62 protein-coding genes, 1 tRNA gene and 5 pseudogenes (1 of these 68 only partly in view) are annotated in these 53,211 nt (G+C 70.1%); 27 read left to right on the top strand and 41 right to left on the bottom strand.

Translation table 11 applies throughout. The features are described from left to right. A protein-coding gene (gene cobN / locus ABZ939_RS04730) for a cobaltochelatase subunit CobN (RefSeq protein WP_361849317.1) crosses the window boundary here: on the top strand, nt 1-2,187 show its 3' portion. The gene continues 1,422 nt to the left of window position 1, outside the view; 2,187 of the gene's 3,609 nt are visible here — the last part of the coding sequence; its start codon lies off the left edge, out of view; the stop codon is at nt 2,185-2,187. A gap of 111 nt (nt 2,188-2,298) precedes the next feature. Here cobN and abc-f read toward each other — a convergent pair whose 3' ends face one another. Both abc-f and ABZ939_RS04720 read right to left on the bottom strand, forming a co-directional pair. Continuing rightward, nucleotides 2,299-3,888, bottom strand: a complete 1,590-nt coding sequence (gene abc-f / locus ABZ939_RS04725; protein ID WP_361849314.1) for a ribosomal protection-like ABC-F family protein — start codon at nt 3,886-3,888, stop codon at nt 2,299-2,301. 320 nt (nt 3,889-4,208) lie between these two features. Further along, entirely contained in the window at nt 4,209-5,162 is a 954-nt protein-coding gene (locus ABZ939_RS04720) for a nucleoside hydrolase (RefSeq protein ID WP_361849311.1), read from the bottom strand. A 218-nt stretch (nt 5,163-5,380) separates the two neighbouring features. Between ABZ939_RS04720 and ABZ939_RS04715 the strand changes: the two genes are divergently transcribed. Further along, complete coding sequence (locus tag ABZ939_RS04715) at nt 5,381-6,322, top strand: hypothetical protein (protein ID WP_361849308.1); 942 nt, start codon at nt 5,381-5,383, stop codon at nt 6,320-6,322. Nucleotides 6,323-6,324: 2 nt separating this feature from the next. Next, on the top strand, nt 6,325-6,684 hold the full coding sequence (locus ABZ939_RS04710) for a GntR family transcriptional regulator (protein ID WP_361849305.1): 360 nt from the start codon (nt 6,325-6,327) through the stop codon (nt 6,682-6,684). A gap of 264 nt (nt 6,685-6,948) precedes the next feature. On the opposite strand, the gene ABZ939_RS04705 is transcribed toward ABZ939_RS04710, so the two are convergent. Then, nucleotides 6,949-7,914, bottom strand: a complete 966-nt coding sequence (locus tag ABZ939_RS04705) for a D-2-hydroxyacid dehydrogenase family protein (RefSeq protein WP_361849302.1) — start codon at nt 7,912-7,914, stop codon at nt 6,949-6,951. 6 nt (nt 7,915-7,920) lie between these two features. Between ABZ939_RS04705 and ABZ939_RS04700 the strand changes: the two genes are divergently transcribed. Genes ABZ939_RS04700 through ABZ939_RS04690 form a run of 3 tightly spaced genes read left to right on the top strand, consistent with a single transcriptional unit; the run spans nt 7,921 to nt 9,591 of the window. Next, nucleotides 7,921-8,052: a hypothetical protein gene (locus ABZ939_RS04700; RefSeq protein ID WP_361849299.1), complete on the top strand. Its 132-nt coding sequence runs from the start codon at nt 7,921-7,923 to the stop codon at nt 8,050-8,052. 31 nt (nt 8,053-8,083) lie between these two features. Continuing rightward, a complete protein-coding gene (locus ABZ939_RS04695) occupies nt 8,084-8,308 on the top strand; it encodes a hypothetical protein (protein ID WP_361849297.1) in 225 nt (74 codons plus the stop codon). Further along, entirely contained in the window at nt 8,305-9,591 is a 1,287-nt protein-coding gene (locus tag ABZ939_RS04690) for a hypothetical protein (RefSeq protein WP_361849295.1), read from the top strand. Before ABZ939_RS04695 ends, ABZ939_RS04690 begins: the two co-directional genes overlap by 4 nt. Nucleotides 9,592-9,594: 3 nt before the next feature. Here ABZ939_RS04690 and ABZ939_RS04685 read toward each other — a convergent pair whose 3' ends face one another. After that, the gene (locus ABZ939_RS04685) at nt 9,595-10,335 is read right to left on the bottom strand and encodes a PP2C family serine/threonine-protein phosphatase (protein WP_361849956.1); all 741 of its coding nucleotides are present in this window, start codon (nt 10,333-10,335) and stop codon (nt 9,595-9,597) included. A gap of 144 nt (nt 10,336-10,479) precedes the next feature. Between ABZ939_RS04685 and ABZ939_RS04680 the strand changes: the two genes are divergently transcribed. From ABZ939_RS04680 to ABZ939_RS04665, 4 genes are all read left to right on the top strand, one after another. Then, on the top strand, nt 10,480-10,779 hold the full coding sequence (locus ABZ939_RS04680; RefSeq protein ID WP_361849292.1) for a hypothetical protein: 300 nt from the start codon (nt 10,480-10,482) through the stop codon (nt 10,777-10,779). A 34-nt stretch (nt 10,780-10,813) separates the two neighbouring features. Beyond that, nucleotides 10,814-11,389: a helix-turn-helix domain-containing protein gene (locus tag ABZ939_RS04675; RefSeq protein WP_361849289.1), complete on the top strand. Its 576-nt coding sequence runs from the start codon at nt 10,814-10,816 to the stop codon at nt 11,387-11,389. Nucleotides 11,390-11,526: 137 nt separating this feature from the next. After that, the gene (locus ABZ939_RS04670; protein ID WP_361849287.1) at nt 11,527-12,045 is read left to right on the top strand and encodes a GNAT family N-acetyltransferase; all 519 of its coding nucleotides are present in this window, start codon (nt 11,527-11,529) and stop codon (nt 12,043-12,045) included. 85 nt (nt 12,046-12,130) lie between these two features. After that, entirely contained in the window at nt 12,131-13,093 is a 963-nt protein-coding gene (locus ABZ939_RS04665) for a YafY family protein (RefSeq protein ID WP_361849284.1), read from the top strand. A gap of 3 nt (nt 13,094-13,096) precedes the next feature. Here ABZ939_RS04665 and ABZ939_RS04660 read toward each other — a convergent pair whose 3' ends face one another. Then, nucleotides 13,097-13,759 (bottom strand): histone deacetylase, encoded by a 663-nt coding sequence (locus tag ABZ939_RS04660; protein ID WP_361849281.1) that lies wholly within the window; start codon nt 13,757-13,759, stop codon nt 13,097-13,099. Between the two features lie 154 nt (nt 13,760-13,913). On the opposite strand from ABZ939_RS04660, the gene ABZ939_RS04655 reads away from it, so the two are divergent. The 4 genes from ABZ939_RS04655 (at nt 13,914) to ABZ939_RS04640 (ending at nt 15,818) form a co-directional block, all read left to right on the top strand. After that, a complete protein-coding gene (locus ABZ939_RS04655; protein WP_361849278.1) occupies nt 13,914-14,324 on the top strand; it encodes a VOC family protein in 411 nt (136 codons plus the stop codon). An 18-nt stretch (nt 14,325-14,342) separates the two neighbouring features. Next, entirely contained in the window at nt 14,343-14,753 is a 411-nt protein-coding gene (locus tag ABZ939_RS04650; RefSeq protein ID WP_361849275.1) for an AraC family transcriptional regulator, read from the top strand. Nucleotides 14,754-14,784: 31 nt separating this feature from the next. Continuing rightward, nucleotides 14,785-15,237: a pyridoxamine 5'-phosphate oxidase family protein gene (locus tag ABZ939_RS04645; protein ID WP_361849272.1), complete on the top strand. Its 453-nt coding sequence runs from the start codon at nt 14,785-14,787 to the stop codon at nt 15,235-15,237. A 125-nt stretch (nt 15,238-15,362) separates the two neighbouring features. Further along, the gene (locus ABZ939_RS04640) at nt 15,363-15,818 is read left to right on the top strand and encodes a DUF1801 domain-containing protein (protein ID WP_361849269.1); all 456 of its coding nucleotides are present in this window, start codon (nt 15,363-15,365) and stop codon (nt 15,816-15,818) included. Here ABZ939_RS04640 and ABZ939_RS04635 read toward each other — a convergent pair. From ABZ939_RS04635 to ABZ939_RS04625, 3 genes are all read right to left on the bottom strand, one after another. Then, a complete protein-coding gene (locus ABZ939_RS04635) occupies nt 15,799-16,170 on the bottom strand; it encodes a DUF952 domain-containing protein (protein ID WP_361849266.1) in 372 nt (123 codons plus the stop codon). The two genes, ABZ939_RS04640 and ABZ939_RS04635, sit on opposite strands and share 20 nt — an antisense overlap. A 55-nt stretch (nt 16,171-16,225) precedes the next feature. Beyond that, nucleotides 16,226-16,630, bottom strand: a complete 405-nt coding sequence (locus ABZ939_RS04630; RefSeq protein WP_361849264.1) for a hypothetical protein — start codon at nt 16,628-16,630, stop codon at nt 16,226-16,228. 140 nt (nt 16,631-16,770) lie between these two features. Then, nucleotides 16,771-17,505, bottom strand: coding sequence for a hypothetical protein (locus tag ABZ939_RS04625; RefSeq protein ID WP_361849261.1), 735 nt, complete (start codon nt 17,503-17,505; stop codon nt 16,771-16,773). 122 nt (nt 17,506-17,627) lie between these two features. Here ABZ939_RS04625 and ABZ939_RS04620 point away from each other — a divergent pair, with 122 nt between their 5' ends. Next, nucleotides 17,628-18,458 carry a hypothetical protein gene (locus tag ABZ939_RS04620; RefSeq protein WP_361849259.1) on the top strand — a complete coding sequence of 277 codons (831 nt, stop codon included), beginning with the start codon at nt 17,628-17,630 and terminating at the stop codon, nt 18,456-18,458. 179 nt (nt 18,459-18,637) lie between these two features. Here the strand turns inward: ABZ939_RS04620 and ABZ939_RS04615 are convergent, their stop codons facing one another. The 4 genes from ABZ939_RS04615 to ABZ939_RS04600 form a co-directional block, all read right to left on the bottom strand. After that, nucleotides 18,638-18,907 (bottom strand): hypothetical protein, encoded by a 270-nt coding sequence (locus tag ABZ939_RS04615; RefSeq protein WP_361849256.1) that lies wholly within the window; start codon nt 18,905-18,907, stop codon nt 18,638-18,640. 41 nt (nt 18,908-18,948) lie between these two features. Then, nucleotides 18,949-19,215 (bottom strand): hypothetical protein, encoded by a 267-nt coding sequence (locus ABZ939_RS04610; RefSeq protein WP_361849253.1) that lies wholly within the window; start codon nt 19,213-19,215, stop codon nt 18,949-18,951. Nucleotides 19,216-19,334: 119 nt separating this feature from the next. Further along, nucleotides 19,335-19,544: a hypothetical protein gene (locus ABZ939_RS04605; RefSeq protein WP_361849250.1), complete on the bottom strand. Its 210-nt coding sequence runs from the start codon at nt 19,542-19,544 to the stop codon at nt 19,335-19,337. Between the two features lie 4 nt (nt 19,545-19,548). Then, nucleotides 19,549-20,118 (bottom strand): DUF5994 family protein, encoded by a 570-nt coding sequence (locus ABZ939_RS04600; protein ID WP_361849247.1) that lies wholly within the window; start codon nt 20,116-20,118, stop codon nt 19,549-19,551. 478 nt (nt 20,119-20,596) lie between these two features. Between ABZ939_RS04600 and ABZ939_RS04595 the strand changes: the two genes are divergently transcribed. Beyond that, nucleotides 20,597-21,091, top strand: a complete 495-nt coding sequence (locus ABZ939_RS04595; RefSeq protein ID WP_361849244.1) for a DUF5994 family protein — start codon at nt 20,597-20,599, stop codon at nt 21,089-21,091. Between the two features lie 92 nt (nt 21,092-21,183). On the opposite strand, the gene ABZ939_RS04590 is transcribed toward ABZ939_RS04595, so the two are convergent. Together ABZ939_RS04590 and ABZ939_RS04585 are read right to left on the bottom strand one after the other, a co-directional pair. Beyond that, complete coding sequence (locus ABZ939_RS04590) at nt 21,184-22,383, bottom strand: PP2C family protein-serine/threonine phosphatase (protein ID WP_361849241.1); 1,200 nt, start codon at nt 22,381-22,383, stop codon at nt 21,184-21,186. Between the two features lie 168 nt (nt 22,384-22,551). After that, nucleotides 22,552-22,890, bottom strand: coding sequence for a MerR family transcriptional regulator (locus ABZ939_RS04585; protein ID WP_361849238.1), 339 nt, complete (start codon nt 22,888-22,890; stop codon nt 22,552-22,554). A gap of 661 nt (nt 22,891-23,551) precedes the next feature. Between ABZ939_RS04585 and ABZ939_RS04580 the strand changes: the two genes are divergently transcribed. Continuing rightward, on the top strand, nt 23,552-23,911 hold the full coding sequence (locus ABZ939_RS04580; RefSeq protein ID WP_361849235.1) for a hypothetical protein: 360 nt from the start codon (nt 23,552-23,554) through the stop codon (nt 23,909-23,911). An 88-nt stretch (nt 23,912-23,999) separates the two neighbouring features. Here the strand turns inward: ABZ939_RS04580 and ABZ939_RS04575 are convergent, their stop codons facing one another. The 6 genes and pseudogenes from ABZ939_RS04575 to ABZ939_RS04550 form a co-directional block, all read right to left on the bottom strand. Continuing rightward, a complete protein-coding gene (locus ABZ939_RS04575; protein ID WP_361849232.1) occupies nt 24,000-24,308 on the bottom strand; it encodes an SCO5918 family protein in 309 nt (102 codons plus the stop codon). Between the two features lie 6 nt (nt 24,309-24,314). Next, nucleotides 24,315-24,751, bottom strand: a pseudogene (locus tag ABZ939_RS04570) (hypothetical protein). Nucleotides 24,752-24,801: 50 nt separating this feature from the next. Next, nucleotides 24,802-26,274, bottom strand: a complete 1,473-nt coding sequence (locus ABZ939_RS04565) for a DEAD/DEAH box helicase (protein WP_361849229.1) — start codon at nt 26,272-26,274, stop codon at nt 24,802-24,804. A gap of 332 nt (nt 26,275-26,606) precedes the next feature. Next, the gene (locus ABZ939_RS04560) at nt 26,607-26,810 is read right to left on the bottom strand and encodes a cold-shock protein (protein WP_010985582.1); all 204 of its coding nucleotides are present in this window, start codon (nt 26,808-26,810) and stop codon (nt 26,607-26,609) included. Nucleotides 26,811-27,521: 711 nt separating this feature from the next. Beyond that, nucleotides 27,522-27,605 (bottom strand): annotated as a pseudogene (locus tag ABZ939_RS04555) (dipeptidase); the annotation flags it as partial. Nucleotides 27,606-27,616: 11 nt separating this feature from the next. Next, nucleotides 27,617-28,165: a GNAT family N-acetyltransferase gene (locus ABZ939_RS04550; RefSeq protein WP_361849225.1), complete on the bottom strand. Its 549-nt coding sequence runs from the start codon at nt 28,163-28,165 to the stop codon at nt 27,617-27,619. A gap of 177 nt (nt 28,166-28,342) precedes the next feature. Between ABZ939_RS04550 and ABZ939_RS04545 the strand changes: the two genes are divergently transcribed. Together ABZ939_RS04545 and ABZ939_RS04540 are read left to right on the top strand one after the other, a co-directional pair. Beyond that, a complete protein-coding gene (locus tag ABZ939_RS04545; RefSeq protein WP_361849222.1) occupies nt 28,343-29,095 on the top strand; it encodes a maleylpyruvate isomerase N-terminal domain-containing protein in 753 nt (250 codons plus the stop codon). A 431-nt stretch (nt 29,096-29,526) separates the two neighbouring features. After that, on the top strand, nt 29,527-30,189 hold the full coding sequence (locus ABZ939_RS04540) for a GNAT family N-acetyltransferase (RefSeq protein WP_361849219.1): 663 nt from the start codon (nt 29,527-29,529) through the stop codon (nt 30,187-30,189). Between the two features lie 301 nt (nt 30,190-30,490). Here the strand turns inward: ABZ939_RS04540 and ABZ939_RS04535 are convergent, their stop codons facing one another. Next, nucleotides 30,491-31,153, bottom strand: a complete 663-nt coding sequence (locus ABZ939_RS04535; RefSeq protein WP_361849216.1) for a helix-turn-helix transcriptional regulator — start codon at nt 31,151-31,153, stop codon at nt 30,491-30,493. 57 nt (nt 31,154-31,210) lie between these two features. Between ABZ939_RS04535 and ABZ939_RS04530 the strand changes: the two genes are divergently transcribed. Next, nucleotides 31,211-32,083, top strand: a complete 873-nt coding sequence (locus tag ABZ939_RS04530; protein ID WP_361849213.1) for an aldo/keto reductase — start codon at nt 31,211-31,213, stop codon at nt 32,081-32,083. A 163-nt stretch (nt 32,084-32,246) separates the two neighbouring features. Here the strand turns inward: ABZ939_RS04530 and ABZ939_RS04525 are convergent, their stop codons facing one another. The 4 genes and pseudogenes from ABZ939_RS04525 to ABZ939_RS04510 all read right to left on the bottom strand — a co-directional run. After that, nucleotides 32,247-33,047 (bottom strand): alpha/beta hydrolase, encoded by an 801-nt coding sequence (locus ABZ939_RS04525; protein WP_361849210.1) that lies wholly within the window; start codon nt 33,045-33,047, stop codon nt 32,247-32,249. Nucleotides 33,048-33,137: 90 nt separating this feature from the next. Continuing rightward, nucleotides 33,138-33,467 (bottom strand): sigma factor-like helix-turn-helix DNA-binding protein, encoded by a 330-nt coding sequence (locus ABZ939_RS04520; RefSeq protein WP_361849207.1) that lies wholly within the window; start codon nt 33,465-33,467, stop codon nt 33,138-33,140. A 291-nt stretch (nt 33,468-33,758) separates the two neighbouring features. Further along, nucleotides 33,759-33,929: a DUF4287 domain-containing protein gene (locus ABZ939_RS04515; RefSeq protein ID WP_361849954.1), complete on the bottom strand. Its 171-nt coding sequence runs from the start codon at nt 33,927-33,929 to the stop codon at nt 33,759-33,761. A gap of 38 nt (nt 33,930-33,967) precedes the next feature. Next, nucleotides 33,968-34,063: pseudogene (locus tag ABZ939_RS04510) on the bottom strand (IS5/IS1182 family transposase); the annotation flags it as partial. Between ABZ939_RS04510 and ABZ939_RS04505 the strand changes: the two are divergent. Both ABZ939_RS04505 and ABZ939_RS04500 read left to right on the top strand, forming a co-directional pair. Next, nucleotides 34,040-34,192 (top strand): hypothetical protein, encoded by a 153-nt coding sequence (locus ABZ939_RS04505; RefSeq protein WP_361850005.1) that lies wholly within the window; start codon nt 34,040-34,042, stop codon nt 34,190-34,192. The pseudogene ABZ939_RS04510 and the gene ABZ939_RS04505 overlap by 24 nt on opposite strands. A gap of 219 nt (nt 34,193-34,411) precedes the next feature. After that, entirely contained in the window at nt 34,412-34,771 is a 360-nt protein-coding gene (locus ABZ939_RS04500; protein WP_361849204.1) for a hypothetical protein, read from the top strand. 673 nt (nt 34,772-35,444) lie between these two features. Here ABZ939_RS04500 and ABZ939_RS04495 read toward each other — a convergent pair. Further along, nucleotides 35,445-36,290 carry a DUF1206 domain-containing protein gene (locus ABZ939_RS04495; RefSeq protein ID WP_361849201.1) on the bottom strand — a complete coding sequence of 282 codons (846 nt, stop codon included), beginning with the start codon at nt 36,288-36,290 and terminating at the stop codon, nt 35,445-35,447. 788 nt (nt 36,291-37,078) lie between these two features. Here ABZ939_RS04495 and ABZ939_RS04490 point away from each other — a divergent pair. Then, a pseudogene (locus ABZ939_RS04490) lies at nt 37,079-37,540 on the top strand (hemolysin III family protein); the annotation flags it as partial. Between the two features lie 62 nt (nt 37,541-37,602). On the opposite strand, the gene ABZ939_RS04485 reads toward ABZ939_RS04490, so the two are convergent. The 5 genes and pseudogenes from ABZ939_RS04485 to ABZ939_RS04465 all read right to left on the bottom strand — a co-directional run bounded on the left by ABZ939_RS04485 (nt 37,603) and on the right by ABZ939_RS04465 (nt 41,128). Then, a complete protein-coding gene (locus tag ABZ939_RS04485; protein ID WP_055603386.1) occupies nt 37,603-37,806 on the bottom strand; it encodes a cold-shock protein in 204 nt (67 codons plus the stop codon). 230 nt (nt 37,807-38,036) lie between these two features. Then, nucleotides 38,037-38,375: a MerR family transcriptional regulator gene (locus ABZ939_RS04480; protein ID WP_361849198.1), complete on the bottom strand. Its 339-nt coding sequence runs from the start codon at nt 38,373-38,375 to the stop codon at nt 38,037-38,039. A gap of 957 nt (nt 38,376-39,332) precedes the next feature. Then, a pseudogene (locus tag ABZ939_RS04475) lies at nt 39,333-39,691 on the bottom strand (helix-turn-helix domain-containing protein). A 148-nt stretch (nt 39,692-39,839) separates the two neighbouring features. Continuing rightward, nucleotides 39,840-40,268 carry a nucleoside deaminase gene (locus ABZ939_RS04470; protein ID WP_361849195.1) on the bottom strand — a complete coding sequence of 143 codons (429 nt, stop codon included), beginning with the start codon at nt 40,266-40,268 and terminating at the stop codon, nt 39,840-39,842. Beyond that, nucleotides 40,265-41,128, bottom strand: coding sequence for an LLM class flavin-dependent oxidoreductase (locus tag ABZ939_RS04465; protein ID WP_361849192.1), 864 nt, complete (start codon nt 41,126-41,128; stop codon nt 40,265-40,267). The genes ABZ939_RS04470 and ABZ939_RS04465 overlap by 4 nt, the downstream gene beginning before the upstream one ends. A 94-nt stretch (nt 41,129-41,222) precedes the next feature. Here ABZ939_RS04465 and ABZ939_RS04460 point away from each other — a divergent pair, with 94 nt between their 5' ends. Then, on the top strand, nt 41,223-41,693 hold the full coding sequence (locus ABZ939_RS04460) for an Lrp/AsnC family transcriptional regulator (protein ID WP_361849189.1): 471 nt from the start codon (nt 41,223-41,225) through the stop codon (nt 41,691-41,693). Between the two features lie 253 nt (nt 41,694-41,946). On the opposite strand, the gene ABZ939_RS04455 is transcribed toward ABZ939_RS04460, so the two are convergent. After that, nucleotides 41,947-42,017, bottom strand: a tRNA-Gly gene (locus ABZ939_RS04455). 393 nt (nt 42,018-42,410) lie between these two features. Here ABZ939_RS04455 and dcd point away from each other — a divergent pair. Then, a complete protein-coding gene (gene dcd / locus ABZ939_RS04450) occupies nt 42,411-42,986 on the top strand; it encodes a dCTP deaminase (protein ID WP_137988410.1) in 576 nt (191 codons plus the stop codon). A 13-nt stretch (nt 42,987-42,999) separates the two neighbouring features. Continuing rightward, nucleotides 43,000-43,497 (top strand): phosphoribosyltransferase, encoded by a 498-nt coding sequence (locus tag ABZ939_RS04445; RefSeq protein WP_137988411.1) that lies wholly within the window; start codon nt 43,000-43,002, stop codon nt 43,495-43,497. Nucleotides 43,498-43,649: 152 nt separating this feature from the next. Here ABZ939_RS04445 and ABZ939_RS04440 read toward each other — a convergent pair whose 3' ends face one another. The 9 genes from ABZ939_RS04440 to ABZ939_RS04400 form a co-directional block, all read right to left on the bottom strand. After that, the gene (locus ABZ939_RS04440; RefSeq protein WP_361849185.1) at nt 43,650-44,291 is read right to left on the bottom strand and encodes a contact-dependent growth inhibition system immunity protein; all 642 of its coding nucleotides are present in this window, start codon (nt 44,289-44,291) and stop codon (nt 43,650-43,652) included. Nucleotides 44,292-44,303: 12 nt separating this feature from the next. Then, nucleotides 44,304-44,609: an RNase A-like domain-containing protein gene (locus ABZ939_RS04435; RefSeq protein WP_361849182.1), complete on the bottom strand. Its 306-nt coding sequence runs from the start codon at nt 44,607-44,609 to the stop codon at nt 44,304-44,306. A 10-nt stretch (nt 44,610-44,619) separates the two neighbouring features. After that, nucleotides 44,620-45,288, bottom strand: a complete 669-nt coding sequence (locus ABZ939_RS04430) for a hypothetical protein (RefSeq protein WP_361849179.1) — start codon at nt 45,286-45,288, stop codon at nt 44,620-44,622. Between the two features lie 10 nt (nt 45,289-45,298). After that, nucleotides 45,299-47,008 carry an RNase A-like domain-containing protein gene (locus tag ABZ939_RS04425; RefSeq protein WP_361849176.1) on the bottom strand — a complete coding sequence of 570 codons (1,710 nt, stop codon included), beginning with the start codon at nt 47,006-47,008 and terminating at the stop codon, nt 45,299-45,301. Next, a complete protein-coding gene (locus ABZ939_RS04420; protein ID WP_361849173.1) occupies nt 47,008-47,307 on the bottom strand; it encodes a WXG100 family type VII secretion target in 300 nt (99 codons plus the stop codon). Before ABZ939_RS04420 ends, ABZ939_RS04425 begins: the two co-directional genes overlap by 1 nt. A gap of 25 nt (nt 47,308-47,332) precedes the next feature. Continuing rightward, the gene (locus ABZ939_RS04415) at nt 47,333-47,719 is read right to left on the bottom strand and encodes a WXG100 family type VII secretion target (protein ID WP_361849170.1); all 387 of its coding nucleotides are present in this window, start codon (nt 47,717-47,719) and stop codon (nt 47,333-47,335) included. 187 nt (nt 47,720-47,906) lie between these two features. Next, nucleotides 47,907-48,755 carry a Yip1 family protein gene (locus ABZ939_RS04410; protein WP_361849167.1) on the bottom strand — a complete coding sequence of 283 codons (849 nt, stop codon included), beginning with the start codon at nt 48,753-48,755 and terminating at the stop codon, nt 47,907-47,909. 216 nt (nt 48,756-48,971) lie between these two features. Next, the gene (locus ABZ939_RS04405; protein ID WP_361849164.1) at nt 48,972-51,221 is read right to left on the bottom strand and encodes a (Fe-S)-binding protein; all 2,250 of its coding nucleotides are present in this window, start codon (nt 51,219-51,221) and stop codon (nt 48,972-48,974) included. Nucleotides 51,222-51,364: 143 nt separating this feature from the next. Further along, on the bottom strand, nt 51,365-51,871 hold the full coding sequence (locus ABZ939_RS04400) for a sugar transferase (RefSeq protein WP_361849161.1): 507 nt from the start codon (nt 51,869-51,871) through the stop codon (nt 51,365-51,367). Nucleotides 51,872-52,119: 248 nt separating this feature from the next. Between ABZ939_RS04400 and ABZ939_RS04395 the strand changes: the two genes are divergently transcribed. Next, nucleotides 52,120-53,211: Hsp70 family protein (locus ABZ939_RS04395; protein WP_361849158.1), on the top strand; the 1,092-nt coding region annotated here is incomplete at its 3' end.

The following is a 53,211-nucleotide window of genomic DNA, read 5'->3' as shown; positions in this document are numbered from 1 at the left end:
CCGCCGCGCGGCTTCGGCGAGAACCCGATCGCGATCTACCACGACCCGGATCTCCCGCCGTCCCACCACTACCTGGCCGCCTACCGCTGGATCGCCGCGCGCGCCGAGGACGGCGGCTTCGGGGCGGACGCGATGGTCCACCTCGGCAAGCACGGCAACCTGGAGTGGCTGCCCGGCAAGAACGCGGGCCTGTCGGCCGCCTGCGGCCCGGACGCGGCGCTCGGCGACATCCCCCTGGTCTACCCGTTCCTCGTCAACGACCCGGGCGAGGGCACGCAGGCCAAGCGGCGCGTGCACGCGACGCTCGTCGACCACCTGGTGCCGCCGATGGCGCGCGCCGACTCGTACGGCGACATCGCGCGTCTGGAGCAGCTGCTCGACGAGTACGCGCAGATCTCCTCCATGGACCCGTCCAAGCTGCCCGCGATCCGCGCGCAGATCTGGACGCTGATCCAGGCCGCGAAGCTCGACCACGACCTGGGGCTCGAGGACCGCCCGGAGGACGACGGCTTCGACGACTTCCTGCTGCACGTCGACGGCTGGCTGTGTGAGGTCAAGGACGCGCAGATCAGGGACGGTCTGCATGTGCTCGGCGGGGCGCCGGTGGGCGAGGCGCGGGTCAACCTCGTGCTCTCGATCCTGCGCGCCCGGCAGATCTGGGGCGGCACGCAGGCGCTGCCGGGTCTGCGCGAGGCCCTCGGCCTGGACGAGTCGGCCGCGACCCGGACCACCGCCGACGAGGCGGAGGCGACGGCGCGCGCGCTGGTCGAGGCGATGGAGGCCGCGGACTGGTCCGTGGACGCCATCCCGACGGTCGCCGAAGCCCACGGTCCCGACGTCGCCGCCGTCCTGCGGTTCGCCTGCGAGCAGGTCGTCCCGCGGCTTGCCGCCACGACCGACGAACTCGCGCACGCCGTCCACGCGTTGGACGGCGGCTTCGTGCCGGCGGGCCCGTCCGGTTCGCCGCTGCGCGGACTGGTGAACGTGCTGCCGACCGGCCGCAACTTCTACTCCGTCGACCCCAAGGCCGTTCCCTCCCGCCTCGCGTGGGAGACCGGCCAGGCGCTCGCCGACTCGCTCCTGGAGCGCTACCGCTCCGACAACGGCGCGTGGCCGACCTCCGTCGGTCTCTCGCTGTGGGGGACGAGCGCGATGCGTACGGCGGGCGACGACGTGGCCGAGGCGCTGGCCCTCCTGGGCATCCGCCCCACCTGGGACGACGCCTCGCGCCGGGTGAACGGCCTGGAGCCGGTCCCGCTCGACGAGCTGGGCCGTCCGCGCATCGACGTCACGCTGCGCATCTCGGGCTTCTTCCGGGACGCGTTCCCGCACGTCATCGGGCTGCTCGACGACGCCGTACGGCTCGCCGCCTCGCTCGACGAGCCGGCCGAGCAGAACTACGTACGGGCGCACGCGCAGGCCGACCTGGCCGAGCACGGCGACGAGCGGCGGGCCACCACCCGTATCTTCGGCTCGCGGCCGGGCACGTACGGCGCGGGCATCCTCCAGCTGATCGACTCGCGCGACTGGCGTACGGACGCGGATCTCGCCGAGGTGTACACGGTCTGGGGCGGGTACGCCTACGGTCGCGGCCTCGAAGGCCGGGCGGCCCGTGCCGAGATGGAGACGGCGTACAAGCGGATCGCCGTCGCCGCGAAGAACACGGACACGCGCGAGCACGACATCGCCGACTCCGACGACTACTTCCAGTACCACGGCGGCATGGTGGCGACCGTCCGCGCGCTCACGGGCACGGCGCCCGAGGCGTACATCGGCGACTCGACCCGTCCGGAGACGGTCCGCACCCGCACGCTGGTCGAGGAGACGTCGAGGGTCTTCCGCGCCCGGGTGGTCAACCCGAAGTGGATCGAGGCGATGCGCCGCCACGGCTACAAGGGCGCGTTCGAGCTCGCCGCGACGGTCGACTACCTCTTCGGCTACGACGCGACGACCGGTGTGGTCGCCGACTGGATGTACGACAAGCTGACGGAGACGTACGTCCTGGACCCGGAGAACCAGGCCTTCCTGAGGGAGGCCAACCCCTGGGCCCTGCACGGCATCGCGGAACGCCTCCTGGAGGCGGAGTCCCGCGGCATGTGGGAGAAGCCGGACCCGGAGACCCTGGCGGCGCTGCGCCAGGTGTTCCTGGAGACGGAGGGCGACCTGGAGGACGGCGCGGAGGGCTGAGCCGCCGGCCCGCTGGTCATGATCCCGGTCCGCCGCACGCGCGTGTGGCGGACGGGGATGTGACCTGGGGTGGTGGGCCTGAGCGCCCACGGCGGTTCGAGCAGCCGCCGTTCACGCCGGACACCGTTGGCCTGCCCACGGCGTCAGTTCGAGCCGGCGGCCCCGGAAGCCCTGCCGGATGCGGCGGTCGTGGGTGACGATCACCAGCGTGCCCTCGAAGGTCGCCAGGGCCGCCTCCAGTTCCTCCACCAGGCCGGGGGCCAGGTGGTTGGTCGGTTCGTCGAGGAGGAGCAGGTCCGCCGGGCGGGTGACCAGGCGGGCCAGTTCCAGTTTCCGGCGCAGGCCCGTCGACAACTCCCGTACCGGTGTCGACAGATCCGCCGCGGCGAACAGCCCGAGCCGCAGCAGCTCCTCCTCCCGGCCCTCCCCGAACGCGGCCGCGACCGTCCGGGGGTCGTCGGGCAGCCGGGTGTCCTGGCGGAGCGTCCCGACCCGGGGCGGGGCGGTCACCGTCCCGCCGTCCGGGGTCAGTTCGCCCGCGAGGACCCTGAGCAGGGTGGTCTTGCCGGCGCCGTTCGGTCCCGTGACCAGGAGGCGCTCGCCGGGGGCCAGGTACAGGGAGTCCAGCCGCAGCCGCCCCTCCACCCGTACGTCGGTCAGCGCGACCGCGCCCGCCCGGCCGCCCTCGAAGGCCGCCGTGAACCGCAGCGGATCCGGCGGCGCCGCCACCGCGTTCTCGGTGAGCCGCTGCAGCCTCTCCCGGGCGGCCCGGATCCTGCTCATCGCGCCGTGCGCCCGTGACCGGGCGCGGAAGGCGCCCGCCCCGCTGAAGGCGGCCGGGGCCTTGCGCGGGATGGCGGAGAAGCGGTCGATGTTCGCGTCGGCGAGCGCCGCGTACCGGGCGGTCTCGGCCCGCCACTCCTCGTACTCCCGTTCCCACCGGGCCCGTTCGGCGGCCCGGCCGGCCAGATAGCCGGCGTAACCGTTCCCGTACCTGCGGACCGTACGCAGCTCGCCGTTCACCTCCAGTACGGCGGTCGTGACCCGGTCGAGGAAGACCCGGTCGTGGGTGACGGCGACGACCGTGCCCCGGTGGGTGCGCAGCCGCTCCTCCAGCCAGGCGACGGCCTCGTCGTCGAGGTCGTTGGTCGGCTCGTCGAGCAGCAGCAGTTCGGGGTCGGCCGCCAGGGTCGCGGCGAGCGCGAGCCGGGAGCGCTGCCCGCCGGAGAGCGTGCCGAGCGGGCGGTCGCGGTCGAGCGGCGCACGCTCGCCGAGCTGCCGCAGCGTCGTCTCGACCCGGCGGTCGGCGTCCAGCCCGCCGCGCGCCTCGTGCGCGGAGAGGAGGGCGGCGTACCCGTCGAGGTCCCCGGTCTCGTGGAGGTTCGCCTCGGCCGCGCGGATCGCCCGCTCCAGCTTCCGTACGTCGGCGAGCGCGAGGTCGACCGCGTCGCCGACGCGTGCGGTGCCCGGGAGGTCCAGGGTCTGGGCGAGGTGGCCCAGGCCGCCGGGGGATTCGACGGCGACGGTGCCGTTGTCGGGCGGCTCCAGGCCGGCGAGGAGCCGGAGGAAGGTGGATTTCCCGGAGCCGTTGTCGCCGACGACGCCGACGCGTTCGCCGGGCCGGACGGTGAGGGAGACCCGGTCGAGGACGAGCCGGTCGTCGTAGCGCTTGGTGACGTCGGTGAGTTGGACACGGAGCAAGGGCGGAATCCTTCGGTTGGACTTCAATGACGCGAGACGCGACGTCTCGTGTCATTGACGGTAGAGGACCGCTCGGCATTTCGCAAGACGCTGCGTCTCGTCAGTGTGCAGCTCGCCTCCGGAGCGATGGGTCGGCGCGAACCGGCCGCCGTGATGGAGGTCGATACGAGACAACTCATCGCCATCCGCGATGAGTTGGAGAGCGAGGGGCTCGCGGAGCGGCCGCCGGGACGACGCCGCGGACTGGCCGGCGGCGCGGACTCACGGGTCGGCCGGCCTCGCGGGTCGGCCGGCCTCGCGGGGTGGGCCGGCCTCGCGTACTACGCGGAGTCGCGGGCGCCCAGGACCCGTACCGCCTCCACGATCAGGTCCCAGAAGCCGGGGACGTCGACCTCCATGCCCACGTCCGCGTTGGCTGGGCGGCCCGTCACACCGTCCAGGTCCACGAGCGTCGCGCCGCGCGTGTACGTCCCCGCCAGCTCGATCGTCACCGCCGCCCGCACCAGGCTGATCAGCGACGGGTCGATCAGATGCGCCACGGTCAGCGGGTCGTGCAGCGGCGGCGCGTCGAAGCCGTAGACCTCGCGGTAGGTGGCGGCGAAGTAGGTCAGCAGCTGGATGCAGAGTTTGGCGAGCGGGGTGCCAAGCGCCGCGATACGGGAGATGACGTCCGGTGTCGCCCGGACCTGATGGGTGGCGTTGAGCCCGAACATCGTGATCGGCAGCCCGCTGCTGAAGACGATGTCCGCCGCCTCCGGGTCGCAGAGGATGTTGAACTCCGCGGCCGGGGTGGTGTTCCCGCGCCCGGTCGACCCGCCCATCAGTACGATCCGCTCGATCCGGTGGGTCAGCTCCGGATGGGCGAGCAGCAGCGTCGCGACGTTGGTCAGCGGTCCGGTCGGGACGAGGGTCACGGGCGCGGGCTGCGCGAGCAGGGTGTCCCGGATCAGGGTGAGGGCGTCGCGCGGGTCCTGCGGGACCTCCGGCTCCCCCTCGCCGAATCCGGGCCCGTCGAGCCCCGAGCCGCCGTGGATGTTCTCGCCGACCAGCGGCGTGCCGTGCAGCGGCCGGTCCCGGCCGGCCGCGATCGGCACCCCGTGGATCCCGGCGACGGCGCACACCCGGCGGGCGTTGAGGGTGGTCTTCTCCACCGTCTGATTGCCCGCCACGGTGGTGATGGCCAGCAGGTCGACGGCCGGATGCGCCGCCGCCAGCAGGATGTTGAAGGCGTCGTCGTGACCGGGATCGCAGTCGAGGATCACGGGTACCGGCATACGTCCACCGTCCCACACGGCCGCCCCGCCGTCACGAGTCCTCGGCGTCCCGCGCCGCCTTCGCGGCGGCGGCTCCGTCCGCCCCGTCCGTCGCCCTTCCGGCGCTGCCGGTCGGCGCCGTGCTGCCCTGGGCGTTCTTCAGGGTCCCCCGAAGGGGTGCGGCCGCGCGTCTCGAACACTGCGTATTGTTCTAGTAGAGTGCGAACAAGGAGGTTTTCATGAACCATGCCACCGCCCGTCTACGGGCGCTCGCCGCACTGCCGTTCCTGCTCGCACTCGCGCTCCACCTGACCCTGTTCGGTCTCTGGAGCGATCGGCTGCCCGATCCGATGGCCACGCACTTCTCCACCGAGGGTGGCGGTCGCGCCGACGGCTGGACCGGCCTGACGGCCTTCGTCCTCCTCAGCTCCGGACTGCTCCTCGGCCTGGGGACCGGCTGGACCGCGCTCGTCCGGCGCGGCGCGCTCTGGGGTGCCTGGCTGACCGCCGGTGCCGTGGGAACGCTGATGGTCCTGCTCGTACGGGACAACCTCGACGCGGCCGACGCCGCCGACGTCGTCTCCCCGCTGGCCAACCTCACGGTGGCGGCGGGCGTGGGCGGGGTCGCGGCGCTGGCGGGGTGGGCGCTGGCCCGTCTCGTACCGGACGGGCCTTCCGCGTCCGAGCAGCCCGGGCCGGTGGAGACGCTTCCGCTCGGCCCGGGCGAGGCCGCCGGCTGGTCGCGCGGCACGGGCTCGCGTCCGATGACCGCCGTGGGCGCGGTGCTGGTGGTGGCCGGGCCGGTTCTGCTGCTCCTGGCGCCGTGGGCGGTCGGGCTCGTCGTCTGCGCCGCCGGAGCGCTCGTCATCGGCATGTCCCAGGTCCGCGTCACCGTCGACCGGCGCGGGTTGAGCCTGCGCCCGGCCCTCTCGCCCTGGCCCCGCGTCCGGGTTCCGCTCGACGAGGTCGCGAGCGCGCGTGCCCGGGAGATCGACGCGCTCGCGGAGTTCGGTGGCTGGGGCTACCGCGTCCGGGCCCGCCGCACCGGCCTGGTGCTGCGCTCGGGCGAGGCGCTGGTCGTACGGCGGGACGGCGGCCGGGAGTTCGCGGTCACCGTGTCCGACGCGCGGACGGCGGCGGCCCTGTTGAACACGCTGGCCGCCCGGCGTGGGAGGGTCTGACCATGCTCTTCCGGGTCGACCCCGCCTCCGCCGTACCCCTCGGCGACCAGATCGCCGCGTGTGTCCGCGGGGCCCTCGCCGACGGCTCGGCGACCCCCGGCGAACGCCTCCCGGCGGCCCGGGAGCTCGCCGACTCGCTGGGCGTCAACGTCCACACCGTCCTGCGCGGCTACCAGCGCCTGCGCGAGGAGGGCCTGATCGAACTCCGCCGCGGCCGTGGCGCGGTCATCGTCCCGGACGCGACAGTGCGGGGGCGGGTGGGGCTGGTGGAGCGCGTGCGGGAGGTGGTGACGGAGGCGAGAACCCTGGGCCTGACGGACGACGACCTCCTGACCCTCGTCCGAACGGCCCTCTCGACCTGACCCTCGTCCGAGCGGCCGTCTCGACCTGACCCTCGTCCGAGCGGCCGTCTCGACCTGGCTCTTGTCAAAGCGGCCGTCACCTGGCTCTCGCCCGAACGGCCGTCTCGACCTGACTCTCGTCAGAGCGGCCGTCTCGACCTGACTCTCGTCGACCGACCCTCACGACCCGACCGTCCTCAGAGCCTTGCTCTCGCCCCCTTACGGCCTGCGCCCCTCCGCCCCGCCGGCGGCGGGCCAGGCGTCCGGGACGACGTGGCCCGGGGGTCAGCCGAGCGTGCGGATCGGGGCCCCCGTCAGGAACGCCTCGATGTCCTCGACCGTCTGCCCGAAGTAGCGGGCGTAGTTCCCCTCCGTCACGTACCCCAGGTGCGGCAGCGCCAAGACGTTCGGCAGCGACCGCAGTGGGTCGTCGGCCGCCAGCGGTTCCGTGGGGAAGACGTCCAGACCCGCCCCCGCGATCCGGCCTTCCCGCAGCGCCCGCAGCAGCGCCTCACCGTCCACCAGGCCAGCCCGCGAGGTGTTGACCAGGTACGCGGACGGGCGCATCGCGCCCAGCTCGGCCTCACCGATCAGCCCGTGCGTCCGCTCGGACAGCACCATGTGCAGCGACACGAAGTCCGCGCGCTCCAGCAGCTCCCGCTTGCCCGGTGCGAGCGCGACCCCGTGCTCGGCGGCCCGCTCCTCCGTCAGGTTCGGGCTCCAGGCCAGGACGTCCATGCCGAAGGCGAGACCGACGCGGGCGACCCGGGCGCCGATCTTGCCGAGGCCCACGAGACCCAGCGTCCGCCCGGCCAGATCCGCCCCGACCGTCGACTGCCACGGCCCGCCCTCGCGCAGCGCCTGCGCTTCGGTCCGTACGTGCCGTGCGAGGCCCAGAATCAGCGCCCAGGTCAGTTCGGCGGGCGGCTCGGAGCTGCTCGCCGTACCGCACACGGTGATTCCCAGACCGGACGCGGCGGCCAGGTCGATCGACGCGTTGCGCATCCCGGACGTCACGATCAGCCGCAGTCGGGGCAGCCGCTTCAGCAACTCGGCGTCCATCGGCGTCCGTTCCCGCATGACGACGACGATCTCGCAGTCCTCGATCGCGGCGACGAGCGCGTCCCGGTCGGTCAGGTGTTCGCGCAGCACCCGGACGTCGACGCGTCCGGCGAGCGGACTCCAGTCGGCGGAGGAGAGGGCGACGCCCTGGTAGTCGTCGAGTACGGCGCAACGCAGCTTCGTGACCATGCCGCCATGATCGCGCAGCTCACGATCGTACGACAGGGCTTTCCGCTCCGCTCACCGCTGCTGCGGCAGCCGGGTGAGCCGGGCGGCCCGGAGCGACAAACGCCCCGCTGGGACACAGAATTGGGCTGGTTCGTCTAGGTATGAGCAGTACGAGGAGAGCGGAGAGTGCATGACCAGCTCCATGGACCTCCCCGCCGGTGTGCTCCACCGGCTCCAGTCGCTCTCCCACGGCGCCACCGGCCCCGGTGCGCGTCCCGTCATCGCCGACGGCGAGGCGATCGCCGCAGAGAGGATCGTGCTCCAGGTGTACTGCCCCGACACGGTCGACGACTTCGACGAGAGCGTCGACGAGAGCGTCGACGACCTCACGACCGACGCGACGGTACGGCGATGAGCACGCCGGGCCCCTCAGGGGAACTGGAGGCGCTGCGGGCGCGGGTCGCCGCCCTGGAGGCGGAGACCGCGCGGCCGCGTGCGCCCCGCCACCGGCTGCGCTCCTTCTTCGCCGCGCTGCTGATCGTCCTCGGCTGCGTCCTCGCCCCGCTGGGCATCGTCGCCGCCTGGACGGCCGACGAGGTGGGCGACACCGACCGTTACGTCGCCACGGTCGCGCCGCTCGCCTCCGACCCGGACGTCCAGGCCGCCGTCACCAACCGCGTCACCGGCGCGGTCATGGAGCACATCGACCTCAAGGACCTCCTGGAGGGCGTGGCCCCCGAACAACGCCCGCTCCTGGAGAAGGCCCTGGGCCGGCTCGGCGACTCCCTGGAGGGCGCCGTCCGGAGCTTCGTCCACGACAAGACGCAGGAGATCGTCGCCTCCGACGCCTTCGAGACGGTCTGGACCGACGCCAACCGGGCGATCCACACCTCGGTGGTCCGCGCCCTGACCGGCAGCGGCGAGGGCGCGGTGCAGATCAAGAACGACACGGTGACGCTCGACCTCGCGCCGGTCATCGAACGGGTCAAGCAACGCCTGGTCGAGTCCGGCCTCACGGTCGCCGAGAAGATCCCCGACGTGCACACCGACTTCACGATCCTGAAGTCCGACGACATCGGAAAGGTGAAGACCGGCTTCCGGCTCCTTCAGCTCATGGGCTTCTGGCTGCCGGTCCTGGCCGTCCTGCTCGCCGCGGCCGGTGTCCTGCTCTCCGCCCACCGGCGCCGCTCCCTGATCGCCGCCGCCCTCGGCTTCGCCGCGGCGGCGCTGATCCTCGGCATCGGTCTGACCGTCTTCCGCGCGGTCTATCTCAACGCCCTGCCGGACACGGTCTCGCAGGCCGCGGCCGGCTCCGTCTACGACGCCATGGTCCGGCTCCTGCGGACGACGATCCGGATGGTCGTGGTCCTCGGCGTGGTCCTCGCCCTCGCGGCCTGGCTCTCCGGCCCCGGCCGATACGCCACGGTGGTCCGCCAGTTGTGGCACTCGGGCATCGCGGCCACGCGCGCCACGGCCGACCACGTGGGCCTGCGCACGGGCCCGGTCGGCCCGTTCGTCGCCCGCCACCGGACCTGGATCACCTGGATCCTGGTGGCCGCGGCGGTGGTGACGTACGTCCTCTGGAGTCATCCGACGGGCTGGGTCGTCCTGGGCCTGGCGCTGACGCTGCTGTTCGTGCTGGCGGTGACGGAGTTCCTGGCGGACGAGGAGCGGGAGCGGGAGCGGGAGCCCGCGTGAGGTTCACTCCCCTATCCGGACGAGCGCGAGGGTGATGTTGTCGGGCCCGCCGGCCTCGATGGCGGCCTTCCACAGCTCGAAGGCCGCCTTGCCGTCGTCGTGCACCCGCAGCAGGTCCTCGATCTCCTCGTCGGGCACCGGGTCGGTGAGCCCGTCGCTGCACACCAGGTAGCGATCGCCCGTGGACAGGGGGAAGGCCGCGACATGGGGTGAGACGGCGTTGTACGAGTGGCTGCCGCCGAGGGTCTGGGTCACGGCCGAGGTGGTGCGGTGTCCGGGCGCGGGCGGCGGGCTGTCGTCCACGCTGACCTGGCGCAGCCCGCTCCGCGCCGCGTGGAACACCTTGCTGTCGCCGACGTTGAACGACAGCAGCGACTCCTCCAGGACGAGCGTGCCCGCCACCGTGGTCCCCATGGTGGCCAGCTCGGGCCGGCCGTCGGCGGCCGCGTACACGGCCCGGTTGCACAGGTCCAGCGCCTCGCCGATGGTCTCCGTACCGACCAGCTCGGGGCCGAGCGCCGCGAGCCGGCGGACGACCAGCGCACTGGCCACCTCACCGGCAGGCTGCCCGCCGAGACCGTCGGCCACGGCGACGAGGAGCGGCCGGTCGAGGGGGAACAGCATCGTCTGGGGGCTCTCGGTCACGGTCCCGCACAGCGTCCACGGCCCGACGACGAGGCTGTCCTCGTTGTGGTCGCGCAGCAGCCCCGCATGGCTCAGGGCGGTCACGGCTATGTACGGCACCACGGCGTCCGCCTCCTCCGCACGCGCTCCTCGCGTCCGCCTCACCTCCCATTGTCCCGCGCGGACTCCCCGGCATGCGGGGCGCGGCCCGCCGTCGCACGCTGGTGCTGAGCTGCATGTCCGCGGAGGAAAGGACGTCCGTCGATGTTCGCGAGGCTAAGCACCTACCAGGGGTCACCGGTTCCGCCGGAGGGAGACCTCACGGAGAAATCGGAGGCGATCGTCCAGCTGGTCCAGGACCTTCCGGGCTTCCGGGGCGCGTTCTACCTCGTGGAGCGGGAGACGGGGAAGGCGAGGTCGCTGACCCTGTGGGAGGACGAGGCGACGATGCGGGCGAGCGAGGAGCGCGCCGCCGAGATCCGGGCGGAGGCCGCGCAGCGCGAGGGGCAGCGGGTCGTCCTCGTCGAGCACTTCGAGGTGGCGTTCAGCAAGCTGGCACCGTAGAAGTGCATCCCATATCTGAGATAGATTCTCAGATATGGGATCCGAATCCGAACCGGACGAGCTCGACGCCCGCCTGGCGGGCCGCCTCGCCGAACTGCGGACGGAGCGCGGCTGGTCACTGGACGAGCTGGCGGGCCGTACGGGCGTGAGCCGGTCGACGCTGTCACGGCTGGAGCGGGTGGAGCTGAGCCCGACGGCGGTCCTGCTGGGCAAGCTGTGCGCGGTGTACGGACTGACGATGTCCCAGCTCCTCGCGGAGGTGGAGTCCGAGCCGCCGCTGGTGGTGCGCGCCGATCGGCAGGCGGTGTGGCGGGACGACTCCGTGGGGTTCACCCGGCGCTCCGTGTCGCCCCCGCATCCGGGGCTGCGGGGCGAGGTCGTCGAGGGGGTGCTGCGGCCCGGTGCGGACATCGCGTACGACGGCCCTCCGGTGACGGGCATGGAGCAGCACATCTGGGTGCTGGAGGGCGACCTCGAGGTGACCGAGGGCGGCCGTACGCACGAGCTGGGGGCGGGGGACTGCCTGCGGTTCAGGCTCTGGGGGCGCTCGCGGTTCCGCTGCCCGGGCGAGGATCCCGTCCGGTACGCGCTGCTGATCGTCCTGCCCTGATCGTTCTCTTCGATCGTCCGGCCCTGATCGTCCCGCGCTTTGATCGTCCCGCCCGGCTCGTCCCGCCCGGCTCGTCCCACCCTGATCGCCCCGCCCTGATCGTCCCGCCCGGCTCGTCCTGCCCCGAGGAACCAACGATGGCCACCATCACCCACCTGTCCCCCGAAGCGTTCGGCACCGCGGTCAAGGGCCTGGCCGACGTCCTGGTGGACGCCGTCGCGGACGGCGCGTCGCTGGGCTTTCTCCAGCCGTTCGACCACGAGGAGGCGGCCGCCTGGTGGCACGCCCGGCAGCCCGCGGTCGACGCCGGCACCCTCAGGGTCTGGACCGCCGAGACCTCCGACGGCATCGTCGGCACGGTGAGCCTGGCCCTCGAACCGAAGGCCAACGGCCGCCACCGCGCCGAGATCGTCAAGCTGATGGTCCACCGGACGGCCCGTGGCCGCGGCCTCGCCCGCCGTCTGCTCTCCACGGCCGAACAGGCCGCCCAAGAGGCGGGCGTCACCCTGCTGTTGCTCGACACGGAGACGGACAGCACGGCCGACCGCCTCTACGCCACGACCGGCTGGACCCGCTTCGGCAAGGTCCCGTCGTACGCCACCGACCCCGCGGGCGCCCTTCAGGACTGCAGCTTCTTCTACAAGGAACTGGGCTAGGTCCCGATTTGTCTGGATGGACGCGTTCCACCGTAGGAGCGATTCAGGACAGAACTTGTCCTTTGATGCGGGCATGCTGGAACGCATGACGAGCGACACGACGGCCCGGATGCTGCGCCTGCTGTCCCTGCTGCAGACCCGGCGGGAGTGGCCCGGCCTCGATCTGGCCGAACGGCTCGGGGTGACCGTCCGTACGGTGCGCCGTGACATCGACCGGCTCCGCGAGCTCGGCTACCCGGTCGACAGCGCTCGTGGGCACGGCGGCGGCTACCGCCTGGCCTCCGGCACGGACCTCCCGCCCCTCCTCCTCGACGACGAGGAGGCCGTCGCCGTCGCGGTGGCCCTGCGCACCGCCGCAGGCGGTCTCACCGGGATCGAGGAGACGGCCCTGCGCGCGTCGGCCAAGCTCGAACAGGTCCTTCCCCGCCGGCTGCGCGGTCGGGTCACCGCTCTCCAGGGCGCCGTCGCGGGCATCACATGGGAGGACCGCGGGCCGCGCGCCGACCCCGCCCTGCTCGCCTCTCTCGCCGTCGCCTGCCGCGACCACGAGATCATCGGCTTCGACTACACCACCCGCGACGGCGCGACCGCCTCCCGCCGCGTCGAGCCCTGCCACCTGCTCGCCTCGGGCAGCCTCTGGTACCTCCTCGCCCACGACACCGCCCGGGACGACTGGCGCGTCTACCGCCTCGACCGCATCTCCCACCCCACCCCGACCGGACGGCGCGTCCCTCCCCGCCAGGTGCCCGGCGACGACCCCGCGGCCTTCGTCGCCCAGCGGCTCTCGGCCGCGCCCACCCGCCATCGCGCCGTCGCCACCGTCCAGGCGTCCGCCGACCACGTCCGCGCCCACACGCGGGGCCTCGGCACGCGCATCCGCCCCGCCGGGGACGGCACCACCTGCCTCGTCGACGCCTCCGACGACTCCCTGACCCGCATCGCCCAGACGCTCGCGGCCCTCCCGGTCGACTACACGCTCGACGCCGACCCGGACGTCGTCCGACACCTCCGCGCCACGGCCGACCGCGCCCTGCGCGCCGCGAGTTGAGGCTCAGTCGGACTCGATCAGGGCCAGCACGCTCTCGGCCGTCCAGTGGCCCGCCCCCGGACACGTGGCCACATACGCGGCGATCTCCGCGGGCGCCCAGGCCCCGGATTCGGTCAACCCCGCGGCCACGTGCCGGACATAGGCGGCGGAAGGCTCGCGCGGAGGCACGTCGTTCACGCGCCACGGGGCCGTGAACGTGAGCACCGGAACGCCGTCGAGCGTGCCGGCACACACCAGCGTCTCGTACCGTCCCGGCCCGACCTCGGCCCGTCCGTACGCGAGAGCGTCGGACAGGTCCAGATCCTCACCGGGCTCCCGGTACATCTCCTGCGCGGCGATGTCGGAGAACTGGCCGACGGTGATCAGATGGGCCCGCGCGAAGGTCACCCCCCGCGCCGCCGGATCGTAGAAGCCACGCCCCCCGGTCCACACCCGCGACTCCGTCGCGAAGTACACCGCGCCGGGGAGAACGACGGGCAGCGACTTCACGGGCGCCGACGTGTCCCGACACCCCGGATAATTCCGGGCCGCACCCGGGGGCCGGCCCCCGGTGAGGTAGTAACGCAGGTGTGCGGCATGCATGTTGGAGCCGTAGGAGGCGTACCAGACATACGAGACGCCCGACACCCGGGGAAGCCGGGGCGCGAGACGGTAGGGCGAGGGCATGCGCTGCTCCGCGGGTACGTCGCATCGGCTGACGCGCCATTGAGCCACCCCCCGCCCGCCCCGCACAACCGCCGAAGGGGCGTACGAGACGCGTGGTCGGATCGATCAGGATTCGAGAAGCGCAGGCCGCCGGGCCCCAACTACCGTGACAGCCATGGACATCACCATTCACACGACCGCGCTTCCCCACGACGACCCGGACGCCTCCCTGGTCTTCTACCGCGACGCCCTCGGCTTCGAGGTCCGCAGTGACGTCGGGCAGGGCAAGATGCGCTGGATCACGGTCGGGCCCGTCGGTCAGCCCGGCACGTCCATCCTGCTGGCGCCGCCGGCCGCCGATCCCGGTATCACCGAGGACGAGCGCCGCACCATCGCCGAGATGATGGCCAAGGGGACCTACGGCTGGATCCTGCTGGCCACCCGTGACCTCGACGGCACGTTCGAGAAGGTGCAGGCCGCCGACGCCGAGGTCGTGCAGGAGCCGACCGAGCAGCCGTACGGCATCCGCGACTGCGCCTTCCGTGACCCCGCGGGCAACCTGATCCGCATCCAGGAACTTCGCTGACATGAGAGGGGTTTTCTGATGTGCCATCCCGCATGGGGGCGCGCACTCGTCGCGGCGCAGCGCCTGAGGGAGTTCGCGCGCCTGCGTCGCGTCCGCGACCGGATCGACCGGGAGTACGCGCGGCCGCTGGACGTCGAGGCCCTCGCCCGCGGCGCGGACATGGCGGCCGGGGATCTCAGCCGCCGGTTCCGGCTCGCCTACGGTGCCTCGCCGTACGCCTATCTGATGGAGCGTCGCATCGAGCGCGCCATGGTGCTGCTGCACCGTGGCGATCTCAGTGACGCCGAGGTCTGCGACGCGGTCGGCTGCCCCTCGCCCCGTACGTTCAGCACCCGCTTCACCGACCTGGTCGGCATGCCGCCCAGCGCCTACCGGCAGCGGGCGGCCGACGCCGCCGCGGCGCCGCCACGTGTCCCGCAGCCGGCGTGACACGGACCCCTACGAAACGACTGGAGCAACCATGACCACCGCGCCGCCGCGCAAGCTCGACGAGAGACTGCGGGACACCCGCGCGAGGCTGGAGAACGACGTCGATCTCTGGGTCTCGACGTCCGGCTCCCCGGGCGTCCACCTCGTCCCGCTCTCGTTCCTCTGGGACGGCTCCGCGTTCCTGATCGCGACGCCACGTGCCTCGGTCACCGGCCGCAACCTGCTGGCGGACGGCCAGGTACGCCTCGCCCTCGGGCCGACGCGCGACGTCGTCATGGTCGACGGCGCCGCCGAGCCGGTGGACCTCGCCGACCTCGCCCCGAAGACGGGCGACGTGTTCGCAGCCAAGACCGGCTTCGACCCGAGCGAGCTCGACGAGCCCTACCAGTACTTCCTGATCAGGCCACGGCGCATCCAGGCCTGGCGGGAGGCGAACGAACTCCAGGGCCGCACCCTGATGCGCGACGGCCGCTGGCTCGGCTGACCCCGCAGCGTCCTCGCCGGCGTCCGCGCCATCCGATCAGTTCCGGAGAAGCGGGCGCCGCCCCGAATACCTAATCTGAAGTCGTCCCGATCGAGCCCGAAGCGCCGCACGAGGAGAGATCCCCCATGAGCGACACCAAGAAGTCCGACAAGAGCTACGACGGATTCACGGCCGAAGAGCGGGACGCCATGAAGGAGCGGGCCAAGGAGCTGAAGGCGCCCGCGCGCCGCGGCTCGCGCGCGGCCAAGGCGGACACGGAGCCCGAGGTGCTCGCGAAGATCGCCGAGATGCCGGACGCGGACCGCGTCCTCGCCGAGCGGATCCACGCCATCGTCAAGGCGGGCGCCCCGTCCCTCACGGCGAAGCTCTGGTACGGGATGCCCGCGTACGCCAAGGACGGCAAGATCGTCTGCTTCTTCCAGAGCGCGCAGAAGTTCAAGTCCAGATACGCCACCCTCGGCTTCAACGACACGGCGGCCCTCGACGAGGGCACCATGTGGCCGACCGCCTTCGCCCTGACGGAGCTGACCCCCGCCGACGAGGAGCTGATCGCCGCCCTCATCAAGCGGGCGGTCGGCTGACCTTCAGCGCCGTCGCCCGGCCCTGCTCGTCCCACTCGACCTCCAGGATCCGTTCGACGGCGTCGCGGTTGACCGGGCCGAACACGTGGGGGAACAGGACGTCCTCGTCCACCCCGGGCGGCGGGGTGGGGGCGGCCGCCTCGAACTCCAGCCTGGCGGTGAGCCGTTCCTCGGCGAGGACCAGCGCCAACAGCGGCCGCTGCGCGGTCCGGTAGAAGGCGTTGACGACGGCCAGCGTGGTCGCTTCGTCGGGGGAGCAGTGGACGAAACCGTCCTCCGCGAGGGAGGCGGGCGCGTAGGGGGCGTCCGGGTGGGCGCTCCACTCACCGGCGGTCACGACGTGGTAGATCATGGGCCAGTTTCGCACGGGCCGGGGCGGCCCCGGCCCGTGGAGGTACGCGCGCGAGCTACTTCCACGCGTAGACCTTGGCCTCGACCTTTCCCTCCGCGTCGGTCTCGAACTCGTACACGCCTACGGCTCCCGCGAGTTCGGCGAACGCGGTGGAGGCGGTCTCGTAATAGATGGCTCCGCGCCAGCTCACACCGCCGTCGTCGGTGAAGTGTCCGACGCCCTGACCGCGCCAGGTGACCGTTTCGCCGTTCGGGCCCATGGTGATCCCCTGGCCCTCACCGTAGAGCGTGCCGTCCGCCCTCACATAGGACTCGTACGTCCCCATGTCCCTGGCCGCGACGTTCAGCAGCGTGCCCGCCGCCTGGAAGGAGACCTCCATCGCGGGGTGGCCGTCGTCGGTGGGCAGGACCCGCATGGACGTGGTCTCGCCCCGCTCCTCGCCGAGCAGATCGCCGAGCATGATCCGACTCCTCTCGCTACCCTCCCGAGCTTCCACCGGCCCCTGTTTCAGGACTACGCCGGATGCCGTACGCCGTCAAACGAAGGCGCCGGAGAGACGCCGACGAAAAGGCCCCGGTCGCTGACCAGGGCCTTCGAAAGTCATTCCTTGCCCATGAGGAGCGCTTCCCAGTGTTCCAGTCCTCTGCGTGCGCTTCGACTTTCTTCCCATGCTTCATCCTGGACGGACACGGTCAGCCAGACGGCAGGGAGCGCTCTTCCGCTCTTTCGGATTCGAGCGCGGCCTGTCAAAACGGCCGTGACGAACGGTAGTGCCTTCTCTGCCGGTACCTCGTCGTAGGTGAAGCCTGAGATCATGATCCTGTAATCCGATCCCTCCCCGAGTTTCTCGAGGACGATGCGCAGTCCGTCGGTGGCTTCGACTTCCAGCAGATTCAGTGGGTTGTTCATCAGGATGCTTACGATCGCAAACGTGCTACCCGCGGAGTCGAAGGTGGCGAGGGATGCCTCTAGGTCATCGAGTTCCATTGATCCCATGACGTTCCTTGGTGGTGGATGGCTGACGTGCCGCCGACGGTGGCGAATTCTTGCGGTTCCGTGCACGGTCGGATCAGGCAGGGCGCCGCGCCACGAGAGCGTCATCTCGTGGCCCTCACCGCTGTCGAGCGAGACGAGCGGCACGGCGGGCGTGGTCTTCTCGCCCGGCTCGCCGCCCGACTTCTCGATCCGCGCGACATCCGCGGCTGACGACTCGCCGGCCGGCGTCAGGTCGAGCGGGTGGGCAGCCGCGTGGGCCCTACCTCCCGGCGCCTCGACGCCCAGCTCGTCGTGGCCTCGGTCGCAGGCAACTCGGGGCGGAGACTCTGCCGCGCGCATGTCGACCGCTTTTCACCGCCGCCGCGGGCACGGATGGGGCACGCGCCCACTGCCATGCCGATGCCGCGCCCCCGGTCAGGTCCTCCCCGGTGCCGGCGGTTTCCGCGACTAGCCTCCGCATCATGCTGCGCATCGTCGACACCCGTACGGGCCGCTTCGTGGAGATTCCCTCCGTACGCCGCCATCTGCTGAGCATCTGCGTCCACCTGCCGGTCAGCGAGGGCGGGATCGGCATGGTGGACCTGCGGGCGCTCCTGGTCGGTGACGTACTGGCGCGCACAGCGGAGCTGCACGGCCTGCAGTCCCGCACGTCCCTCACCACGCCGGACCTGCCGCATGAGCAGGCCGGGGCGCTTGATCGCGCCATGTCCGCTGTCGGCATCCACCCGCCCGCCACCGTCGGTGCTCACCATCTGACCGGATCACTCTGCGCCGCTGCCGACGTACACCTCTTCGCGTACGGGACCGCCGCACAGGACGCGGTGGGTGGGGTCCACATCGAGGTGGGCCAGGTCGGCCCGGCGTCCGGGGAGAAGGGTGTCCCGGACCGTGCGCCCCTCCTGTCCCCGGGGCTCCTGGACGCCGTCGCCCCGGAGGGGACCGATCCGTTGGCCGTGAGGATGCTGATGCTCGGCCACGCTCACCGCACGCCGGTCACGGTCACCAGTACTGCGCTCGAAGAGGCCCGGCGGACGCTGGGGCACTGGCGGCAGCTGGTGGCCGACTGGGCACAGGAACCGTCCAGGCCGATCCCTGACGATGTGCTGCGACACGCCCATGCCGTGCTGGCTGATGATCTCGGCGTCCCCGCTGTCCTGGACACGCTGGCCACCGTGGCGACGCGCGCCGACGTACCGGCCGGTGCCAAGTTCGAGACGTTCGCCTTTCTCGACCGGGTCCTCGGGCTGGATCTCGCACGCGAGGTGGGTCACCAGCATCGGGCGGCGACGTGACGTCGGGCGCGTGGGCCTCATCGCGGTGGTCGTCACAACGGCCCCAGCGCATTCACTACGCCGAGGCCGCCCTTCCGGATCGTCACACGTGAGCGTGCTCGATCCGTCTTCGATTGTACGACTGCGGGCCGGCAGGCCGGGAGGGGAGAGCGGGCCGACGGGCCGTCGGGCGGTCCGGCTCAGCCGCGTTCTTCTTCGGCCTCCATGCGACGGATTCCCTGGTGGGTGAGGGAGACCATCGCGGGTGTGTTGCCCGGTTCCCAGTCGACGCTGATCAGGCCCTCGCCGGCGAGGTACGTGCAGGCGGCGGCCAGGTCCTCCTCCGGGATGCGCAGGTCGTTCCGTAGCTTCCGCCCCGGGACTCCGAGGAGTCGGTTGCCTTCGGTGGCTTCGTAGAGGGCGGTCAGGACCCGTTCGCGGTAGACCTGTCGCTCGCGGAGTGTCGCCATGACCGAGTCCTTTCATGCGTGTGAGGAACGGCCGACGCTCGTCACACCTCGTCGACGTGGGCGCCGCTGCGCGTGGACGTTCTGCTGGCGGTGAGCCAGGAGCGGGCGGGTTCCGCGGCGGATTCGGTGTCGACGGTGAGGTGGAGCCGTGTGCCGCCTTCGGGAACGGGGTAGCTGCGCTGTTCCGCCCCCGCGAAGGAGCGGCGGATCACCTGGGCGACCGCGCGGGCGGCTTCGGGGGTGGCGGCGACGATACGGATCTCGGCGAGTCCGGCCGAGGGCAGGATCGCGGTGTCGGTGGGGTACAAGTCGGTGGGGTACAAGGGGTGTGGTCCCTTCGCGGACGAGCGAGAGGCCGGCGGGTGGGTTGTCCCGGGTGTCGGGTGCCCCACCCGCGGCCTTCGGTCGGAGGAGTGGTCTGAGGTGGTCAGGGCCAGGTGCCCGTGAGCCGACGGCTGGAGGCTTGCCCTGTCGGTGTGTGGGGGCTGTGGCCGGGTGGCCGGAAGATGGCCGGGTACGGGTCGCTGAAGTGGTGGGCCGCGATGCGTGCCTCGTTCTGGGCGTTGAGCCGGTGGATCAGGCGCGTGCCGAGCGTGACCAGCAGGAGGACCGCCGCGAGCGCGATCAGGGTCTCCATGACGTCACCTCCGCGGGTTCCCCGGCAGGGGGATCATCCGCGCGCCGACGACCGGGTGCCGGGGCGGCGGCGGGGCGGACCCGCCGTCCGTCTCCCAGGCGTCCTCACTGCTTCGGGCGTCCCGACTGCTTCGGGCGTCCCGCATACGGCGGCCGGTCGCGGCCTCGTCGGACATCAGGACACCGGCGGCCAGGACGCTGCCGGGGACGGCGGCGGCGGTCATGAGCCGGGCGGCTGCGGCGGGTTCGGTCTCGGGCGGGATCACCAGCAGGTCGCAGCGGCCCACGGTGTAGGAGAGCAGGATCATCTTGTCGGGATCCTGTTCGGTGAACCAGCCCACGTGCACGGTGTGCCCGGTGGCGGGAACCTTGTGCGGGACGACGGGCCAGCGGGTGGGGTTCACCGTGACGCGTGTGATGCGTCCGTAGGGCCCCTCGAGTGCGTCGACCAGGGGCGGCAGTTCGGCGGTGAGGTCACGCGAACGAGGCCACCAGGCGCCGTCCAAGAGGCCGGCGAGCGTGGTCTTCGGTGTCAGCGACAGGCGCGCCGAAAGCGGGGGTGCGAGGGTCGTCATGATTGCGGACCCGTCTCCGGGCCGCCCTGCAGGGCGGCCCAGTGTCTTGATCGCCGGAAACGACGTCCGCGTGGGAGCGGGTGTTCGAGTTACTCCCGGTACCTTCAGCGTACTCCGCCCCGGGGGCGGACGAGCTGTTCCGACTGGATGACTTCCCACCGGGAGCACCGCCCGGCCGAGGGCCGCGGGCGTGACCACAGGCGCGCGGAGTACGCCGAGTACGCGGAGTACCGCGCGACCACGGGTGCGCCGAGTACGCGGAGTACCGCGCGACCACGGGTGCGCGGAGTACCGACCACGGGTGCGCGGAGTACGCGGAGTACCGCGCGACCACGGGTACGGGGAGTACGCGGAGTACCGCGCGACCACGGGTACGCGGAGTACCGCGTGACCACAGGCGCGCGGAGTACCGTGAGAGCACGGCGGTATCTCGCCGGCCATGAGGCGTCGGCGGCCCCGCGCAGGCAGGCGGACCACCATGGCCGAATCCGACACCCCCACCCCTCCCAAGCTCCTGCCGGACGAGATCCACCGAGCGGTGAAGCCCGGCACCGCCCTGCTCCGGCTGCAGACGACGCACTCCCGCGAAGGCGTCCTCGACGGCGCCTGGTGGCCCCGCTCCCGAGACGTCGCGACCGAACTGCCCGCCCTGATCCAGGCGCTCACCACGCACCTCGGCCCCATCACGAGAGTCGGCCTGGACGCCGACGCCTGGGAGGAGGTCCCGACGCGTGTGGTCGTCGAAGACCGGGTCGTGCGCCTCGACTTCTCTCCCGTCGGCGACGACACCGTTCTCATCACCCGTGGCGACAACGACCACTTCGCCCTCCTGGTGGTGCCCCCGGACACGGCACCTGACACGGCACGTGACGCCATGGCCCGTGCGGTCGACGCCGGTAACGTCACTCAGGCCGCCGAGATCCTTGTCGCCACGCTTCCCGAATCAGTGCCGCACCGCCAGGAGTCGGCGTGATCCGGATGGCGCGGCTCCTTCCGCCCGGCGCGCCGCCCTGCCCGTCCTGACACCGCTGACACCTCACGGCACGTCCCTCCGTCATCCGCCCGTCATCCGCGCCACTCGACCAGGAAGAGTGTGGCGTCGTCCGAAGTGGCGTCGCCGCGTGCCCGCTTGAGGGTGTGGGAGAGGTCCCGTGCCACCGCGCGGACGTCTCGGTCCGCCCGCTCCAGTTGGTTCACCCAGTCGATCAGCTGGTCCTCGCCGAACTGTTCCTGCCCGCTCGCGTGTTCCTCGATCAGCCCGTCGGTGAAGCAGAGGATGTGATCCCCAGGTTCGAGCGTCACGTCGCTGACCTGCGGCTGGGCTCCTCCGAAGCCGACAGGGAGGGTCGTGGGGCTGTCCAGGCGGCGTACGACGCGGTGCCGGCGGATCAGCATCGGGGCGGGATGTCCCGCGTTGACCCACTGGAGGTGGCCTGTGTCCGTGTTCAGCCGCATCATCTGCGCGGTCACGAAGTGGTCGGGCGCGAACTGCTCGGCCACGGCCCGGTCCATGAAGAGGTAGATCTCGGACAGTTCGATACTGATCCGCCGGGCGTGCCGGTACGCGCCGATGGTCACGGTGGCCATCGTGGCCGCGTCGAGGCCGTGGCCCATGGCGTCGATCATGGCGAGGTGGAAGGTGTCCCCGTTCAGGGCGTAGTCGAAGCTGTCGCCCGCCACGTCGTACGCGGGCTCCAGAACGCCGGCGACCGCGACGCGCGGCGTCACCATCGACAGCGGCGGCAGCAGCGACCACTGGATCTCGGCGGCGACGCTCATCGGTTCGCTGCGGCGGGTCCGGAAGAAGAGGTCGGTGGTGCTGTTCTTGGTCTGGATCAGATCGGCGATCAGAGCGGCGATCCTGCGCAGGAGGCGGCGGTCGTCGTCATCGACGGCGTCCAGGGTGACGGCGAGGACACCCGCCTGGTCACCCCCGTCCAGCAACGGCAGCAGGACCCGTACGCCGTCGGGCAGCTCGAACTCGACGGGGTGCGAGGTGAGGAAACAGCGCCCGGCTTCGGACCCGTCGATGGAATGCGGTTCGCCGACCGCCAGTCCGTCACCCGGCAGGGGGACCAGCCTCTCCTGCCCGTAGTCCTGGAGCAGGATCTGCGGATCCCGTCCCCCCAGGCGGGCCACGGTGTCGGCGACGACCGGCCCGACCAGATGGGGCGGCAACTCGTGGGCCCGGTCCAGGAGCCCGCCCAGCAGCCCCTCTCCGAAGCTCTCCGAGCGATCCGGGTCCCCGGGCGATCCGACTGTCATCCCGTTCCCTCCCGCAGGGCGGCGGACGGGCTGCGCAGCGCCTCCGCTGCTGTCCGGCGGACACGGGAGCCGGGCCCGTCACCAGCGGTCTCGCCATCAGGATGCGCCTCGGTGGCAGGGCGCGCCACATGGTCCCGACCCCGGGAACGGCGGCTGGGTCGGCCCGTCTCAGTCCGTGTCCGGCGGCTGCGGGTCGGCCGCTGCGCGGCGGTATTCGGCGTTGATGCGCTGGGCCTCCTCGAGCTGGTCCTCGAGGATGATGATGCGGCAGGCGGCCTCGATGGGGGTGCCCTGGTCGACGAGTTCCCGGGCGCGGGCCGCGATGCGCAGCTGGTAGCGGGAGTAGCGCCGGTGGCCGCCCTCGGAGCGGAGCGGGGTGATCAGCCGGGCTTCGCCGATGGCGCGAAGGAACCCGGGGGTGGTGCCGAGCATCTCGGCTGCCCGCCCCATCGTGTAAGCGGGGTAGTCGTCGTCGTCGAGACGGCCGATCGGATCATCTGCTGTCATTCTCACCTCTCTGGGGAACGCGTCGAGGGGCCCTGATGCCGTACGGCACCAGGGCCCCGAAGGAACTGCACCATCTTCCGGCCTCAGTATTGCGCCGGCTTACCTTGTCCGCATCGCTGCTCGGTACGGGTCCGAGGATGCGGGGATCGCGAATGCGTGACCGGAGACCACCTACCTATCCGATGTCCTGCGGTACCCGGGCTCAAGGCTTCTTCCCGGGCGATCCTGATGGCGCTGCACTCCTCCGTTCTTCCACTGAATCAAGCGACGTGCCAACTGCGGTACTGCTGGTACTGCTCACGGCGGCTCCTGAACACTGCGAGCCACCCGGTCCGGTCGTCAGTCCCGTCGCCCGTCCTGCAACAACCGTGGCTTCGGAACTCCACCACCGCACCGTCCTGCGGGTACTGCTGCCCGGCAGTTCATCCTCTGCCGGGCCTTCCTCGATCTCGGCTACGACAGAAACATAACCACGCTGCGCCCCAATGTCTACTCCGGCCGACATAGATTTTCATGCGTGTGTCAGCCAGGTAATCTCACCGCCCGGCGCCTACGGTGGGGAGTCGGCAGCCACAGAGGGGGAGCGCCGTCCCGCGCCGTCCCGCCCGCCCACGCCCCTGCCCATATCGGCCGGACGGCCCGGTGAATAGACTTGGCTCTCATGTCGAACCCTGACGAGTTGCTCGTTGACATCGCCGCCAAGGTCGAGTCCGGGCAGAGCAATCAGATGTCCCTGACCGTGATCACAGGTGGGGCTGTCATCACGGGGCGTTTGGCTCCCGAAGCGGTGTGGCGGCAGCGTGTGACGGAGGTCCTGACGGATTCGGCCCGCCTGGGCGAGTTCGCCGACGCCTTCAGCAAGCCGTCCGCGCAGGACGGCCCGCCGACGCATCTGCACTTCCACGTCGCCCGGATCATCCAGGGGACGGTGGGGATCCCGGAGACGGGTGGGATGTACCGCGTATCGATCGAGGACGTCAGCGCCTGGACCGTGGGAGACTTCAACTACTCCGACCACTGAGTCGGACGACAAGCAAGAAGGGCCCGACCGGTGCGCACCGGTCGGGCCCTCATTCTCTGTTCGCGGGCGACATCCGCCTGTCCGTCGGTCAGACCGCCGCGGAAGTGCCGAGCAGGGCGGCCGCCCGCTGGACCGCACCGACGGCGGTCGCGGGTGGAGCCTCGGGGAGGCTGCTGCAGGTGAAGCCGAGCCGGGTGACGGCCCGGACGACTTCTGCGGCGCTGAAGTCACGAGGGTCCTGGCGCGTGATGACCGCGCCCACCTGCTTGACGGGATACCGGCGGCGTCCGATGAGCACGGACTCGCCGGTGACCGGTTCGGGCTTGACGCCCTTCATCGTTTCCAGCACACCGCTCTTCGTCAGCTCGAACGGGAAGCGGGCGATGACGCAGCGCATGGGACCTCACAGGGAGAAGAGGGAGTCGGGACGACAGCAGTGGGTGCGGCGGCGGCTCAAGACGCCCGGAGCGCAGCCGTGTTCGTCCACGGCGGGGTGCCGGACCGGTCGTCGCGCATCGGGTGCGTGGCCTCGGCCGTCGTGGCCACGGGTGAGGCGGACAGCCCGTGGGGGAGGAGGAGGTCGCGCAGCCGCACCCGGTCGGTGTACGCGGAAGTGGCGCGGAAGGCGGTGAGCTGGGCCCGGGTGACCAGGCCGGTGCGGCGACCGTCGCCGTCGCGGACGATCAGGCGCTCGGCGCGGGCACTTGCCATGACCGACAGGGCTACCTCGGCGGTCATGTCGTCCCAGACCTGCGGTTCGGCCTCGTCGACGGCGCCGGCCACCGTCCTGTCGGTGGGGGCGATGCGCGCGGGGCGGGGCTGTGTCTGAACCAGTGTCACAAGTGCCTCCTGCGGAGAGTGGGGTGGGCGTCGACCTGAGTACGAGGGTTCTAGGAGGCCGCGTCGAGGGCGGACCGCCGCTGGGCCGCGCGGCGTGTCACCTGCGAGGGGCGCTTGCGCCGGTTGCGGGAGGCGGCGTCGCGCGTGGGGTGCTCGGGCGTCGGAACCGTGATGCGGACGGGGACGCCCGACGGGGCCTGCGCGCCGGTGATGCGGTTCAGTTCGGCCTCGCCGGAGCGGATCCGGGTGATCCGCGGGTGGATCCCCGCCTCCGACATGAGGCGGGCCAGGCCGCGGCGCTGGTTCGGGGTGACCAGGGTGACGACGCTGCCGGATTCACCCGCGCGGGCGGTTCGGCCGCTGCGGTGCAGGTAGTCCTTGTGGTCGGTGGGCGGGTCTACGTTGACGACGAGGTCGAGGCTGTCGACGTGGATGCCGCGTGCGGCGACGTTCGTGGCGACGAGAGCGGTGACGTGCCCGGTCTTGAACCGTGCGAGCGTACGGGTACGTTGCGGCTGGGACTTGCCACCGTGCAGCGCGGCGGCCCGTACGCCGCTGGCCAGCAGATCCTCGGTCAGCCGGTCGACGGCGTGCTTGGTGTCCAGGAACATGATCACGCGACCGTCACGTGCGGCGATCTCGGTCGTGGTGGCGTGCTTGTCGTCGGCGTGGACGTGCAGCACGTGGTGCTCCATCGTCGTGACGGCCCCGGCCGCGGGGTCCACGGAGTGCACGACGGGGTCGGACAGATAGCGGCGGACCAGCTGGTCGATGTTGCGGTCCAGGGTCGCGGAGAACAGCATCCGCTGGCCCCCGGGGCGCACCTGGTCGAGCAGCGCGGTGACCTGCGGCATGAAGCCCATGTCGGCCATCTGGTCGGCCTCGTCCAGGACGGTGACGGCGACCTGGTCCAGTCGGCAGTCGCCGCGGGCGACGAGGTCCCTGAGCCGACCCGGAGTGGCGACGACGATTTCGGCACCGCCGCGAAGAGCGCTCGCCTGCCTGCCGATCGACATTCCGCCGACGACCGTGGCCAGCCGCAGTTCGACCGCGCGGGCGTACGGCGTGAGCGCGTCGGTCACCTGTTGCGCCAGCTCGCGGGTGGGGACGAGGACCAGGGCGAGCGGCCGACGGGGCTCGGCGCGCTGCCCGGCCGTACGGGCCAACAGCGCCAGGCCGAAGGCGAGCGTCTTGCCGGAGCCGGTACGGCCGCGGCCGAGGACGTCACGGCCCGCGAGGGTGTTCGGCAGGGTTGCGCCCTGGATCGGGAACGGTACGGTCACGCCTTCGGCGACGAGCGCGGCGAGCAACCGCTCCGGCATGTCGAGATCGGAGAACGCCTCGACGGCGGGCAGCGCGGGGGTGACCGACGTGGGGAGCGCGAACTCACCCCGCCCGGCAGCGGGCCGCCGGCTCTGTCCGCCCGAGCGGCTCGACCCCTCGAAGCGGCTTCCTTCCCGCCCGGACGCGGCGCCGCCTTTACGGGTGCGGGAGAAACGGTCGGTGGTGCGTGTGGGGTTCATGCGGAACCTTCCTCGATGCGGCGCATATCAAGGAATTCCCGCAGCGAACGAGCAGCGTGGAGAATTGCGAGATCGGGCCGAATATGAAAGCTGCTATGTCCGACCGTGGGGTCGCAGGGCAGCGGAATGGTCGACGTGGCGCGGACGTGAAGTCCGGGGTGTCGATCGCGATGTGGATCTGTGCTCCTGAGGGGAACACGAATGGGCGCCGGTGCGGACCCGGCGGAATCCTCCCGCGGAATTCTCCTGCGGCGGAGGCGCTGCGGAAACGCGTGTAGCTGGGGCCCGCACCCCGAAGGATGCGGGCCCCAGCTACGTCGTACGCGTCAGCGTCAGGCGGGAACGATGTTCTCGGCCGTCGGGCCCTTCTGGCCCTGCGCGATGTCGAAGTTCACCTTCTGGCCTTCCTGCAGCTCACGGAAGCCCTGGGCGGCGATGTTCGAGTAGTGGGCGAACACGTCGGGGCCGCCACCGTCCTGCTCGATGAAGCCGAAGCCCTTTTCCGCGTTGAACCACTTAACGGTACCAGTAGCCATGCCATATCTCCTTTGGGGCACATCAGCATCCGCACTGCGCGGACACTATGTCGCCGAGATGATTACCCCGCCGGAAAGAGACCGGAGATGAAAAAGCACTCCCAGCGGCCTTGGGGGCCGACTGAGGGCACTTGAAGTTTCGGGAACCACAACTGCAACTGAGATCGAGACTAGCATGCCGAAGTGGTCGGTGCCGGTTAAATGTGTCCGCTCTTTCTCCGCGGCAAAAACCCTCACCGCACGGCCTTTCAAACCCTCACTTCGCCGGCACAGGTATCGATTCCCCGTACGCCCGGCGTCCATGGCCACGGCCACGAGCTCGGTGCCTCTTTTCAACACCGCCCCTCCGCCCCATGGGTACCCCTTGTACGGGCTCTCCGTTCAGCCAGTCCGCCGGGCGCAGGCGTCCGCGCTCGTCCGCCGATGTTCGTCGCTGTTGTCACGCAGTTAGCCACGCACCGCTCAACGCCCCATGACGGGCAGGGGCGTTGTCAGTGCCGGCCTCTATGGTCTCAAGCGCGCGGTCGGCTTCCGGGGGTTCCAGCTCTGAAGGGAATGGTTGCATCCCCGGCCTGTCTGGGGGCGGCCCGGAGATTCGTCCGGGACCTAACCGACGGCCGGGCTTCGTCGATGGCCAGCAGATGACCTGCCAGCGCCGACCGCGCACCGCTCTGAGGCCCCGGCCCCGGAGAAGGGCAGCCGGCCGCTGAGGCAAACGTCCACAAGACGTTCGCCGGACTCGATCACAGGTACGGCGGCGACCTTTGGATCCGACATCAGCACGATCTCGCTCATGGTGCCGCTCCTCATCCGGCAGAGGTGGCCGAGGGGCGCACGCCGAACCACTGCTCGGCGCCGTACTCCTCGAACCGCTCGACCTCGGTGAAGCCCAGCTTCACCGCGAGGCGCATCGCGCGGTCGTTGGCGCTCTGGGTGGAGAGCACCACGGGTTCGCCGGGACATACGGCGTCGAACCAGTCGAGTGCCGCCGCGCACGCCTCGAAGGCGTAACCGCGTCCCCAAGCCTCCGGCAGGAACAGGTAGCCGAGCTCGGCTTCCCCGGCCTCGGGGCGGACATGCCCCCGGCGCTCGGCACCGCGGGGGTCGAGCGTGATCATGCCGATCATCGTTCCGTCGAGTTCGACCACGAAACAGCCGGGGCGTCGGCCGGGCACCTCGGGCACGGCGCGCTCAAGTTCGTCGCGAGGCCGGGCGCCACCGATGTAGGTGCCCACCTCCGGCGAGGCGAACAGCTCGACGAACGACGCGCGGTCCCGGGCCTCGGACTCGCGGAGCACGAGCCGTTCGGTCGGTATCGGGGCCGACGGCCAGGAGAAGGATCCGGGTTCGATCATGGCGGGGAACGTATCGCACGCCCCGCGAGAACGATCGGCCGCGGATCTCGGCACCTGCCGGGCGATCTTTTCCAGCGGTCTGCAACCGGGACCGGTTCGGCGTGCGTGTCGATGATCTGAGAAGCGAAGCGAGAAGTCGTTGTCCGTATGGCCGTCACGGGGGTTCGAATCTACTCCGTGCTCCGAACGGACCGGCGGGACGGCGAAGTGAGCGGGGGACGGCGTATGGACGGGGTGCGGCGCGGCGTGGGCCACGATCAGGTGCTCGATGCCTTCCGGCTGGAATGCGGGGCCCTCTCCGATGCCGTGGCCGGGCTCTCCGACGCCGAGTGGAATCTCCCGACGCGCTGCATTCCCTGGACCGTGCGTGACCTGCTCGGGCACGTATGCGTGGTGATCGACTGGCTTCCGGCCATGCTGGATGCGCCGGCGCCCCGTGAGGCGGAGATCTCCGCGGTGGAGTACTACCGCCCGGACGACCGCTTCTCACCCCGGACCAACGGCAAGCGGATCGCCTTGGCCCAGGACCGTGCGGCGCGGCCGGCGACCGGCGCCGCCTTCGCCGAGGACTTCGCCGCGACCTGGCGGCGGGTCGACGGGCTGTGCCGGGCCCAACCGGACGGTCGGACTGTGCGGACACGTCATGGCGACGCCATGCTCCTGTCGGAGTTCCTCCTCACCCGCGTCGTGGAAGTCGCCGTCCACGGCCTCGACCTGGCCGACGCACTCGGACGCGACGCCTGGCTCACCCCGGCGGCCGGTGACGCCGTGACGGAGCTGCTCCTCGGCCCGGAGCACGCCGCGGCGGCCGGCAAGCTGGAGTGGAGCCGTCCCCACTTCCTGCGCAAGGCCACCGGCCGGGAGCCGCTGAACGAAACGGAGGCCGCACAGATCGAACAGCTCGGCATCCGCTGGCTCGCCCTGGGCTGACCTCGGCGCCCGCCCGTAACCCCGTCTCGTATCAGGAGGACTTGTGGAACGTGGTGAAGTCTGGTGCTCAGCGAGATCGAGGATGCCGTCCGACGCACCGAACAGGCGGAGGAGCGGACCACGGCGACGACTGCGAAGCTGTGGGAACGAGCTTCACCGAGCTGACGGATTTCCGGAAGGCAGAGGACCGGGCGGTACGGCGGGGCCGGGAGCCCAGGAAATGAAGGCGGCCCGGCCCGAAGGTGGCCCAGTCGACCCGCATGGAATTGGCCTGTGTGAGCGGGCAGTTGCGCATTAGCGTAGGCGTAATGACAACAAGATCTACTTCTGCCGACCGGCCCACGTCCGTGGCCTTGGCCGAGGCGCCGATGCGTCAGGCCCGTAACTCCGCCGCCTTTTGGAGCGCGACCGGCCGAAGCCGGGGGCATGAGGTGATCCGGCGCCGCGGATTCGTCGCGGTCGACGGCGACGAGCGTGCCGGTCTGCGGATCCTGATCCAGGAGTCCGACCTCGACCCGGGCGAACTGGCCGAGTTGAGCGAGCTGGTTCGCCGGGCCGCGGGCCCGGTGAACGCCGAGGATCCGTTCAGTTCGACCGACCTGAGCCACCTGGGCATGCGGGGCTGGCAGATGCCGGTCATGCTGCGCCCGCCGGGGCCCGTCGGCGAACCGGTGCTCGACGTGTTCCGGGTGCGGCGGCCCGAGGACCTTCGGGCGGCCGAGCAGATCGTGATCGAGGGCTTCGAGCTGGACGGATTCAAGCCCTACCGCCCCGGCGAGCTGTTCCCGACAGCGCTGATCGAGCAGCCGGGCGTGGATGTATTCGTCGCCTCGCACGACGGCGTGGCCGCGGGAGCCTGCGTCAGTGTCGTGGACGACGGCGTCGGCAGCCACTACTGGGTCGGCACGTCGCCGGCCTTCCGGTCGCGTGGCGTGGGGCGGGCCGTCATGCTCGGCTCCCTCGCCCACCTGGTGGACCTGCCGGTCACCCTCACCGCTTCGAAGCTGGGCAGGCCGCTGTACGAGTCGCTGGGTTACACCGTCGCGGCACCCTCGACCTGGTGGGCCTCTGCTCCTGTGACACCGCCGCGGTAAAGCCCGCTGGCTCGCCAGTCCCCCACAGGGCCCCGAGCATGTGGCCAGGTCTGGACAACGAGGAAGCCCCAGGCCGCTGACCTGGGCTTTGCTATGGAGCGGATGACGGGAATCGAACCCGCGCCATTAAGTTTGGGAATCACCCGGCACTTGGGCTCGTCCATAGGGGCTGACCTGCGGAAATGTAACGGGCATGGCCTCGGGTCAGGCCGCGTTGTCCGACCGCTGGTGACCGCTGCTCGCCGGCCTTACCGGCACGTTGTGGCACGGTCCGTGTCCACCTCCGGCTGCCCGGACACCGTCAGGCGTCCGACCGCCGGCCGAGGATCTCGCGAGCCCGCAGACCGGCCTGGAAGCGGGATTGTGCGCCCAGGGAGGCCATGAGGGCGGCGACCCTTCGGCGGTAGGTTCGCAGGGACACTCCCATTCGACGGGACGCGGCCTCGTCCGTACGACCGGCCGCCAGGGCCCGCAAGACGGCCCGCTCGGCGTCACCGAGACGGGGAAACGGCGTACGACGGTACGTGGCGAGGTCCGTCGAGGTCTCCCAGGCTGTCTCGAACAGGGCTCGCACCCCTGCCACCACGTCCGGCTCCTGGATCACGCTGTACACACGGGGTTCTCCCGAAGCGGACCGCGGTGCCGCCAATACCGCGAGGCGCCGGTCGACGACGATCGCCTCATGGGCGGGGGGTGCGGGTGAGATTCGGATCTCCGCGCCGGCCTCGCCAAGGCGCTTGAGCAACTCCTGACCACCGGGGGCCTGGAGGACGCCGGGCCCGTACAACTTGTGCACCACGAGGCCCGGCGAGAGCGTGCGACGCGTGCGAGGGACGGCAGCCGACCACGTCTCGGTCTCCCTGGTGGTGCATAGGAACTCTCGCCGCGCCCCCTCGAACAGGGCACCCGCACGCCGCGCCAGTTCGGCCTCGCCCCGGAGCGTCACGATGCTCTTCTCCGTCATGGCACCAAACTGCCATTCGTTCGCCTTCGACACGAGGCTTCCCGAGGATTCGGAGGCATGACCACGACCCGTGAGAACCCATCCGCCGCCTTCCTTCTCGGCGGCGACCTTCCCGTCGCCCGCCTGGGCTTCGGTGCCATGCGGCTCCCGGCCCGGGAGATCGCCGGTCCGGCGAACGATCCGGAGACATCGGCGGCCGTGCTGAGACGGGCCGTCGAACTCGGTGTGAACCACATCGACACCGCCTGGTTCTACTTCCACGACGGGCTCTCGGCCAACGGCCTGATCCGCCGTGTCCTGCACCCCTATCCCGAGGACCTGGTCCTGGCGGCCAAGGTCGGCCCGGTGCGGCACCCCGACGGCAGTTGGGACGCCCCGGCCGGACCCCGGGAACTCGTCGCCGGCGTCCACCGCACGCTGCGGGAACTCGGCCAGGACCGCCTCGACCTCGTCTATCTGCGGCTCCACGAGGACGACGACGAAGCAGTGGCCGAACGGTTCGGAGCGCTTGCCGCCCTGCGGGAGGAGGGGCTGATCCGGCACCTCGGCCTCAGCAATACGACCACCGGGCAGCTCGCCAGCGCGCAGCGGATCGCCCCGGTGGCGGCGGTACAGAACATGTATGGCCTCTTCCACCGCCGGCACCCGGAAGTCCTCGACGCCTGCACCCGTCAGGGCATCGCGTTCGTGCCGTTCTTCTCCCTGGAAAGCCTGGGCCGCCCCGAGCCGGTCGAACCACTCGCCCGGATCGCCGCCCGGCACGGAGCCTCTCCCGAACAGGTCAAGCTCGCCTGGACGCTGGCCAGGTCACAAGTCGTCCTCGCGATCCCCGGCACCTCCTCGGTGGCCCACGTAGAAGACAACATCGCGGCGGCCGAACTGCTTCTCGACCCGGAGGACCTCGCCGCCCTGGACGCCCTGTCGACCTGAGCAGCGGGTCTGGACAACAACGAAGCCCCAGGTCGCCGACCTGTGGCTCGTTCGAGAGCTTGTGGCACGGCCTTCTCGACAGGCCGCCCCCGGGGACGTCGGGCGATCCGCCCCCGAGAACGGCGGTCGGCGAACGTGGTCACGCCGTCCGGCTGGTGGCGGATCAGGTGACTTCTTCAAGGAGCTCACGGAGTGCGTGCCGCAAGGTATCCGGTCGTTCCAGATGAACGTCGTGTCCCGTCCCGGGGACGCTCAAGGCCACGGTCTCCGGCCGTCGCCGGAGCATCTCGTCGAGCTCTTCGGGCGAGATGATGCCGGACTGGCCGAGAACGGCCAGGGTTGGGCATGTCACCCTCGACCACTCGTCCCAGAAGGACCGCTGGGCGATCTCCGCGAGCGATTCGATCATCACGTCGCGTTCGAAGCGCGGCCACCAGCCGCCGTCGCGTTCCACCAGGCCGGCCGCCCAACCCTCGCCGACCGGCCCGCCGCCGAGGAACTCCACGGAGGCTGTCCGGGAGGGGAACGGCCTGGGCCAGGAATCGAGCCACTCCCCGATCTCTGCCTGCACCCCGGGGTTCGGGCCGCCCGGCCCGGCCTCCACCAGGGCGAGCGCACGGAAGAGCCCGGGGTGCGCGGCGGCGGCGAGCATGGCGGTGTGGCCGCCCAGCGACTGGCCCACCAGGACGGGTTGTTGGAGGCCCAGCTGTTCGGCTACGGCGACGGTATCCGCGACGTACGCGGCCCGGGAGACGTCCCGCGGACGGCGCTCGCTGGCGCCGTGGCCGCGCTGGTCGACGGCGACGACCCGGTAGCGGGGGCTCAGGTCCCGGGCGATGGCGTCCCATTCGCCCGCGTGGCCCGCCAGCCCGTGCAGCAGGATGACGGGCGGCCCGGATCCGCCCCAGTCGCGGCAGGAAATGCGGATGCCTTCACGGACGACGGCGCGCTCTGACCAGGTCATGCGGGCTCCTTCAGTCGATGGGCCGGGGAAGTAGCGGGGGCAACGCATGGATATCGGGGACGCGCGCATCCACTTCGCGCATGGAGGCAGTCACGGCGTGGCGTCGACGCGGAGCAGCATGTTCAGCTCCTCCATGTCGTAGCGGGAGAAGGCCGTGGCATACCGTTCGGCCAGCACGCGGTGAACGGTGTCGGCCGGCCGGGCGCCCAGAGCGCCGGCGGGCCCGCGAGGAACGGCCGGCGTCGTGCGGACTCGCTGCAGAGCGCTGTTGGCCGAGGCGACGGTGGAGCCGTGCAGCTCTGCGACCTCCCGGGCCGAGAAGCCCAGTGCGTCCCGGAGGATCAGTGTGGCCCGCTGCCTGGGTGGCAGAGTGCTGGAGCGCGACGACGAACGCCAGCGTACCGATTCGCTCGCTGTCACCGCTGCCTCGGGGGCCCCTCCGGGACAGGGCCCGATCCACACGGCGGTGTCCTGCGGGGCACTCGGGGGTGAGATCCCGGGTGCGGGCTCCGAGAGGTCAATCGGCAGAGCCCGCCGTCTGTCAGCGCGGCCCGGTGCTCCTCCAGCCGGACCGCAATCTCACGCTCGCCGCCCACAACGAGATCCTTCACGTGTGATTCCGCCTCCTGACACAAGCCCTCCGAGGCCACCGGCCGGGGGTGCCGAGCCTCCGCCCTGAGCGAGGACGTCGACCTTGACCTCCCTGCCTGGTCAGTTGCCGCTGTCCTCGGCGAGGGTGTGCGCGACGAGGGCGTTGGCGTGGCCGTGTCCCAGGCCGTGCTGGGTCTTGAGCCAGGAGACGAGCTCCATGTGCTTGGTCCCGGGTGCGGCGCGTATCAGATCCTTCCACTCGGCGATCGGTCGGCCGTACTTCTTCTCGATCGAGGGGAAGTTGCGCCTCTTGTAGCGGTCCTCGTGGAACCGGGCGGTCGTCCGCCGCGTGAGCCTTTGCGCAGACGGGCGGCCTGACTGTCGGTCTTCTCCGTGATCGTGTGGCGGATACCCCGCCGCCGCAGTCCGACATGGAGCTCGCCGGCGAGAAGCTCGCGGCGGGCGATTCGGTGATGGTCGGTTTCGCCGCTGCCAACACCGGTCCGGCACGGCGCGCAAGGCTGAAGGCGGCGGCAGATGGAGTCAGTTCCTGAGCCGGCTGAAGGGGTGATGCACGCAACAGGCGGTCACATCCCTCTGGCTGCGTGACTGGTCGAACCCATGGGTAGCGAGAAGCGGACGTTGAATGGTCACCAGACGACGAGGGCCGTTTATCGCAGACCCACCAGCACGCCCCGAAGTCCACAGACAGCAGTCAAGCTACCTGCCCCGGGCGGGTAGCTTCTTGCGCCATCCTCTCTCGGAGGTCCGAGATGATCCGCACGGAAACGGCCTGGGTTCTCTTCTTCGCCGGACTTATCTTTGTATCAGCCCTGGTTATCGGGGTGTGGAAATGGCAGCAGTCGATATCCTCGCCGGGTGGCACTGCGCACCGATACGTCAACGTCGCACATAACGCCGGACTGATGTACTCGTTCGCGACATCAGCGATTGTTGCGCCGCTCGTCCAGTTTTCCGGCTGGTCGGCAGCAGTGAACATTGGCGCTGCCTCGGCGGTCATCGGAATGTTCGTAGTGACGATTACGAACTATGTCCGGCTCGGATTTCAGGCGAGAACGACAATCAAATGCGCGATTCAAGGTCGAGTCTGCGTGGTGTACGGGAAGCGCTGATTATCGGTGAGATCGGCGGCACCGTCGTCCTGTTGGCCGGCTTCGCTTCAGCTCAGCTGTAGTCCCCGCAAGGATCTTGCCGGCACGGCGCCAAGGGGCCGCGGCTGCAGAACCGAGGTGCCTTCATGGACGCGCTCGGCCGCGGCGTCGATTCCCGGGCGGCGGCGGTGGAGCCCGTGAACGTCAACTGCCGGGCGGGTCAGACGGACCATGGTGCGGTAGGGGGTGTCGGGGGCGTCGGGCATAGGACATCGGGGGCTCAGTAAGTCGCACCGATGAGCCGGACATGGCGACCGTTCAGGTGGGTCTGCCCACCCGCCGAGGACGAGGCCGCGGTCTTCGCGCACTATGGCCTGCCCTACCAGCCCGGCGCGAACGGTGGCCCGGCAGAGCGAACAACCGCCCGATGTCCTCCCTGGCGGCCGTCGACACGCCGAGCCCGTCCCCCAGCCACTGCGCGAACCTCCGCCCGCTCGCCGGATCCGCGGCGGACACGACGATCAGCAGGGGTACGAGGGTGAGGAACCCGAGCGCCGCGAAGCCCAGTGAATGCTGTCACAGGTCGAGATCGCTCACCTGGATCCATCGGCGTCCGGCCCGCACACGTCGGGAGGTGCGGCGCAACCGCCCGAACGGAGACGAACGGCCCACACCGCCGGACGAGTTCCTCTTGCTAGGGCGCACCAGGACGTGTCCCCGGGCCCGCAGCCCCGGTCGGCTGTTCCGTCGGAGTCCCGTGCTCGGCGGCTTTGCGCCAGCGGGCTTCGCAGAACGAGTAGAGGCCGAACAGCAGGAGGCCCACAGCGGCGGCGATCAGCAGGGCGGGCCCTGCGGGGGTGGCGGCGAACGAGCGCAAGGTCTCGTCCAGGCCCTTGGCCTGGCTGGGGTCGTACCGCACCGCGGCCAGCAGGACGGACAGGCCGGCCCCCGCCGCGACCACGCCACACGCCACGCCGCCGACGATGCCCAGTACCGCGACGACCCGCCGCGTTGCCGGGCGCATCTCGTCCGTCCGGAGATTCTTCTCGAACTTCCGCATCAGGCTGCGCACCAGTATCACCACGCCCACGACGATCAGCACGGCCCCGAACACGGCGACGACCACTCGTCCGCCCGGCAAATCCAGTACCCGCGCGGTGTACTCCTTCGACGTCTCGTCTCCGGGGCGGCCCCCGGAGGAGCCGCCGACCAGCGCCGTCTGCACCACGCCGACACAGATCACGGCGTAGAACACCGCCATCCCCAAAGAACCCAGACGACGAGACCACTTCTCCCCGCCCTCCACCGTCTGCCCGAACGCGGCCTCGCACAGCCGCCACAGCGTCATCGCCGCCAGCCCCACCACCAGTGCCCACAGCAGAGCCCGGCCGAACGGCTGCTCCCCGAGGGTTCCCACCGCGCCGGACCGATCGGCCTCCTGGCCGCTGTCGCTGCCGAGGCCGATCCGCACGGCCAGAATCCCCACCAGCACGTAGATCACCCCCCGGGCACAGAGCCCGACCCTGGACGCGACCTCCACTGCACGACTGTCGGCCACACGCCGCCCCCGCGATTTGGGCCGAGCTGCACTGCCCTGACTGCGCTCCATCTGGCACCTCCATGTGCCGGACCCCACTGAACAGCGCACCGTCGGCCGGGACGGGTGCCGCGGGCCAGAGCCGGTGTCCGAAGGCGTCCCCGACACGCCCGCTGTCTGCGGACCGCGATGCCATACCGACCATGTGGCGGCCAGGACCGGGACTCCGAGGCTGACCGGCATGACACCAACCCCAGGTCTGATCCCTCTGTCTCCACGGTAGGGCTGTCCCATATCGGAAGTCACCACCCGCATTCGGGGATCGGAACACGTTTATGAGTGTCCTCAAAACCATCCTGCGGGGCGACGGCTGCGTGGCCGGCTTCGCTCTCCTGCGGACCGTCGGGATCTTCCTGGGTGGCGAGGCGCGGCCCCTCACCGGTCCGTGAGTGCCGGTGGCCCGCGCAACACCGACAGCGCTCGGTGGCCCGCCGGATCCGCGCCTTCCACGGTCCCAGTCGTTGGCGGACAGCCGGGACCCGGAATCGTAAGGTGACTGAACCGGCCACGTGCGATGAGGTGGGCCCCTGGGGCTCTCGTTACGGGCCGGTTCCTAGCATGCGCACATGGTTGCCCGTGATACCCAGCAGTCCGATTCGGGAGGGGAAGCAGTGTCCCGAGACGACCCCGAAGCCCGCAGTGTTTCTTCCCCACCGACTGTCAAAGGACGCGACTCGACCGGCCTTTCCTCGGGATCGCAACGCGACGGGGTCGCCGAGGACTCCCGCCCGGTGGCCGACCTGGTCGAGCGGGCAGCCGACCTGGTGGACCCGATCAAGCCGAGGCTGCGCGGCTGGCTTCACGCCGGCCTGGTCCCCGCATCGCTGGCAGCGGGCATCGTCCTCATCTGCCAGGCAGGGACACCACAAGCCGTGCTGGCCTGCACCGTGTACGCCGTCACGGCCTGGCTGCTGTTCGGGACGAGCGCCGTCTACCACCTCGGCACCTGGGGACCGCTCGGTGAGGCCGTTCTGCGTCGCCTCGACCACGCCAACATCTTCCTGATCATCGCCGGCACGTGTACGCCGCTCGCCGTGCTCCTGCTCCCTCGCGACCAGTGGTCCGTCCTGCTGTGGATCGTGTGGACGGGCGCTCTGGTCGGCATCGCCTTCCGCGTCCTGTGGGTCGGAGCTCCCCGCTGGCTGTACACGCCCTGCTACCTGGCTCTGGGTTGGGCGCCCGTGCGCTACCTGGCGAATCAGCCGTGCGCCCTGAGCCCAGTGCCCCCGGTTCCGCCGGCTGGGTGTGGGGCGGGTCAGGCGAGGTTGATGTTTTCCGCCTGGGGGCCCTTCTGGCCCTGGGTGACGTCGAACGTCACGGTCTGGCCCTCCTGGAGCTCACGGAAGCCCGTCGAGTTGATCGCCGAGTAGTGGGCGAAGACGTCCGGGCCGCCGCCGTCCTGGGCGATGAAGCCGAAGCCCTTCTCCGCGTTGAACCACTTCACAGTTCCCGTAGCCATGTTCATGCCTTCCAGTCGATGAACGCCTCCCGCACGGTGTGGGAGGCGGAGGTGATCGCCCTGGTTCCTGCGGCACAGCACAGCAAAACGCCCACGTCGAAGGCGTGGGCAAAGGGAACTTCCGAACCACGACAGCTAACGGAGAAGGTACACGTGCGCACACCCCGTCACCAGAAGGGCTCCTCCAAGTGGGAGCGGGCCCGCCGAGGTACGGCGGGGCGCGCGCCGTCTCAGGCCGCGGCCGACGGGTCCGCGGATTCGGCGGCGCGGCGGTATTCGGCGTTGATGCGCTGGGCTTCTTCGAGCTGGTCCTCGAGGACGATGATGCGGCAGGCGGCCTCGATGGGGGTGCCCTGGTCGACGAGTTCCCGAGCGCGGGCGGCGATGCGCAGCTGGTAGCGGGAGTAGCGGCGGTGGCCGCCCTCGGAGCGCAGAGGGGTGATGAGGCGCGCTTCGCCGATGGCGCGGAGGAAGCCCTGGGTGGTGCCGAGCATTTCGGCGGCCCGGCCCATGGTGTAAGCGGGGTAGTCGTCGTCGTCGAGACGGCCGTACGAGTCGTCTGCTGTCATCTGCACCTCTCTCTGGAACGCGTGGAGGGGCCCTGGTGCCGTACGGCACCAGGGCCCCGAAGGAACTTCTACACCACGTGCCGACCCTGATACCGCGCCGGCCTTCTGTGTCCGCCTACCCGACCCAGTCGCTGTCGGGAGTGCGGGGATCGCGGTTGCTTGACCGGAGACCACCTCACTATCGATGTCCTGCGGTACCCGGACTCGAGACTTCCGTCCGGGCGATCCTGATGGTGCTTCGTTCCTCCGTTCTTCCCTCGGTGATCAACTTCCTACCATCGGGGTACTGCGCACTACTGAACTGCTGTTACTGCGTACTGCTGTTACTGCGTACTGCGGGTGATGCGAACTGCTCAGTGGCCTGTGCAGCGCCACTCTTCGGCAGCCAGCCCCGTTGCCCGTCCTGCGTCTGCTCTGGCTTGGAACCCCACTGCCGAACTTCCCGGTGCGCGCGTCCGCAGCCGACGCCTTCACCAGGGGTACCGCTCACTGACTTCACTGCGGGGTACTGCGCACTGCACTCACGGGTACCGCATCTGCCATGACCGCGGTCCCGCTCACGGCGGCCCCTGATCACTACGAGCCACCCGGTCCGGCCGTCAGTCCCGTCGCCGTCCTGCAACCACCCTGGCTTCGAAACTCCACCGCCGCACCGTACTGCGCACTGCAACTACCTGTACTGCTGGTACTACTTGCCGGCAGTTCGTCTCTGCCAGGCCCTGCTGTCCTTCGGGGCTACGAGAGAAACCATAACCACGCCACCACCCAATGTCTACTCCGGCCGATATAGATTTCCGGGTGTCCAGCAACGAGGTAATCGACGTCGAACAGTGACACGGGTAGGGCACAGCGCGGTCGCACCTGGCACGCGACAGCGCCCGGTCCTTCCTCGAAGGGCTCGTGCCGACGCTCGCATCCGAGGCCGCCGACGACACCGTGGTCCTGGTGGTCCGCTGTTCACCGCTCTGAAGGGCACGGATAGGGCACGCGTCTGTCGGCTAGGCGGGCTGAGGCGCTTCCGGCGCGGGACTCGGCGACGGCGGACCGGTGGCGCTCGGCCCAGCCCACCAGTCCTGCCGGCGAGGCGTGGAGTTCCCGGGCGATGGGTGTGAGGCTGTACTCCACCTTGGCGGCACGGTCGGATATACGGTGCGGACGAGCACCCCGTCCCGCTCCGGTTTGCGCGGGTTCAGGGTGAGCATCCGTCGGCTGATGCCGTTGAGGGTGCGTTCGAGTTCGGTGTAGCGAACCGGGCCCTGGACGGCGGCGATCAGGATTCCGATGCTCCACTTGCAAGGCTCGTGGGAACGATTCATCGAGGCCGCCGAGGCGCTTCACGGGCGTCGGGTCTCCGGAAAGGCGGTTCTGGAAGTCAGCGGGCGGCACACGCCGGGGCTTCCGCCGCAAAACGAGGGACTATCCGGGCGATCAAGGTGTCGGTGGCTGACACAGCGTGTGGCGCGGTCAGCGGTAGTAAGGCTCGACCACGACCCGCACCTCGTCGAACATCGCGGGACCATCCTGCGGCACGGGCGGCCTGCCGCTGCCCGGCCTGATGTCCAGGAGCTGTTCGTTGGAGAGCGCGAACACCACCCGTCGTAGTCCCGCCTGTTGGATGACCGCCTCGCACATCCCGCACGGCTGGCAGCTGGTGTACATCGTGGTTCCCGCCGCCGTGGCCGTGTCCAGCTCCCTCGCTGCCCACCTCGCCAGCTTCAGTTCCGGGTGAGCGGTGATGTCCTTGTCGGTGAGGGTCGTGTTGTGCTCCTCTGCCAGAACCGTCCCGTCCGGTCCCGACAGCAGCGAGCCGAATGGCGGGTTGCCGGCCGCGCGAGCCTTGGCAGCGAGTGCGATGGCGCGCCTGAGGAGGGCGTGGTCGTCGGGTGTGGTCATGACTGTTCCGTTCTGGTGCGGGGTGGGAAGAGGTGCGCGGCCACCGCGGCGAGTGCTTGCCAAGCTGCATGCGGGTGGCATGTCTCGTGGGGGTCGCCGTTGTATGGGTCGAGGACGACGGCCTCGGCGCCCAGCAGACGCAGTTGGTCGAGGTCGTCGACGATCTGGTCGATCGTGCCCTCACCGGCGAGTCGCCGCGGTCCGTCGACCGGTGCCGCAGTGAGTTTGAGAGCGATTCGGGGGGCCAGGGCTGGGACGGGGAGGTGGTTGTCGTCCGCGTATGCCGTCAGCCTGACGGCGGCTTCGCGCAGCCACGGCAGGGTGGGGCGCAGCGGGTGCCATGCGTCCCCGAGCCGCACGGCCCGCCGCAGTCCCGCGTCGCTGTTACCGCCGACCCACACCGGGATCTTCCGGTTGCTGTAGGAGGCGGTGTCCGCCCAGGCCGCCCGCATGTCCTGTAGATGGTCGTCGGTCAGTCGTCCACGGCGTTCGAACGGGATCCCGAGGGCGGCGAACTCCTGCCGTGCCCAGCCCACCCCCACGCCGAGGACCAGCCGGCCGCCGCTCAGCTCGTTCAGGTTGGCCGCCATCCGGGCGGTGAGCAGCGGATGCCGGTAGGGAGCGATGAGGACCGTCGTGCCGAGCCGGACTCGGGTGGTGAGGCCGGCCAGCCAGGACAAGGTGGTGAAGGGTTCGTAGAAGGGTGCTGGATAGCGCTCGGCCACGTCGGACGTGATGGCCAGGTGGTCCGAGACCATCAGCAGGTCGAAGCCCAGCCCCTCGATGGTCTGGGCCCAGCTTCGAAGGACTCCCGGGTCGGTACCAGGGCCGAAATTGAGGACGTTGACTCCGATCTTCACAGAGTCGAGCCTAGCCAGGCCGTCCGGGCCGTCAGAAGCGATTCTCGCCTGTTCAGAAGGGGTTCGCCCGTGGATTCGCCGGTATTCTGGGCGGATGGCCGAGAGTCTCGACGCGACAGACTGGGCGATCCTGACGGAAGTCCAACGAGAAGGCCGGATCGCGTTCACGGAGCTGGCACGGCGGGTGAACCTGAGCGCGTCGGCGACGAAGGAGCGGGTGCGGCGGCTGGAGGCAGCCGAGGTGATCACGGGGTACCGGGCGGAGGTGGACCTGGAGAGGACCGGGCACGCGGTGCTCGCGGTGATTCGGCTGAAATATCCAGGGCCGGGAACCCGGCACGAACCGCTGCGCCGGCTGCTCGACGAGCGTTCGGAGATCCTCGAGTGCCTGCGCACCACCGGTGACGACTGCTATGTCCTGAAGGTGGCGACCACGTCGATGGCTCAGCTGGAGGAAATTGTCGACGAGCTGGCCCAGTTCGGGAGCACGACCACCAACCTCGTCCTCAGCCGGACGCTCCCCTTTCGCGGCCCGCGAGTCCCTCAGGCCCATCCCGTCAGGTAGGCGCTGATGTGGCGCGGACGCCACAGCGGGGTGTCAGCCAAGCAGCCCTGCTGGAGAGACCGGTCCGGCCAGCGGCTCCGCAGCATCGAAGGCGACGAACAGCGCGACGCTACATGGCCGGGCCGCCCCTACGACCTCCAGGCCCTCGGCTCTGAAGCCTGATCGGCCGGACAGTGCCTAGTGGGTCAAGGCTGCGCGAACATCTATGGGAAACACAGAAGCCCCAGGTCGCTGACCTGGGGCTTCGTTCAAGAGCGGATGACGGGAATCGAACCCGCGCTATAAGCTTGGGAAGCTCATGTTCTACCATTAAACTACATCCGCGCAGCGGGCCGAAGATCGGTACCGCAGACTCGGACACTGTACCCCATGCCGAAGTCGAGGCGTACCTCCCCGTGACGGAGTGCCGCCTGGAGCGGTGTCCCGTTGATCCCCTAATGTGGCTGTCTCGTCCACCACTTGTCGGGGAAGGGACTTGATGGGTTCGATGGAGCGCACCGTCGTCCGTTGTGCCGAAGGGCATGTGTTCAAAACCGCTTCGTTCCCGCTGCAGCAGCTCGGTGCCGGGCGGATCGGGCCAGGGCGGCTCATTCGGTGTCCACAGTGTGCGCGGTTGCGGCACGCGGTGCCCGTGGAGCTTGAGCAGCGCTGATGGTGTCCGGGGCGCGGAGTCTTCCCGATTGGGGGAGGTCCGCGCCCTCTGCGTATCGTGGGGGCGTGCTTCTCTCAGACAAGGACATCCGGGCCGAGATCGATGCCGGACGGGTGCGCATCGACCCGTACGACGAATCCATGGTGCAGCCCTCGAGCATCGACGTGAGGCTTGACCGCTTCTTCCGGGTGTTCGAGAACCACCGGTACCCCCACATCGACCCCGCCGTCGAGCAGCTCGACCTGACGCGCGAGGTCGAGCCGGAGGGGGACGAGGCGTTCATCCTGCACCCCGGTGAGTTCGTGCTCGCCTCGACCTACGAGGTCATCACGCTGCCGGACGACATCGCGTCGAGGCTCGAGGGGAAGAGCTCCCTCGGGCGGCTCGGGCTCGTCACGCACTCCACCGCCGGGTTCATCGACCCCGGCTTCTCCGGGCACGTGACCCTGGAGCTGTCGAACCTCGCCACCCTGCCGATCAAGCTGTGGCCGGGGATGAAGATCGGGCAGCTGTGCATGTTCCGGCTGAGCTCGCCCGCCGAGCACCCGTACGGCAGCGAGCGGTACGGCTCGCGCTACCAGGGGCAGCGGGGGCCGACGGCCTCGCGCTCGTACATGAACTTCCATCGGACCCAGGTGTGAGGCGGCGGCCGGCATGAGTGAAGTACGCGAGAACCTGACGTACGAGGGCTTCGGGCGCGCGATCCGCGAGCTCGCGCAGACCATCGCCGACGACGGCTACGAGCCCGACGTCGTGCTCTCCATCGCCCGCGGCGGCGTCTTCGTCGCCGGCGGCCTGGCCTACGCCCTCGACTGCAAGAACATCCACCTCGTGAACGTGGAGTTCTACACCGGGGTGGGGACCACGCTCGAGATGCCGGTCATGCTGGCGCCGGTGCCGAACGCGATCGACTTCTCCGACAAGAAGGTCCTGATCGCCGACGACGTCGCCGACACCGGCAAGACCCTCAAGCTCGTCCACGACTTCTGCGTCGACCACGTCGCCGAGGTCCGCTCCGCCGTGATCTACGAGAAGTCGCACTCCCTCGTGAAGTGCGAGTACGTGTGGAAGAAGACCGACGAGTGGATCAACTTCCCCTGGTCCGTCGAACCGCCCGTCGTGAAGCGCGAGGGCCAGGTCCTCGACGCCTGACGGCAACCACGGGCGGCGGCCTCAGGTGAACCCGGGCCCCACGGCGGCCCGAGGGGCGTGACCGCACGGCGGCCCCCACGGGCCGCCCCCTCGGGCCCCACGCGCCCCAGGGGCGTGACCGCGCCACGGCCCCCACGGGCCCCCTCGGTCCCTCAGTGGGTGCGCAGCTGTTCGGCCAGGGCCACGAGCCAGGCGCCGGGGGCGTAGGGAGCCGGTGGGTCGACCTCCATGCCGAGTTCCTCCAGGGCGAGCGCGTAGTCCGACTCGTCCAGCGGGAGGGTGAGCAGGTCATGGAGCTCGCCCGTCAGCTGGGCGATCAGCCCGCTGTCGGTGGTGCTCAGGTAGTCCCGGACCGCGGCGTCGTGGTCCTCGAACTCGTCCGGCATGTCCTGCGAGAACCAGCCGCCGAGGAGCTGGGCGAGCTCGGGGAAGCGGGCATGCCACTCCCACCGCGTCTGCGGCGTGGCGGGCGGCGGGGCCTGACCCGTCTCGACGCTCTCCTTCAGCCGGTCCGCGAGGCTCACCAGCCATGACTGGATCTCTGTGTCGGGCAGGCCGACGTCCGGCACGGGGTAGAACTCGCCGAGCCGCAGCCGCAGCCGCCCCGGCGGGTTGTCGGCGTACTCGCGCAGCTGCTGCTCGGCGACCGGGATCGCCCAGGGACGGGTACGCCAGGTGTGCCGCAGGTACGCGGCCAGCGGCTCCCGTTCGTCGGCGCCACGACCCAGGTGGGCGCGGATGACATGGTCCAGCTCGCCGTACTTTCGGTCGTGCTCGCGCGGGGTGAGGGGCAAGGGACACAGCCTCTAGAGGTAGATCGGGAAAGTGGCGTGCACGGTGAAGCCGTGCGGGTTGTCGGTGCTGCGCCGCAGGATCACCCGGGCGGCCCGCACGTCGATCGGTTCACGGCCGGCGAGCATCATCGCCTGGCGCAGCACCCGCCCGACCGGCTCGGGCCGGGAGGGCCAGGCGGCCTCGATGGTGAGGCGCTGCCGGGTCGACTGGGCGAGCCACCGGTGGATGATCTGCTCGTTGGCGGTCACGACCTGCTGCGTGGCCCACTGGGCGGTCTCCCGGTCGGGATAGCTGGCGGAAACGTTCGGGCTCGGCACGGAACTGACCTCAGTGCTCTTCGTCGAAATGGGCGTGAACGGCCTGGAGAATGGCCTGCAGGACCGGTCGTGAGGCCCAGGGGGCCGTCTCGGCGAGTCCGTCGACGGGATCGGACGGAACGGCCGGCGCGGGGAAGAGGAGGAGTGCCTCCTGGATCTCCGCCGCGAGCGCGGACAGCGCGGAGCGGCAGCCGGAGGGGTGCTCGGAGGCGACTCCTTCCCGTACGCCCTCGTCGAAGTCCTCGTACTCGCCCGAATCCACCCACCACCAGAACTGGCGGATCCTGCCGAACTTCAGCTCGGCCTCCCATGCGGCCATCGGGAGCCGGTCGAAATCCGGGATCGGCTCCCGGTCCTGGAGGCGGACCAGCCCGGACAGGAACCGGAGGAATTCGGGTGCGGGCACGTCCCCCGCGGCCTCGGCCAGCTGCTCGGCGAACCCGGCCGACAGCGTCGCCGGGTCCACCTCCGCCACCTCGTCGGAGGCGAGATCGAGCAGCGCGGAGACGGTGGCGAGCGGCATGGCCCATGCGGCCTGCGGCGTGTCGCTGATCGTCCGGCAGAACCGGGCCAGTTCGTCCTCGAGCGTCCTGGAGCCGTCGCGCCGGCAGGCGACGGCCAGCTCGAGGAGCCTGGAGATCGCGCCGTTGTTGAACACCGCTCCGGTGTATGTGGTCACGCTGTGCATGCTAGGGGCCCTCCGGCATGGAGGTCAGAACGATGAAGGGGGGATCGGTGTGGTTGCCGATGTACTTGAGCGTCACCTTGACGCTGTGCACGTCCTTCGCCTGGGCCTGGAATCCGTCGGCGTCGTAGTCGGCCCTGCTGAGTGAGCGTCCGGTGACCTCGTTGAACGTCAGGCTGTAACTCGGCTTCGAGTTGGGGTTGTACGTGGCGGGGTCCTCCTGCTTCGCGATCCACTTCTCGATGCGGTCCGCGTGGGTGATGTCGTCCAGGACCTCCTGGGTGAGGCGCTGGGCGGAGGCATGGTCCGTGAAGGTGGAGATGGCCCTCGGGGCCACGACCCCGTCGGGGCGCACGGTCTGCTGATCCCGCAGTCGCTGTGCCAGCTGCTCGTCCGTCTTGCCCACGTGCTTGTCGACCGGGTGACTTCCCTCGAGCCCCTCCTGGCTCGCCAGGTCGATGGGGAAGAAGTGGTTCTTCGGGTCCTCGCCCGGGACGCGGTAGGTGTGCTCCGGTTTGAACTCGTGGAGCGCCCGGGCGCCGAAGGACTGGGCGCGCGCGTCCTCGGCGTGGAAGCTCGGGGCGCTCATGAACGCCTCGTCCAGGGCGGGCATCAGGGCGTCGAACTGCCGGGTGAGGCCGTCCACCGTGCTCTCGTAGCGGTTGACGATGGCGTTCATGGCGCTGGTGTCGATGTTCAGCGGGATGTTGAGGCCGACCGTGGCCACCCCCTTCCCGATGCCCTTGATGAGCCCCTTGACGTCCTTGAAGTCGATACCGTCCTTCAGGTTCACATCGGCGACGGCCTTCTTGACCGCGTCCCAGTACTCGTCGTAGACCTTCGCGTTCAGTTCGACGGCCGCCTCGCCGAACTCCCGCAGCAGGTCGCTGATCTTCCTGCTGGTGTCGGACAGCACGGCGAAGACGGGGTTGGTGGCGCCGGCCGACGAGCTCGCCGTGTCGTGCTTCCACTCGTAACCGGCCGTGCTCTTGCCCCAGGCGGTCGTACCCCACAGCGAGCTGAGGAACGTCCGCATGGCGTCGTGCCACTCGCTGTTGGCCTGGTTGGTGATGGGGGCCATGTGGCCGCTCATGTTGCCCACGGTGATGAAGAGCGAGCGATTCGCGTGGCCCCAGGCTCCGGAGAGGGAGTTCAGGTGGTGCTGGTCGGGGAACGGGTAGACGTCCGGGACCCGGCCCATACGGTAGGCGTGCTTGATGGCGACCCGGATGGCGTCCATGATCGGGTCCGGTACCCACTCCAGGATGCGGACCCAGATACGGTCGCCGCCGTCGTCGTCGCCCCACTTCAGGTCGGTGACGCGCGGGTAGACGGGGGCCTTGTCGATCACCTGCGGCGGAGGCTGGGTGTGGGCCTGCGTGTTGCCGGTCGGGTCGGAGGCGGCGTCCGCCTTGACGTAGTTGTTGGCCGTGGTGGTGAATCCGACGGCCGCGCCGCCGATGCTCACCACACTCCTCGCCCAGACCTCGAGGAAGCGGTTGCCGACCTTCATGTACGCGGCGGAGAACGCCTGGGCCGACGTGCCGTAGCCGCCCGCGTCCTGGTACTCCCCGAGCTCGTTGAGGAGTGTGGTCGCCGCCTTGTGCAGGTCCGTCTGTTCCTTCGCGAACTGTCCGGACACCGTGAACAGGTGCGACGGCTTGACGTCGATGGTGCCGTTCTGCGGCGAAGGGGAGGGAGGAGGGGTGCCCATCAGCCCGCCCCCCATCCGCGCAACACGGCCCGGTGGGCCTCGGCGTAGTTCGCGTGCCCCGTGGTCACGACCTCGTGCAGCCACGCCTGGGCGGCCTGGAGGTCCTGCATCTGCTTGTCCCACTGGTCGAGTTCTTCGACGAAGGCCTCGCGGGCCTCGCCCCGCCAGGCGAGGACGACCTTCTCCGTGCGTCCGTACAGCGTCTCCAGACGCTGGTTGAGCTGCCGAAGTATGTCTTCCAGTTCGCCCGCGGCCTCGCGCAGTGTGGTGAAGCTGACGCCTATGTGGTCGTCGGCCATGCTCGTCCCCGTGTGTGAGTCGACGTCAGACGTCGAGTATGCGGCTGGTGGGAGTCGGTGCGGTGGTGCCCTCGGACAGCGCTTCCGCCTCGCGGGCGACGTCGACCTGCGACCCCGCCGTCCGCATCCGGCGCAGCGTCTCCAGTTCCTGCTGGGTGAACCCGTCGCGGCTCATCCGCAGCGCCTCCTCCAGGACGGCCAGGATCTCCCGGATGCGGACCGCGTCCTCGGCCACACCCCGGTGCAGAGCCCGGTATCCCCGGGCCGCGTCGCCCTTCCAGCCGGCCTCGATGCGGTCGACGACCGCATCCATCCGCCGCACCTGGCCGTTCAGGTGACGCTGCATCGCGTCCAGGTCTCCGGCGAGTCTGGTCAGATCGTCGTCCGAGACGTCGAGATCGGTGTTCCCCACCGTGCCGCCTTCCCCCGAAGGTTTCTTCAACTCTCTTGTCGAGAGCTCCAATCGACCCTAACAACAGGGCATCCGCGCCGGGCGGCCCCGGGAACGGCGTGCCGACGTGACTCCCGTTACGTCGGGGGTGTACGGGAAAGGCCCCCGCCGTCGCCCGGCGGGGGCCTCTCTCGTACGTACGTCGTCGTTACAGCGTGCCCAGCTTGATGAGCGACAGCAGTGCGACCAGCTGGATCGCCGACGCGCCCAGCGCCTTCGGCCAGGGGAGATCGTGGGAGCGGCTCACCATCGCCGTGAAGAGCGCGCCCGCCGCCAGCCAGGTGATCCAGCCGAGGACCTGCACCAGGCCGTTCTCGCCGCCCAGGAAGAGCGCGAAGAGCAGCCGGGGCGCGTCCGTGATCGACATGATCAGCATCGAGAGGCCCACGGTCGGCTGCCAGGTGCCGTCACCGCCGAGCTGGCGGGCCAGCGTGTGCGTCACCGCGCCCAGGATCAGACCGGCGAGGACGAAGCCCACGCCCGTCATCAGGACGTACGGGATCGCCGTCGACAGCGTCGCGTTGATCGCCTCGTCACGCGCCTTGTCGAAGCCGAAGATCGCCAGCAGTCCGTAGAGGAAGGTGACGGTCAGCGCCGGGCCCCAGACCGCGTGGTCCCGCATCTGCAGGAACGTCGGCGCCGGGCGCAGCACGATGCCGCTCAGCAGGGCCTTCCAGGGCAGACGCGGGCCCGTGGGGGCGGGCGCGGCACCGCCTTGGTACGTGGCGCCTGCGCCGTAGGGGTCCTCGTTCACGCTGAACATCTGCGTGTGCCCCGGAGTGTTCGCCGCGTAGTGCTGCTGATGCTGCTGCTGCGCCGCGTACGGGTCCCCGAAGTACTCCGGCTCCCCGTGTCCACCGCCGCCCTGCGGGGCCTGCTGGGGCCACTGCTGCTGCGGGTGGGGCGGCGGGGCCGCGTTGTACCCGTACGGCGCCTGCTGCGGTTGTTGTTGCGGGGGGCGGTTGTCCCGGCCGCGTCCGTTCCTGAATCCAGCCACGTCATCGAAAGTACCCGTTTCCGCTGTGAGGGCGCTCATTCAGGCCCGTGCTGCCACTGAGCTGTGACATCCCCTAGGGGGTCTCAGGGCGCTACGAACCCGGCCCGGCGGCACCGAGGGCGGCCGGCTGAGTCGCGGGCAGCAGGGCCGATGCCTGCCCGAGGTACGAAAAGGGCCGCCCCGCAGTTCGCGGGGCGGCCCTCTCGTACGTACCGACTACTCGGCCGACACGGCCTCCGACACGGCCTCGGGCTCGGGCTTCGTCTTCACCGAGTCCAGGAGCAGCTGCGCCACGTCGACGACCTGGACGGACTCCTTTGCCTTGCCCTCGTTCTTCTTGCCGTTGACCGAGTCGGTCAGCATGACCAGGCAGAACGGGCAGGCGGTGGAGACGATGTCCGGGTTGAGGGACAGGGCCTCGTCGACGCGCTCGTTGTTGATGCGCTTGCCGATCCGCTCCTCCATCCACATCCGCGCGCCACCGGCGCCACAGCAGAAGCCGCGCTCCTTGTGGCGGTGCATCTCCTGCTGGCGCAGGCCCGGGACGGCCGACATGATCTCGCGCGGGGGCGTGTAGACCTTGTTGTGGCGGCCCAGGTAGCACGGGTCGTGGTACGTGATCAGACCGTCGACCGGCGTCACCGGAAGCAGCTTGCCCTCGTCGATGAGGTGCTGGAGCAGCTGCGTGTGGTGGATGACCTCGAACTCGCCGCCCAGCTGCGGGTACTCGTTCGCGATCGTGTTGAAGCAGTGCGGGCAGGTCGCGACGATCTTCTTCGCCGACTTCGGCTTCTTCGTCGACTCGTCCTCGTCGTCCTCACCGAACGCCATGTTCAGCATCGCGACGTTCTCCTGGCCGAGCTGCTGGAACAGCGGCTCGTTGCCCAGGCGGCGGGGCGAGTCACCCGTGCACTTCTCCTCGCCGCCCATGATCGCGAACTTGACGCCCGCCATGTGCAGCAGCTCGGCGAAGGCCTTGGTGGTCTTCTTGGCCCGGTCCTCCAGGGCGCCGGCGCAGCCGACCCAGTACAGGTAGTCGACCTCGGTGAGGTCCTCGACGTCCTTGCCGACGATCGGGACCTCGAAGTCGACCTCCTTGGTCCACTCGACGCGCTGCTTCTTGGCCAGACCCCAGGGGTTGCCCTTCTTCTCCAGGTTCTTGAGCATCGTGCCGGCCTCCGAGGGGAAGGCGGACTCGATCATCACCTGGTAGCGGCGCATGTCGACGATGTGGTCGATGTGCTCGATGTCGACCGGGCACTGCTCGACGCAGGCGCCGCAGGTGGTGCAGGACCACAGGACGTCCGGGTCGATGACGCCGTTCTCCTCGGCGGTGCCGATCAGCGGGCGCTCGGCCTCCGCGAGGGCGGCGGCGGGGACGTCCTTCAGCTGCTCCTCGGACGCCTTCTCCTCGCCCTCCATGGTCTTGCCGCCGCCGGCCAGCAGGTACGGGGCCTTGGCGTGCGCGTGGTCGCGCAGCGACATGATCAGGAGCTTCGGGGAGAGGGGCTTGCCCGTGTTCCAGGCGGGGCACTGCGACTGGCAGCGGCCGCACTCGGTGCAGGTGGAGAAGTCGAGGATGCCCTTCCAGGAGAACTGCTCGACCTGGGAGACACCGAAGACGGCGTCCTCGGCCGGGTCCTCCCAGTCGATCTCCTTGCCGGCGGTCGTCATCGGCTGGAGCGCGCCGAGGGCGGTGGAGCCGTCGGCGTTGCGCTTGAACCAGATGTTCGGGAAGCCGAGGAAGCGGTGCCAGGCGACACCCATGTTGGTGTTCAGCGAGACCGTGATCATCCAGGTGAAGGACGTGACGATCTTGAGCGCCGCGAAGAAGTAGGTGAGGTGCTGGATCGTGCTCAGGTCGAGCCCGTCGAGGAGCGCGATCAGCGGGTACGAGGCGAAGAAGCCCGGCTCCCAGCTGGTCACGTGGTGCTGGACGCCCTCCAGCGCGCGCAGCGTCATGATGCAGACGCCGACGATCAGGATGACGGCCTCGACGAAGTACGCCTGGCCGGTCTTGGAGCCCGCGAAGCGGGACTTGCGGCCCGCGCCGCCCGGCCGGTTCAGCTGCCGGATCACGATGAGGGTGACGATGCCGAGCACGGTCATCAGGCCGAGGAACTCGGTGAAGATCTCGTACGGCAGCCAGTCGCCGATGATCGGGATCAGCCAGTCGGCCTGGAAGAGCTGGCCGAAGGCGTTGACGATCGTGAGCAGCAGCGAGAAGAAGCCGACGGCCACGAACCAGTGCGCCACGCCGACGACGCCCCAGCGGTTCATCCGGGTGTGGCCGAGGAACTCCTTGACCAGCGTGATGGTGCGCTGTGTGGGGTCGCCGGTGCGCGTGCCCGCGGGCACGGGCTGGCCGAGCTTCACGAAGCGGTAGATCTGCGCGATGGCGCGGCCGAACAGCGCGACGGCCACCACCGTGATGGCGATCGACACGATGATCGCGGCGAGTTGCATGAGGGGCTCCTCGGGCGGGCCTGCGAGGCGGAGTGCCGACACTGCCGAGTGTGGCACTACTAAGCGGTAACTTATTCAGTCCGTGCTGAGATTACCGCCTCCCAGTGCCGCGCTGTAGCGGCGCTTGCGGTGATCTGTGTCGCTCAGGCAAGCCTTGCCGGTCGGGTCTGCCCCGCCGCCGCGCGACGCCTGCGGACTGCTGGAAGCGTACGCGCCAGGATGGCGAGATCCATCCCCAGCCAGTGATGGTCCACATAGTGGAGATCGAGCAGCTCACGCTCCTCCCACGGTAGATCCGAGCGTCCGCTGATCTGCCACAGCCCGGTCATTCCCGGCCGCACCGAGAGCCGGCGGCGGGCCTCGCCCGTGCACTCCCGGTGTCCGGGGGTGAGGGGACACGGGCCGACCAGTGACATCTGCCCCCGTACGACATGGAGCAGCAGCGGCAGTCCGGCCAGCGGGCTCTTCGTGCGGAACGTGAGCATCGTGAAGGTGTGTCCGCCCCGCCCCGCGACGGTCCGGCGGCGCATGACCCCGCCGGCCCCGGCTGTCGCGAGTGCGAGCGAGAGGGCGACGGCGGTGATCAGCGGGGACAGGACGGCCAGCAGGAGGAGTCCACCGAGGAGGTCGAGTGCGCGCTTGGCCGTCATTCCCCACACCCTTTCGAGGGACATTCATGGGATATTCGTGGGATATGCCCGCTATGCCCGGCAGGGGCACCCCGGACTCTCTCATGGAGAGGGGTGTCCGACCCGGGATCGACGCGCCATCGGGGCCTCTTTGAGTGGCTTGCAGGGTGAAGAGTTGAGTCGCCTCCACTCAGGTCTGTTGACGGGTCGAGGTCGGTCGTGCATCCTTGAGTCAGTTCCACTCAAGTCAGTCAGCTGGAGGAATTGAAATGGCACGTGCGGTCGGCATCGACCTGGGCACGACTAACTCCGTCGTCAGCGTTCTCGAAGGCGGCGAGCCCACCGTCATCACCAACGCCGAGGGCGCCAGGACCACGCCGTCCGTCGTCGCCTTCGCGAAGAACGGCGAGGTGCTCGTCGGCGAGGTCGCCAAGCGTCAGGCGGTCACCAACGTCGACAGGACCATCCGGTCGGTCAAGCGCCACATGGGCACCGACTGGAAGATCGACATCGACGGCAAGTCCTTCAACCCGCAGCAGATGAGCGCCTTCATCCTGCAGAAGCTGAAGCGCGACGCCGAGGCGTACCTGGGCGAGAAGGTCGTGGACGCGGTCATCACCGTTCCCGCGTACTTCAACGACTCCGAGCGTCAGGCCACCAAGGAGGCCGGTGAGATCGCGGGCCTCAACGTCCTGCGCATCGTCAACGAGCCGACCGCGGCCGCCCTGGCCTACGGCCTGGACAAGGACGACCAGACGATCCTCGTCTTCGACCTCGGTGGCGGCACCTTCGACGTGTCCCTCCTGGAGATCGGCGACGGCGTCGTCGAGGTGAAGGCCACCAACGGTGACAACCACCTCGGTGGTGACGACTGGGACCAGCGTGTCGTCGACTACCTGGTGAAGCAGTTCGCCAACGGCCACGGTGTCGACCTGGCCAAGGACAAGATGGCTCTCCAGCGTCTCCGCGAGGCCGCGGAGAAGGCGAAGATCGAGCTGTCGTCCTCCACCGAGACGTCGATCAACCTGCCGTACATCACGGCCTCCGCCGAGGGCCCGCTGCACCTGGAGGAGAAGCTCACCCGGGCTCAGTTCCAGCAGCTGACCGCGGACCTCCTGGAGCGCTGCAAGACGCCGTTCCACAACGTCATCAAGGACGCGGGCATCAACCTGTCCGAGATCGACCACGTCGTTCTCGTCGGTGGCTCCACCCGTATGCCGGCCGTCGCCGAGCTCGTCAAGGAGCTGACCGGTGGCCAGGAGGCCAACAAGGGTGTGAACCCGGACGAGGTCGTCGCCATCGGCGCCGCGCTGCAGGCCGGTGTCCTGAAGGGTGAGGTCAAGGACGTCCTGCTCCTCGAC

Source organism: Streptomyces sp. NPDC046712 (assembly GCF_040645695.1).
Classification (GTDB): domain Bacteria; phylum Actinomycetota; class Actinomycetes; order Streptomycetales; family Streptomycetaceae; genus Streptomyces.
The sequence above is the reverse complement of the archived record's forward strand: the minus strand, read 5'-3'. Positions and strand labels throughout refer to the sequence as shown.

Coding starts and splice junctions, on each gene's coding strand:
- ABZ939_RS04720 (WP_361849311.1), bottom strand. CDS start 5,162: ATGCCGGTACCCGTGATCCTCGACTGCGATCCCGGTCACGACGACGCC.
- ABZ939_RS04715 (WP_361849308.1), top strand. CDS start 5,381: ATGAACCATGCCACCGCCCGTCTACGGGCGCTCGCCGCACTGCCGTTC.
- ABZ939_RS04710 (WP_361849305.1), top strand. CDS start 6,325: ATGCTCTTCCGGGTCGACCCCGCCTCCGCCGTACCCCTCGGCGACCAG.
- ABZ939_RS04705 (WP_361849302.1), bottom strand. CDS start 7,914: ATGGTCACGAAGCTGCGTTGCGCCGTACTCGACGACTACCAGGGCGTC.
- ABZ939_RS04700 (WP_361849299.1), top strand. CDS start 7,921: ATGATCGCGCAGCTCACGATCGTACGACAGGGCTTTCCGCTCCGCTCA.
- ABZ939_RS04695 (WP_361849297.1), top strand. CDS start 8,084: ATGACCAGCTCCATGGACCTCCCCGCCGGTGTGCTCCACCGGCTCCAG.
- ABZ939_RS04690 (WP_361849295.1), top strand. CDS start 8,305: ATGAGCACGCCGGGCCCCTCAGGGGAACTGGAGGCGCTGCGGGCGCGG.
- ABZ939_RS04680 (WP_361849292.1), top strand. CDS start 10,480: ATGTTCGCGAGGCTAAGCACCTACCAGGGGTCACCGGTTCCGCCGGAG.
- ABZ939_RS04675 (WP_361849289.1), top strand. CDS start 10,814: ATGGGATCCGAATCCGAACCGGACGAGCTCGACGCCCGCCTGGCGGGC.
- ABZ939_RS04670 (WP_361849287.1), top strand. CDS start 11,527: ATGGCCACCATCACCCACCTGTCCCCCGAAGCGTTCGGCACCGCGGTC.
- ABZ939_RS04665 (WP_361849284.1), top strand. CDS start 12,131: ATGACGAGCGACACGACGGCCCGGATGCTGCGCCTGCTGTCCCTGCTG.
- ABZ939_RS04660 (WP_361849281.1), bottom strand. CDS start 13,759: ATGCCCTCGCCCTACCGTCTCGCGCCCCGGCTTCCCCGGGTGTCGGGC.
- ABZ939_RS04655 (WP_361849278.1), top strand. CDS start 13,914: ATGGACATCACCATTCACACGACCGCGCTTCCCCACGACGACCCGGAC.
- ABZ939_RS04650 (WP_361849275.1), top strand. CDS start 14,343: ATGTGCCATCCCGCATGGGGGCGCGCACTCGTCGCGGCGCAGCGCCTG.
- ABZ939_RS04645 (WP_361849272.1), top strand. CDS start 14,785: ATGACCACCGCGCCGCCGCGCAAGCTCGACGAGAGACTGCGGGACACC.
- ABZ939_RS04640 (WP_361849269.1), top strand. CDS start 15,363: ATGAGCGACACCAAGAAGTCCGACAAGAGCTACGACGGATTCACGGCC.
- ABZ939_RS04635 (WP_361849266.1), bottom strand. CDS start 16,170: ATGATCTACCACGTCGTGACCGCCGGTGAGTGGAGCGCCCACCCGGAC.
- ABZ939_RS04630 (WP_361849264.1), bottom strand. CDS start 16,630: ATGCTCGGCGATCTGCTCGGCGAGGAGCGGGGCGAGACCACGTCCATG.
- ABZ939_RS04625 (WP_361849261.1), bottom strand. CDS start 17,505: ATGCGCGCGGCAGAGTCTCCGCCCCGAGTTGCCTGCGACCGAGGCCAC.
- ABZ939_RS04620 (WP_361849259.1), top strand. CDS start 17,628: ATGCTGCGCATCGTCGACACCCGTACGGGCCGCTTCGTGGAGATTCCC.
- ABZ939_RS04615 (WP_361849256.1), bottom strand. CDS start 18,907: ATGGCGACACTCCGCGAGCGACAGGTCTACCGCGAACGGGTCCTGACC.
- ABZ939_RS04605 (WP_361849250.1), bottom strand. CDS start 19,544: ATGGAGACCCTGATCGCGCTCGCGGCGGTCCTCCTGCTGGTCACGCTC.
- ABZ939_RS04600 (WP_361849247.1), bottom strand. CDS start 20,118: ATGACGACCCTCGCACCCCCGCTTTCGGCGCGCCTGTCGCTGACACCG.
- ABZ939_RS04595 (WP_361849244.1), top strand. CDS start 20,597: ATGGCCGAATCCGACACCCCCACCCCTCCCAAGCTCCTGCCGGACGAG.
- ABZ939_RS04590 (WP_361849241.1), bottom strand. CDS start 22,383: ATGACAGTCGGATCGCCCGGGGACCCGGATCGCTCGGAGAGCTTCGGA.
- ABZ939_RS04585 (WP_361849238.1), bottom strand. CDS start 22,890: ATGACAGCAGATGATCCGATCGGCCGTCTCGACGACGACGACTACCCC.
- ABZ939_RS04580 (WP_361849235.1), top strand. CDS start 23,552: ATGTCGAACCCTGACGAGTTGCTCGTTGACATCGCCGCCAAGGTCGAG.
- ABZ939_RS04575 (WP_361849232.1), bottom strand. CDS start 24,308: ATGCGCTGCGTCATCGCCCGCTTCCCGTTCGAGCTGACGAAGAGCGGT.
- ABZ939_RS04565 (WP_361849229.1), bottom strand. CDS start 26,274: ATGAACCCCACACGCACCACCGACCGTTTCTCCCGCACCCGTAAAGGC.
- ABZ939_RS04560 (WP_010985582.1), bottom strand. CDS start 26,810: ATGGCTACTGGTACCGTTAAGTGGTTCAACGCGGAAAAGGGCTTCGGC.
- ABZ939_RS04550 (WP_361849225.1), bottom strand. CDS start 28,165: ATGATCGAACCCGGATCCTTCTCCTGGCCGTCGGCCCCGATACCGACC.
- ABZ939_RS04535 (WP_361849216.1), bottom strand. CDS start 31,153: ATGACGGAGAAGAGCATCGTGACGCTCCGGGGCGAGGCCGAACTGGCG.
- ABZ939_RS04530 (WP_361849213.1), top strand. CDS start 31,211: ATGACCACGACCCGTGAGAACCCATCCGCCGCCTTCCTTCTCGGCGGC.
- ABZ939_RS04525 (WP_361849210.1), bottom strand. CDS start 33,047: ATGACCTGGTCAGAGCGCGCCGTCGTCCGTGAAGGCATCCGCATTTCC.
- ABZ939_RS04500 (WP_361849204.1), top strand. CDS start 34,412: ATGATCCGCACGGAAACGGCCTGGGTTCTCTTCTTCGCCGGACTTATC.
- ABZ939_RS04485 (WP_055603386.1), bottom strand. CDS start 37,806: ATGGCTACGGGAACTGTGAAGTGGTTCAACGCGGAGAAGGGCTTCGGC.
- ABZ939_RS04480 (WP_361849198.1), bottom strand. CDS start 38,375: ATGACAGCAGACGACTCGTACGGCCGTCTCGACGACGACGACTACCCC.
- ABZ939_RS04470 (WP_361849195.1), bottom strand. CDS start 40,268: ATGACCACACCCGACGACCACGCCCTCCTCAGGCGCGCCATCGCACTC.
- ABZ939_RS04460 (WP_361849189.1), top strand. CDS start 41,223: ATGGCCGAGAGTCTCGACGCGACAGACTGGGCGATCCTGACGGAAGTC.
- ABZ939_RS04445 (WP_137988411.1), top strand. CDS start 43,000: ATGAGTGAAGTACGCGAGAACCTGACGTACGAGGGCTTCGGGCGCGCG.
- ABZ939_RS04425 (WP_361849176.1), bottom strand. CDS start 47,008: ATGGGCACCCCTCCTCCCTCCCCTTCGCCGCAGAACGGCACCATCGAC.
- ABZ939_RS04420 (WP_361849173.1), bottom strand. CDS start 47,307: ATGGCCGACGACCACATAGGCGTCAGCTTCACCACACTGCGCGAGGCC.
- ABZ939_RS04405 (WP_361849164.1), bottom strand. CDS start 51,221: ATGCAACTCGCCGCGATCATCGTGTCGATCGCCATCACGGTGGTGGCC.
- ABZ939_RS04400 (WP_361849161.1), bottom strand. CDS start 51,871: ATGACGGCCAAGCGCGCACTCGACCTCCTCGGTGGACTCCTCCTGCTG.